A 57,671-nucleotide genomic window follows, 5' to 3' on the forward strand; every position below is an offset into this window, starting at 1 on the left:
TAACCTTCGATTTCGTGCCTTTCGGGCTGGACCTCCGCGATATCGATCCCCGCCAAGGGCAGTGGGTCGGCACGGTCAACATCGCGGGCACTCCGATCATCGCTCCGTACCCGTTGGCGGGAGTCTCGCTGATTCGCCGCTAGCTCACGCCGCTCGCACCAAGGTGTCGAATCGGGTGCGGAAGTGTTCGGCGTCGTCGCCGCGAGTGCGTGCGGCGGCGACGCGGACCGGGCGCAGTTCGGCCAGCAGACGTGGGGAGTTGACCGGGCCTTCCAGGATGGAGAGGGCGGCATGGGCTTCGGTGACTGCGGAGGTGATGTCGCCGAGCCCCGCCAGTGACGCGGCGAGGTACGCGCGATACGAGGCGACGTCACGCGGGAGGCTGCTGTCGTAGGCGACACTCTCGCGATACAACTCGACCGCTTTGCCGTGTTGCCCCAGCATTCGGTGGCCTCGCGCCTCATGGGCGTGCAGCTCGGCTTCGGTAACGTGATGCAACCACGCTGGATCGTCAGAGCTGTCGAGACCGCGATCTGCCTCACGCCAAACCCGTGCCATCGCGTGGTTGAATTCCCGTGATTCGCCGACGGCGGCGTATGCCGTTGCCTCTTCGGCCGCTTTCAGTGCGTTCAATCGAGCCGAGGGGATGCCACGAACGAGTTCGGTCGAACGCCGGGCAAGCCGCACCGGTTCGGCGGACGAAGAGGGTAACGACGCGGCGATGTTCGCGAGGTCGCCTAAAGCAGCGGCCAAAAGTGCGGTGTCATCACACTGCTCGGCGAGTAGGACCGACTCGGTCAGAGTCCGCCTGGCGATGTCCGGTCGACCGCTGTCGCGGGCCAACCACGCGACTGTGTTCGACAACCACCCAGTTGCGCTCACCAGTTCGGCGCCGACACGCGAGTCATACCGGCCGGAATCGAGAAGCCGACGTGCAAGGCCATATTGGCGCAACGCGTAGTCGGCAATACCGCCGCCGCCATAGTGGTTGTCGTGTTCCCACAGCTGTTGCGTGAGGGTGCGAATGTAGCTGACATGACCGCTGCCGACCCGGATAGGGTTCGCGGCGGTCTGCGGTGGTGACATACCCACTGCCGCCACCATCGTCGCTGCCAGGCCGAATTGTCTGCGATCCACGTCGTCGACTCCTTCGCCGCACCCATACCCGATGGTCCCCGGATCGGGTGTCGCGAGCAAGAGGGGCAGCAGCGCCGAGCGAGGGATGCTCAGTGCGTCAGCGGCGCGGATCAGTTCGCGAATGTCGAAGATGGTCCCTACTTCGCCGCGTTCGACGCGGCCTGCGTGGGTGCGATCCCAGTGCAGCAGCGCGCCGAAGTCGGCTTGTGATAGGCCCATTTCTCGTCGGACGAGGGCGAGGGCTTGACCGGGCTGCCCGTAGGCGAGCAGCTTCCGGAATCGCGGGGACTTCCACGCCGCGTCGATCTGGTTGTCGGCCATCTGCGTCCCTCTGACCCCGAATCTGCTGTTGTGAAGGGAATTTAGGTGCTAGGTAAAGAGTTGCTGGTGTGAACGGCAGATATCGCGCACGCACTGTCGTGCGCTTGACAGATCGCGGCCAAAGCTAGGCGCATGGAGCCGTCACCGGCTCCAGTGGCGGTTCGCTATCCATGGCCGACAATCTGCCGAGAGGGTCGCCGACGATCTGCCGAAGGGGCGGCCGACGATCTGCCGCGCCCTCCTGACGGCTTTTGACCAGGTCGTACGTGGTTTCGACCGGACCGTAGGCAGTGTTCCGGCGCCGATCTCGCGCACAGTCGGGCACCTGAACGCGGACGACTCTGGCCGTCCTGAATGAGCCTGGCCTGACAGTCAGGCCGCGCGTGCCAAGGTATCGAATCGGGTGCGGAAGTGTTCGGCGGCGTCGCCGCGAGTGCGTGCGGCGGCGACGCGAACGGGGTGCAGTTCAGCGAGCAAGCGTGGGGAGTTGACCGGTCCTTCCAGAAGGGTGAGGGCGGTATGGGCTTCGGTGACGGCTGAGGTGGTGTCTCCCAGGCCCGCGAGGGCGGCGGCGAAGTATGCGCGGTAGGACGCTTCATCGCGGGGCGGTTGGGTGCCGCGGTTACCGATCGTTTCGCGGTAGATGCTGACCGCTCGGTCGTGCTGGCCCAGGTAGACGCGGCCTCTGGCCTCGATCGACTTGATTTCGGTCGGTGTGACGTGGTGCAGCCAGACCGGTTCGTCGACGTCATCGAGTCCTCGATCGACTTCCCGCCAGGCGCGGGTGATCGCTTGCTCGAATTCCTGTCGTTCCCCGATCGCCGCGTGGGCAACGGCTTCGCGGGCGGATCGCACGGCATTCAGACGGGCGGAGGGAATTCGGCGAGCAAGGTGGCTTGCGCGCTGTGCCAACCGGACCGGTTCGCGGCTGGTCGGTCTGTCGGTCGTCAGGAACGTCAGACTGGCAAGCGCATTGGCGAGCAGTTCGTCGCTTCCGGCCTGCTCGGCGAGCAGCACCGCGTCGACGTAGCACCGTCGCGCGACAATCGATCGTCCGTTGTCGAGGCAAAGCCAACCGGCGCAGCGGGCAAGCCGACTCGTTTCCGCCAACAGACGGGCGCCAGTTCGCCCTCCATAGACGCCGTGATCGAGTAAGCGGCGAGCCAATCCATACTGGCGAAGAGCGAACTCGGCGATGTCTCCGCCGCCGAAGTGATTGTCGTGACTCCACATGCGCTGCGTCAGCGTCTGGAAGTAACCGATATGGCCGGAGCCGACCTGTGTCGGCATCGAAGGTGCCGCTACACCTGCGGCCATCGTCGCGATCGTTGCTGCCAGGCCGAATTGTCTGCGGTCCATATCGTCGGCTCCTTTACCCCCATCTTCGATGGTCCTCGGATCAGCGGGTCCGAGCAAGATTGGGAGCAATGCCGTGCGGGGGACTCCCAGTGCGTCGGCGGCGCGGATCAGTTCGCGAATGTCGAAGATGGTTCCCACTTCGCCGCGTTCGACTCGTCCTGCGTGGGTGCGGTCCCAGTGCAGGAGCGCGCCGAAGTCGGCTTGGGACAAGCCCATTTCTCTGCGGACGAGGGCGAGGGCTTGACCGGGCTGCCCGTCGGCGAGCAGCTTCCGGAATTGCGGCGACTTCCACGCACCGATCTCTTTCTCGATCACATTCAATTCCCCCTGTTTCGAAAGTCACTCTTGGGCACGGACTTTAGGCGCGTAGGCGCAGGTTGCGGGGCAAACGGCAGATATCGCGCACCCGCTGTCGTGGGCTTGACAGCGCCGCTCCGCGTCGCACCGGCGGTTGGGTGCTCGCGTAGGGAGACGCGGGCGAAGTGAATGGGTATGGCCGGACGATGGTGTGGCGGACTCTGGGTGCGAAGTCGTAGGACGCAAGGGTCAACGGCGGATACCGCACACCTGATTGTGTGCGTTCGACAGCGTCGCAGCGCACCCGTTCGGTGCCAGAAGCTTTCGGTGCGTCCGGCGCCGGGGTGATGCCGTGCACCGCATGGCACTCCGGCTGCGGCGGGGTCGCGAACCGGTGGCGAAAGCCCCCGTCGCCGGGCGCACCCACCGAACGAGAGGTCTCCATGAAGCCCAAAGCGATCGGATATTTGCGCCGCGACATCTCAGGTCGTCGCGTGCGACGTCATGAACTCGAAATCCGTATCCTGGCGCGCACGTTGGGCTATGACCTGGCTCGCACACTGGTCTCCGGCCCGGCTACGGCCGCACCGGCCGAGGTGCTCGCGATGATCGGCCGCCTCGGTGCGCGTGCAGTGATCACCCCAGCGCTCGACCACCTCACCCCATCCGAAAACGCGATCACTACGGTGTGCGCGCTCATCACCCTCGACTCCGACCACCCCCCCTGATCGTCGATCGAGTGGTACATGGCTGAGGCAAAGTGCGAGAACGGCCCTCCATGGTGTGCCACTCGCGGGATACGACCTACGCGTGTCAGCGTCGAGCGGGCAGTGGGCCTATTAGGGTGAGGTGATGGCTTCGCTTTCCGATCCTGAAGTGCGGGAATTCCTCTCTCATGGCACCCGAACGGGCAAGGTGGCGTTCGTGGCGGCCGACGGCAGGCCGATGGTGACGCCGGTCTGGTTCGTTCTCGAGGGGGACGAACTGGTGTTCAATACCGGCAAGTCGAGCGCCAAGGGCAAGGCGTTGGCGCGGGACGGGCGGGTCGCGGTGTGCGTCGATCTGGAGGGGCCGCCGTACGCTTCGGTCCAGGTGCAGGGCATCGTGACGTTGTCGGAGGACCCGGACGATCTGCTGCGTACCGCCACCGCGATCGGTGGACGCTATATGGGTGCGGACCGGGCCGAGGAGTTCGGCATGCGCAACGGCGTACCCGGCGAGCTGGTGGTCCGGGTGCGGCCCACCAAGGTCATCGCACACTTCGACGTGATCGCCTGACCCTCGTCACACCAGGTCGGTGCAGTGGCCACATCGCGACACTATCCCGCCGGGTAGAAGACGAACAGCGTGCAGCCGCCGGCCGGTGCATGCCGGAACGTCCCGGCCGGGTAGCCGCGGGCGCCGCTGCTTCCGCACCCAGGTGGGGACGACTCCGGGCGCCTACCGGCGGGCATTCCGGGCCTTGTGACGCACTGACTCCCCGGTGCGGCCGGTGCGGTGGTAAATACACTCGGCGCATGACCGTGCATTTCATCGGGGCGGGGCCGGGTGCGGCAGATCTGTTGACGGTGCGCGCGGTCGAACTCTTGCGCGCGTCGCCGGTGTGCTTGTACGCGGGTACCTATCTGGATCCACAGGTGCTGGCGTACTGCGCACCGGACGCCGAGTTGATCGACACCCAGTATCTGGATCTCGACCAGATCACCGAGCATCTGATGCGGGCCGACCGCGCGGGTAAGGACGTGGCTCGGCTGTGTTCGGGGGACCCGTCGCTGTATTCCGCGCTCACCGAGCAGACCCGCAGGCTGGACGCGCACGGTGTGCCGTGGGATGTCACGCCGGGCGTGCCCGCCTACGCCGCGGCCGCCGCGTTGCTCGGCGCCGAGCTGACGGTGCCGGAGCTGGTGCAGTCGGTCGTGCTGACCCGCACCCACGCCCGCTCGACCGCTATGCCCGAGCCGGAAGCGCTGGCGAACTTCGCGGCCACCGGCGCCACGCTCGTGCTGCACTTGGCCATCACCCGCGTCCGCACGCTGGCCGCCGAACTGGCCGCCGACTACGGCCCGGGCTGCCCGGTCGCCGTGGTCTACCGCGCCAGTCAACCCGAGCAGATCGTCCTGCGCGGGACCCTGACCGACATCGCCGACCAGGTCGAGGCCGCTGGGCTACGACAGGCCGCGGTGATCTTGGTAGGCCGAGCGCTCACGCCCTCGGTCTCCTGCGCGGAATCGCACCTCTACGACCCGGCGCGAGTGCGCGGGTCTGCCGGTCCAGGCTTCCGATAACTTCGACGGGAGCTGCCGCGGGTTTGGGAGCGGCGACGACTCGTCACGCGATGAACCCGCACGGTATCGCTGCCCCCGACTCAGCTGGGCTCCGGCGGCGCGCGCGGCGCTAGGAGTGCGGTGCGCCGGACCAGGGCCGCTGGGATTCGCGGCCAGCTCGCGCGGAATGCTGTTTCCTGCGGCCCGACGTGCGTGTGCATGCGGCGGGGCGGCTCTTCGGGTTCGGAGCGCGGGCCGGTCGTTCCGTCCCTCGTAGTGATCTTGGTCGCGTGGCACGAGTATGCCGGTGCGGCGCATCCAGGCCCGGTGTGAGAACGGCAACAGCCCCCTTACGAACCCTTCACAATAGCGCTGCCTGTGGTGATGTTGTTCGGCTATGGAGGTTGGTTGGTCGGGTGCCGGGGGCGACGGTAGATTGATCCGGTGATTCGCAACGGCAGTCCCGGCGGAGCCGGTCGGTGGGCTTTGGGCACGGTCGCGCCCATGTAACAACGCCGGCCTGTTGGACAGATAGTTCAAATGAACATTTTTGCCTGATTGATATGAGAACTGAACCGGAGACTCGGGCGCCACGCTGGGACAGGTGAGCGCCTACTCCGGGTGTGGTCGGGGAGCGCTTGCGTGGTGTTCCGGAAGCGAGGTTACGGTTGGACCGGCTGGATTTCGGCGGAAACGGCGAAACTGGTGGCGAACGGGCACACGCGGGCTCTGGGGTAGCACCCGGGGAGTCCGGTGCCTTTCCGTTGTCGCCGGCCCAGCTGGGCATCTGGTACGCGCAGCATGTCGATCCGCAAGTGCCGATCACCATCGCGCAGTACGTCGACCTGCACGGTGAGCTGGATGTCGATGTGCTCGAGCAGGCCAGCATCGACGCCTCGCACGAGCTGGGTTCCGGCTTCCTCCGGATCATCGAGCGCGACGGCCAGCCGCTGCAGTTCGTCGACCACTCGATCGCCGACTACGACAAGGTCGTCTACGTCGACCTGCGTGGCGAGGCCGATCCGGCCGCCGCCGCCATGGCGTGGATGCGTGCCGAGTACAGCCGCCCGCTCGCTCTGACCTCCGACCGGCTGATCCTCATCGCGGCACTACAGCTGGCCGACGATCACTGGTACTGGTACTCGCGGTCGCACCACATCGCGCTCGACGGCTTCGGCGCCATGACCAACGTCAACCGGATCGCCGAGCTGTACACGGCGTACGTCAACGGCACCGAGCCGGCGGCGTCCAAGGCCACCGATCTGCGCACGCTCTACGAGCAGGAGATCGCCTACCGCGACAGCACCCGCTTCGCCTCCGACAAGGAGTACTGGGCCGAGCGGGTGGCTGGGCTGGAGGACGGCACCAGCCTGACCGGCCGTTCCGCGCCGCCCGCCGCGATCAACGGCATCGTGAGCGCCGCGCTGTCCGACGAGCAGAACGCCCTGCTGGACACGGCCGTCGCGCGGCACGATTCGTCGCCCGCCGGACTGCTGCTCGCGGGCTTCGCGGCGTATCTGGCGCAGTGGAACGGCGTCGAGGACGTGATCCTCAGCCTGCCGGTGACCGCGCGCACCACCGCCGCGATGCGCCGCTCGGGTGGCGCGTCGTCGAACATCGTGCCGCTGCGGCTGCACGTGGGTCACGACACCACGGTGTCGGAGCTGCTGAAGCAGGTGCAGGTCGAGGTCTCCGGCGCGTTGCGGCATCAGCGGTACCGGCACGAGGACATCCGCCGCGACGCGGCCGGTGACGGTGTGGTGACCACCGAGTTCTTCGGGCCGTGGGTCAACATCATGTTGTTCCACGACGAGATCACCTTCGGCTCGACCGTTGGTCAGATGCACGTGCTGTCCACCGGCAGCATCGAGGACCTGGGCGTCAACTTCTACCAGTCGGTGGCGGGCACCCGCGCGCACATCGACTTCGAGACCAACCCCAACCTCTACACCGAGGACGAGGCGCGCAGCCACCACGGGCGCTTCCTGGAGTTCTTCGATCGCTTCCTCGCCGCCGGCGTCGACGAGGCGGTGTGGGGCCTGGAGGTCACCACCGCCGACGAGCGCGAGCGGACGCTGCTGGAGTGGAACGACTCCGAGCAGGATGTTCCGGAGACCACGCTCGCGGCGCTGTTGGACGCGCAGATGCCGCTGACCCCGGACAACATCGCGCTCGATTTCGAGGGCGCGACCCTGACCTACGCGGAGTTCGACGCGCGGGTCAACCGCTTGGCCCGCTTCCTGATCGCCGATGGCGTCGGCCCGGAATCGCTTGTCGCACTGGGCATGCGCCGCTCTCTGGAGCTGGTGATCGGCATGCACGCGGTGGTGAAGGCCGGTGGCGCGTACGTGCCGATCGATCCGGATCATCCGGCCGAGCGCACCGCCTACATTCTCGACAGCGCCGCGCCGGTGTGCGTGCTCACGCTGTCGTCCGATGAGCTGGACCTACCCGAGTCGGTGCGCCGGGTGGAGATCGACACCCTCGACGTGTCGGCGTACTCCGCGGACCCGGTCACCGACGCCGACCGGGTGGCGCCGCTGCGCCCGGACAACACCGCCTACGTCATCTACACCTCGGGCTCGACCGGTCGCCCGAAGGGCGTGGCGGTCACCCACCACGCGATCGTCAACCAGCAGCTGTGGATGCTGGACGAGTACCGGCTGACCGCCGAGGACGTGTACCTGCAGAAGACCGCGACCACCTTCGACGTGTCGCTGTGGGGCTACTTCCTTCCGTTGCTGGTGGGCGCGAAGCTGGTCATCGCGTCGCCGGACGGGCATCGTGACCCGCTGTATGTCGCGGAGATGATCGCCCGGCACGGGGTCACCGTGACCGACTTCGTCCCGTCCATGCTGACGGTGTTCGTCGCGCACGCCACCGCGGCTCAATGTGCCTCGCTGCGAGCGGTTTTCGTGATCGGCGAGGCGCTGCCGCCGGAGACCGCCGCGAGCTTCCGCGCGCTCACCGACGCGGGGCTGCACAACCTGTACGGTCCCACCGAGGCCGCGGTCTCGGTGACCTACTGGGAGGCGACGGCCGCCGACACGGTGACCGTGCCGATCGGTATCCCGGAGTGGAACGTCCAGGTGTACGTGCTGGATTCGCGGCTGCGTCCGGCCGCGATCGGCGCACCGGGCGAGTTGTACCTCGGCGGGCGTCAGCTCGCCCGTGGCTACCGCGGCCGTCCGGACCTGACCTCGGACCGTTTCGTCGCCAATCCGTTCTCGGTGGGTGGGTCCGGGGCCGAAGGCGGAGCGCGGATGTACCGCACCGGTGACCTGGTGCGCTGGAACTCCGCGGGCACGCTGGAATACATCGGCCGCACCGACTTCCAGGTGAAGTTCCGCGGCCAGCGCATCGAGCTGGGGGAGATCGAAACCGATCTGCTCGCGCACCCCGCCGTCAGCCAGGCCGTGGTGCTGGTCGTCGACACGGCCACCGGTCAGCAACTCGTCGCCTACGTGGTGGCGGCCCCGGGGCAGACCGTGGATCCGGCAGCGCTGACCAGGTTCGTCGCGGAGAAGCTGCCGAGCTACATGGTGCCCGCGTCGATCATGGTGCTGGATGCCTTCCCGCTCAACACCAGCGGCAAGCTGGATCGCAAAGCCCTGCCGGAGCCGGTGTTCAGCGCCGACGCGGGCGATTTCCGCGCGCCACGCACCCAGGCCGAGCAGATCGTGGCGGGCATCTTCGCCGACGTGCTCAGCCAGGACCGGATCGGCATCGACGACAACTTCTTCGACCTGGGCGGCAACTCGCTGGTCGCCACGCAGGTGGTGGCGCGTATCGGCGCGGCCTTCGGCACCCAGATCGGGGTGCGCGCGCTGTTCGAGACCCCGACCGTCGCCGGAATCGCGGCCAGGGCCGAGAACGCCGCCCCCGCCGACGCGTCGCGTCCGCCGCTGGTGGCCCAGCAGCTGCCGGAACGGGTGCCGCTGTCTCTTGCGCAGCAGCGCATGTGGTTCATCAACCAGTTCGACCCGACCGTGCCGACCTACAACCTGCCGTTCGTGGTGCGGTTGCGCGGCCAGGTGGATCTGGACGCGTTGCAGTCCGCGCTGCTCGACGTGATCGAGCGCCAGCAGTCGCTGCGCACGATCTTCCCCGAGTCCGGCGATGGTGGCTATCAGCAGGTGGTTCCGGTCGACCAGGTCGATCTGAGCATCGCGGTGCAGCCGATCGACGAGGCCGAATTGCACTCCGCGCTGGCCGAATTCGCCGCGCGCGGCTTCGATGTGACGTTCGAACTGCCGATCCGGGTGCGGGTGTTCGCGGTCACCGGCGGGCGGGGCAACGGCACCGCCGATTACGCCTTGGCGTTCGTCGTGCACCACATCGCGGCCGACGGCTTCTCGTTCGGCCCGCTTGCCCGCGACGTGGCCGCCGCCTACCTGGCCCGCACCGCGGGCGAGGCGCCGAACTGGGCGCCGCTGCCGGTGCAGTACCAGGACTTCAGCGTGTGGCAGCGCGAGCTGCTCGGCGCCGAATCCGACCCCGGCTCGATGGCGGCGCGCGAAATCGCATACTGGCGTAGGGCTCTGGCGGGTCTGCCGGACCAGCTCGACCTGCCCGCGGACCGTCCGCGTCCGCCGGTGCAGAGCTTCCGCGGCAGCCGGGTGAACTTCGAGATCGATGTCGAGTTGCATCAGCGCCTCGTCGCGCTGGCCCGCGCGCAGGGCGTCAGCCTGTTCATGGTCATGCACGCCTCGCTGGCCGTGCTGCTGGCCCGGCTGTCGGGCACCAGCGACATCGCCATCGGCACCCCGGTGGCCGGGCGTGGCGAGCAGGCGCTCGACGACCTGATCGGCATGTTCGTCAACACCCTCGTGCTGCGCTCGGAGGTGGACGGCGACGAGCCGTTCGCCGAATTCCTCGGCCGCACCAGGGAAACCGACCTCGCCGCGTTCGCGTTCGCGGACGTGCCGTTCGAGCGCCTGGTCGAGGTACTCAACCCGACCCGCTCGCAGGCCCGGCACCCGCTGTTCCAGGTGATGCTGTCGTTCCAGGAGATGTCGCACGCGACACTGGAGCTGCCCGGCCTGTCGGTCACCGCCGACGAGCTCGAGGTCGACATCGCGAAGTTCGACCTGCAGTGGACGGTCACCGAGGAGCGGGGCGCGCACGGCGAGCCCGCGGGTATGTCCGCGGTGATCTCCTTCGCCACCGACCTGTTCGACGCCCCGACCGTCGCCGAGTTCGGCCGCCGCTACCTGCGCGTGCTCGAAGCCGCCGTTGCCGCGCCGGAGACCACCGTGCGCGACATCCAGATTCTCGATGACGCCGAGCGCGCCAGGGTGCTCACCGAGTGGAACCACACGCGGCACGATCTGCCCGCGGCCACCGTGCTCGAGCTGTTCGAGGAGCAGGTGCGGGCGCGGCCCGACGACCCCGCCGTGGTGTTCGACGGTGGCGTCCGAGGCGAGGGCGAGTTCGGCCCGCCGGTCGAGCTCACCTACGCCGAGTTCGCCTCACGCGTGAATCGCCTGGCGCGCAAGCTGATCGACGCTGGCGTCGGCCCGGAGTCGCTGGTCGCGGTCGGCATTCGCCGGTCGGTGGACATGCTGGTGGCGATCTACGCCACCATGACCGCGGGCGGCGGCTACGTGCCGATCGACCCGGACCACCCGGCCGAGCGCACCGAATACGTGCTGGACAGCTCGGCACCGGTGTGCGTGCTGACCACCACCGCCGACAACGTCACCGCCGCCGGCATCCCGGTGCTCACGCTGGACACCCTGGATCTGAGCGGGTTCGGCGACGGTCCGATCACCGCCGCCGAGCGCCGCGCACCGCTGCGCGCGACCAACACGGCCTACGTGCTCTACACCTCCGGCTCCACCGGCCGCCCCAAGGGCGTCGCGGTCAGCCACGCCTCGGTGGTCAACCAGATCGCCTGGATCACCGCCGAATACCGGATCGGCCCGGCCGACGTGATCCTGCAGAAGACGCCGGTCACCTTCGACGTGTCGGTGTGGGAGTTGTTCGGCACGCTGGCCGTCGGCGCCCGCATGCTGATCGCCGCGCCCGACGGCCACCGCGATCCGATGTACCTGTCGGAGATCATCGGGCGGCACCGGGTCACCATGACCTCGTTCGTGCCGTCGATGCTCTCGGTGTTCGCCGGCTCCGCATCCACGGCCGAATGTGCTTCGCTGCGTGCGGTTCTCGTCGCCGGTGAGGCACTGCCGCCCGCGACCGTCACCGCGTTCCGGCAGTTCTCCACCGCCGCGGTGCACAACCTGTACGGTCCCACCGAGTTCACCGTGCACGCCACCGCGTGGCAGCTCAACGAGGTCGCGCCCGCGTCGGTGCCGATCGGCCGCCCGGTGTGGAACGCGCAGACCTACGTACTGGACGAGGGCCTCAACCCCGTTCCGGTCGGTGTGCCCGGCGAGCTGTACCTCGGCGGCGTGCAGACCGCCCGCGGCTACCACGGCCGCCCCGACCTGTCCGCCGAGCGCTTCGTCGCCGACCCGTTCGGCGCGCCCGGCTCCCGGCTGTACCGCACCGGCGACCTGGTGCGCTGGGTGCAGCCGCGCGATCCGGAAGTCGGCAGCGCGGGCGTGCTGGAGTACATCGGCCGCACCGACTTCCAGGTGAAGTTCCGCGGCCAGCGCATCGAGCTCGGCGAGATCGAGGCCGCCCTGCTGGAGCATCCGGCGGTCACCCAGGCCGTGGTGCTGGTGCTGGACACGGTCGCGGGCGACCAGCTGGTCTCCTACGTGGTCACCACCAGCGGCCCGGTCGACCTGGACAACATCAAGAACGCGCTGCACCGCACGCTGCCCGCGTACATGGTGCCCTCGGCGATCGTGGTGCTGGAGGCGTTCCCGCTCAACGCCTCCGGCAAGCTGGACCGCAAGGCGCTGCCCGCCCCGGTGTTCGAGGTGCGCGAATTCCGTGCCCCGACAACGCCGATCGAGGAGATCGTCGCGCAGATCTTCGGCGAGGTGCTCGGCATCTCCCGCGTCGGCGTGGACGACGACTTCTTCGAACTGGGCGGCAACTCGCTGATCGCCACCCAGGTGGCCTCCCGCCTCGGCATCGCGCTGGACACCCGGGTGCCGGTGCGCATGCTGTTCGAGGCGTCCACGGTCGCGGCGCTGGCCGCGCGAGTGGAGTCGCACGCCGGTGACGGCGCGCGCAAGGCGCTGGTCGCCAGGCAGCGCCCGGAGCAGGTGCCGCTTTCCCTCGCGCAGCAGCGCATGTGGTTCCTCAACCGGTTCGACACCTCCTCGGCGGTGAACAACATCCCGGTCGCGATCCGGCTGTCCGGTGACCTGGACATCGCCGCGTTGCAGGTCGCGGTCATCGACGTGATCGATCGGCACGAGTCGCTGCGCACGGTCTTCCCGGAGACCAAGAGCGGCCCGGTGCAGGTGGTGCTGGACGCCGCGCAGATCGTGCCGGACCTGACCCCGGTGCCGGTGACCGAGCACAACCTGATCGATCACCTGGTCGAGCTGGCCTCGATGGCGTTCGACGTGACCAGCGAAGTGCCGCTGCACGCACGGCTGTTCGAGATCAGCGAGACCGAGTACGTGCTCGGCATGGTGGTGCACCACATCTCGGCCGACGGCTGGTCGATGGGTCCGCTGGCCCGCGACGTCATGGTGGCCTACGCCGCTCGCACGTCGTGGGAGGCCCCGGCCTGGTCGGCGCTGCCGGTGCAGTACGCCGACTACGCGCTGTGGCAGCGCGAGGTGCTCGGCTCCGAGGACGACCCGAGTTCACTGATCGCCAACCAGATCCGCTACTGGACGCGCGAACTGGCCGATCTGCCGGACGAATTGGTGCTGCCGTCGGATCGGCCGCGCCCCGCCGTCGCCTCCTACCGCGGCGGCACCTACCCATTCGTGATCTCCGGCGAGACCCAGCGCGCCTTGGTCGATCTGGGCCGCAGGCACAACGCCTCGCTGTTCATGGTGCTGCACAGCGCGCTCGCGGTGCTGCTGGCCAGGGCCAGCGGCACCAGCGACATCGCCGTCGGCACGCCGGTCGCGGGTCGCGGTGAGGCCGCGCTGGACGACCTGATCGGCATGTTCGTCAACACTCTGGTGCTGCGAACCGAGGTGGATGGTGCGGCGAGCTTCGCCGACCTGCTCGCCCAGGCGCGGGAGACCGACCTGCACGCGTTCGCGCACGCGGACGTGCCGTTCGAGCGGCTGGTCGAGGTGCTCAACCCGGCCCGCTCGCAGGCGCGGCACCCGCTGTTCCAGGTGATGCTGACCTTCCAGAACACCAAGCAGGCCAGCCTGGAGCTGCCCGGTCTGTCGGTCAACGGCATCGACTACGACGCCCGCCTGGCCAAGTTCGATCTGCAGCTGACCCTCTCGGAGACCCAGGACGAGCTGGGTGACGCGGCGGGCATGTCGGCCGAGTTCTCCTACGCGCTCGATCTTTTCGACGAACCGACCGTCGCGGCGTTCGCCCGCCGCCTCGATCGCATCCTCGCGGCCGTGACCGCCGATCCGAACGTCCCGATCGGTGACATCGACCTGCTCGCGCCCGAGGAACACGCGCGGGTGCTGGTCGATTGGAACGACACCGGGCATCCGGTGGACCAGCTCGCGACGCTGGTCTCGCTGTTCGACGCGCAGGCGGCGGCCACGCCCGATGCGATCGCGCTGGAATTCGACGACGAGCGGCTGACCTATCGCCAGTTCCAGGAGCGTGCCAACCGCATCGCCCGGCAGTTGATCGGCGCGGGCGTCGGCCCGGAATCGCTGGTGGCGCTGGCGCTGCGGCGCTCGACCGAACTCGTCGTCGCGATGTATGCGGTGGTGCAGACCGGCGCGGCCTACGTCCCGCTCGACCCGGACCAGCCCGCCGACCGAGTCAACTACATCATCGAGACCGCGCGGCCGCGGATGATCCTGTACCGCTCCGCGGACGGATTCGACTTCGACCCGCAGCCGCAGGTGACGGTGCTGTCGGTCGAAGGCATCGAAGGGCTGCCCGGCTTCGCGGCCACCAGCGGCGCGCCGATCACCGACGCCGAACGCACGCGGCCGTTGCGGCCGGAGAACACCGCGTACGTGATCTTCACGTCCGGCTCCACCGGACGCCCGAAGGGTGTGGCGGTCAGTCACGCCGCGATCGTCAACCGGCTGCTGTGGATGCAGCACGAGTACCGGATCGGTCCCGACGACGCGGTGTTGCAGAAGACCCCGGCCACGTTCGACGTGTCGGTGTGGGAGTTCTTCTGGCCGTTGCAGACCGGTGCCAGGCTGGTCGTTGCGCGCCCGGACGGGCACCGCGACCCGGTGTACCTGTCCCAGATCATCACCGAAAAGCACATCACCACAGCGCATTTCGTGCCGTCGATGCTTTCGGTCTTCGTCGCGACGCTGGGCAACGAGAACGGCGACGGTGAGCCCGCGCCGCGGCTGCGGCAGGTCTTCGCCTCCGGTGAGGCGCTGCCTGCGCAAACGGCACAGCGTCTGCGTGAGCTGACCGGCGCGCGGTTGCACAACCTGTACGGCCCCACCGAGGCCGCCGTCGACGTGACGTATCACGAAGCGACGGACGCGGATACCGTCTCGGTGCCGATCGGACGCCCGGTGTGGAACACCCGCGTCTTCGTGCTGGACAGCCGTCTGCACCCGGTCGCACCGGGTGTCGCGGGCGAGCTGTATCTCGCGGGCGAGCAGCTGGCGCTGGGTTACCTGCGCCGTCCGGACCTGACCGCGGACCGGTTCGTCGCCAACCCGTATGGCGCGCCGGGTGAGCGGATGTACCGCACCGGTGACCTGGTGGCCTGGACCGAACACGGTGAGCTGGAATACCTGGGCCGCACCGACTTCCAGGTGAAGCTGCGCGGTCTGCGGATCGAGCTGGGCGAGATCGAGGCCGCGCTGCTGGCGCAGCCGGGTATCGCCCAGTCGGTGGTGGTGCTGCGCTCCGACGCCCACGCGGGTGATCAGCTGGTTGGTTACCTGGTCGCGGAAGCCGAGGCGACCGTCGACACCGACGAGGTGAAGGCGGCGCTGGCCACCGCGCTGCCGGGCTACATGATCCCGGCCGCGCTGGTCGTGCTGGACGCGTTCCCGGTCAACGCCTCCGGCAAGCTCGATCGCAAGGCGCTGCCCGCGCCGGTGTTCGAGGCCAAGGTGTTCCGTGCGCCGTCCACCCCGATCGAGGAGATCGTGGCGGAGGTCTTCGCCGATCTGCTCGGCGTGCCGCGCGTGGGCGTGGACGACGACTTCTTCGAGCTGGGCGGCAACTCGCTGGTGGCCACCCAGGTGACCGCCCGGCTGAGCGCGGCGCTGAACACCGAGATCGGCGTGCGTGTGCTGTTCGAGGCGCCGACCGTCGCCGCGCTGGCCGCCCGGGTCGAGTCCCACGCGGGTTCCGGTGCGCGCCAAGCACTCACGGCACAGGTGCGTCCCGAGTACCCGCCGCTGTCGCTGGCGCAGCAGCGGATGTGGTTCCTCAACCGCTTCGACGCCGACTCCGCCGCGAACAACATCCCCGCCGCGGTGCGGCTGGAGGGTGCGCTGGATCTGGACGCGCTGCGCGGCGCGATCGCCGATGTGATCGCGCGGCACGAATCGCTGCGCACGGTCTACCCGTCGCGCGACGGCCTCGCCTATCAGCGGGTACTGCCCGCGACCAGGGCGATTCCGGAGCTGGACGTGGTCGAGGTGGCCGAGGGGCAATTGCTCGGCACCTTGTACGCGTTCGTCGAGCGCGGCTTCGACGTGACCACCGAACCGCCGGTGCGCCTGCGCGCCTACCGGCTCGCGCCGGACGACTACGTGCTGGTCGTGGTGGTGCACCACATCGCCGCCGACGGTTTCTCGATGCGTCCGCTGGTGCGCGACCTGATGACCGCCTACGTGGCGCGTACTTCGGCGGCGCAGCCGGGCTGGCCGCCGCTGGCGGTGCAGTACGTGGACTTCGCGCTGTGGCAGCGCGACACGCTCGGCTCCGAGGACGATCCGACCTCGCTGATCTCCGAGCAGCTCGACTACTGGCGCGGCGCGCTCGCCGGTCTGCCCGACGAGCTGCGCCTGGCCGGTCGGCCGCGGCCCGCCGTCGGGTCGTACCGGGCGGGCACCCATCGCTTCCGCGTGCCGGGTGAGCTGATCGATGAGCTGAACCGGGTCGCGCACGCGCACGGCACCACGTTGTTCATGGTGGTGCACAGCGCATTCGCCGCGTTGCTGGCACGGTTGAGCGGCTCCGACGACATCGCCATCGGCATCCCGGTCGCCGGGCGAGGAGAGCAGGCGCTCGACGATCTGGTCGGCATGTTCGTCAACACCCTGGTGCTGCGCTCGCAGGTGGACACCGGCGAGTCGTTCACCGACCTGCTCGCCCAGGTCCGCGAGCGCGACCTGCAGGCGTTCGCGCACGCGGACGTGCCGTTCGAGCGGCTGGTCGAGGTGCTCAACCCGGCCCGCTCGCAGGCGCGGCACCCGCTGTTCCAGGTGATGCTGTCGTTCCAGAACCTCGGCCGCACCGCGCTGGACCTGCCCGGCCTGACCGTCTCCGAGCTGGGCATCGACCAGCCGACGGCGAAGTTCGACTTGCAGCTCACTCTCAGCGAAGTGCCGGGCGCCGAGACGGCGATGGACGCCGAACTCGTCTACGCCACCGATCTTTTCGACGGCGCGTTCGCGGGCACGTTCGCCGAGCGTTTCGTGCGGGTGCTGCGCGGCGTCGCCGCCGAGCCGTCGGTGCCGGTCGGCGACATCGACCTGCTGGACGACGCCGAACGGTCGCTGGTGATCGAGTGGTGGAACGCCACCGAGTTCCCGGTCGACGCCGCGCTCACCTCGCCGGTGGGCGATGCCGCCGCGACGCTGGTGTCGCTGTTCGAGGCGCAGGTCGCGCGCACGCCGGACACGGCGGCGGTGACGTTCGAGGGGACGAGTCTGTCCTACGCCGAGTTCGCCCGGCGGGTGCACCGCTTGGCGCGCTGGCTCAAGCGCAATGGCGTTGGCCCGGAATCGTATGTGGCCCTCGGTATGCGCCGTTCCATCGACCTGGTGGTCGGCATGTACGCGGTGAACGCCGCGGGCGGCGCGTACGTGCCGCTGGACCCGGACCACCCGGCCGAGCGGATCGATTACATCCTCGAGACCGCGCGCCCGGTGTGTGTGCTGACCTCCGGCTCGGATCTGGAGACCACCGTCTCCCGGCAGGTGCGCATCGATCAGCTGGACCTGTCGGAGTTCTCCGACGAGCCGCTGACCGACGCCGACCGGCACAAGCCGCTGCGTCCGGCCAACACCGCGTACGTGATCTTCACTTCCGGTTCGACCGGCCGCCCGAAGGGTGTGGCGGTTTCGCATGCGGCGATCGTCAACCGCCTGGTGTGGATGCATGCCGAGTACGGCTTGGCGGCCTACGACGTGGTGTTGCAGAAGACTCCGGCGACGTTCGACGTGTCGGTGTGGGAGTTCTTCTGGCCGTTGCAGGTCGGTGCGCGGCTGGTGGTCGCGAAGCCGGACGGTCATCGCGATCCCGCGTACCTGGCGGGGCTGATCGTCGACGAGCAGGTCACCACGGTGCACTTCGTGCCGTCGATGCTGTCGGTGTTCGTCGCGGAGGAGCGCGCGGCCGAGTGCACGAGTCTGCGTAATGTTTTCGCCTCCGGTGAGGCGCTGCCCGCGGTGACTGCGCAGAAGTTGCGTGAGCTGACCGGTGCGCGGTTGCACAACCTGTACGGTCCGACCGAGGCTGCGGTCGACGTCACCTTCCACGAGGTGACCGAGGACGACACCGTGTCCGTTCCGATCGGTGCACCGGTGTTCAACACCCAGGTGTACGTGCTGGATTCGCGGTTGCGGCCGGTTCCGGTCGGGGTGCCCGGCGAGCTGTACCTGGCGGGCGCGCAGCTGGCACACGGCTACGTGGGTCGTCCCGACCTGACCACCGAGCGTTTCGTGGCCAACCCGTTCGGCGACGCCGAGCGCATGTACCGCACCGGTGACCTGGTGGCCTGGACCGAAGACGGTGAGCTGGAATACCTGGGCCGCACCGACTTCCAGGTGAAGCTGCGTGGTCTGCGGATCGAGCTGGGCGAAATCGAGTCGGCGCTCACGGCGCTGGAATCGGTGGCGCAGGCGGTCGTGCTGGTGCGCGCAGATGAACGGACCGGCGACCAGTTGGTGGCCTACCTGGTGGCGGACCCGGACCGGGTGGTGGACGTCGAGTCGGTCAAGATCGCGCTCGGCGCCCGGCTGCCCGGGTACATGGTGCCCGCGGCCTATCTGGTGCTCGACGAGTTCCCGCTGAATGCCTCGGGCAAGCTGGACCGCAAGGCGCTGCCGGAACCGGTCTTCGAGGCCAAGGTGTTCCGTGCGCCGACGACGCCGGTGCAGGAGATCGTGGCCGAAACCTTCGCCGAGGTGCTCGGCGTGCAGCGGGTCGGCCTGGACGACGACTTCTTCGAATTGGGTGGCAACTCGCTGGTCGCCACCCAGGTGGCCGCACGACTGGGCGAGGCGCTGGATACGCAGGTTCCGGTGCGCGCGCTGTTCGAGGCCTCCACTGTCGTGGCGCTGGCCGCCAAGGTGGAAGCGGCTGCCGGACAGGGCGGCCGGGCGCCGCTGGTGGCGCGGGAACGACCCGAGCTGGTGCCGCTGTCGTTGGCCCAGCAGCGGATGTGGTTCCTCAACCGGTTCGACAACGCGACCGCGGTGAACAACATCCCGGTCGCGCTGCGGCTGACCGGTGCGCTCGATGTCGCCGCGCTGGGCGCGGCCATCCGCGACGTGCTCGCGCGGCACGAGGCGCTGCGCACGGTCTATCCCGAGGTGGAAGGCACCGGTTACCAGCGCGTCCTGCCGGTCGGCGAGGTCGCCTTCGACCTGGTCGCCGAACCGGTGGCCGCGGACGAGCTGCCCACGCGGATCGTCGAGCTGGCGAGCGTCGGTTTCGACGTGACCGCCGAGGTCGGGTTCCGGGCGAGCCTGCTGGCGCTGTCGGAAACCGATCACGTCGCGGTGCTGGTCATGCACCACATCAGCGCGGACGGCTTCTCGCTGCGTCCGCTGCTGCGTGACGTGGTGCTCGCCTACACCGAGCGCGCCCGCGGCGAGGTCCCCTCCTGGGCCCCCCTGGAGGTGCAGTACGCCGACTACGCGCTGTGGCAGCGCGAGGTGCTCGGCGCCGAGGACGACGCGGAGTCCGTCGCCGCGCGCCAGATCGCCTACTGGACCGAGCAGCTGCGCGACCTGCCCGATCAGATCGAGCTGCCCGCCGACCGGCCCAGGCCCGAAATTGCCTCCAATGCCGGTGGCACGCATGACTTCTCGGTCGATGCCGAGGTGCACGAGGCGCTGGCCGAGCTGGCGCGCGCCCGCGGCGTGACGCTGTTCATGGTCGTGCACGCCGCGCTCGCCGCATGGGCGGGCAGGCTGTCGAACAGCACCGACATCGCGATCGGTACCCCGATCGCGGGTCGCGGTGAACGCGCGCTCGACGACGTGGTGGGCATGTTCGTCAACACGCTGGTGCTGCGCAGCCAGGTCGATCCCGGTGAACGCTTCGGCGAGCTGCTCGATCAGGTGCGCCGCACCGATCTGGCCGCCTTCGCCAACGCCGACGTGCCGTTCGAGCGGTTGGTGGACGTGATCAGCCCGGTGCGCTCGCAGGCGCACCACCCGCTGTTCCAGGTCGCGCTGACCTTCGAGGCCGCCTCGGCCGCCGACCTGGGCACCGTCGCGTTGCCCGGCCTGGACGTCGCGGTGGTCGACTTCGACCCGGGCACGGCGAAATTCGACGTGCAGCTCACCGTGGGCGAGGCCGCCGACGGCGGGCTGACGCTGTCCTGGAACTACGCCACCGACCTGTTCGATCCGGAGACGGTGGCCGCCTTCGCCGACCGTTTCGTGCGCATCCTGCGCGGTGTCGCCGAGGATCCGGAGATCGCCGTCGGCGATATCGATCTGCTCGGCGAGAGCGAACGTCTCGACGTGTCGCAGCGCTGGGTGTCATCCGCAGCAGACGCCGCTGGTGCGCACCGGTTCGCCGATCCGGACATCACGCTGGTCGGGTTGTTCGACGCTGCCGTCGCCGCGCACCCGGATCGTGTCGCGGCCCGCTTCGGCGTGGAGACGCTGACCTACGCCGAGCTGGACCGGCGCGCGAATGTGCTGGCGCGCAGGCTGATCGCCGACGGCGCCGGCCCGGAGACGCTGGTCGCGGTGATCCTGCCGCGGTCGCTGGATCTGGTGGTGGCGCTGCTGGCCGTGGTGAAGACCGGCGCGGGCTACGTGCCGGTGGACCCGACCTATCCGGCCGACCGCATCGCCTTCGTGCTCGCCGATTCCCGGCCGACCAGCGTGGTACTCGATTCCACGGTGCAGGTGGTGGTTCCGGACGGGCTGCCCGCCGTGGTGCTGGACGGCTTCGCGGTGGAGACCGGCAATGTCGAGGACGCCGACGACGCGCCGATCACCGACGCCGACCGCAACGCCGCGCTCACGCCCGACAATGTCGCGTACGTGATCTACACCTCCGGCTCGACCGGCCGCCCGAAGGGTGTCGCCGTCGCGCATCGCAACGTGGTGCGGTTGTTCGCGAACACCGACCGCGACTTCGGTTTCGGGCCCGAGGACACCTGGACGCTGTTCCACAGCTACGCCTTCGACTTCTCGGTGTGGGAGTTGTGGGGCCCGCTGCTGTTCGGCGGCACCCTCGTGGTGGTCGACTACTACACCTCGCGCTCGCCGGAGCAGTTCCTGGAACTGCTGCGCGCCGAACGTGTCACGGTGCTCAACCAGACCCCGTCCGCGTTCTACCAGCTGGCCGAGGCCGACCGGAACGCCGCGCCCGACGCCGCGCCGCTGGCGCTGCGTTACGTGGTGTTCGGTGGTGAGGCGCTGGAGCTGCGCAGGCTGTCGGATTGGGTGGCACGCCACGGCGATGCGGCACCGCTGCTGGTCAACATGTACGGCATCACCGAGACCACGGTGCACGTGTCCTACCGCGCACTGGACGCCGCGACCATCGCCGCCGCCTCCGGCAGCGTGGTCGGCCGCGCCATCGCCGGTCTGCGGGTGTACGTGCTCGACAACAGGTTGCGTCCGGTGCCGGTCGGCGTCGCGGGTGAGATGTATGTGGCGGGCCCGCAATTGGCTCGCGGCTACCTCGGCCGCCCCGACCTGTCGGCCACGCGCTTCGTCGCCAACCCGATGGGCGACGCGCCGGGCGAGCGGCTGTACCGCTCCGGTGACCTCGCGCGCTGGAACCGGCACGGCGAACTGGAGTACCTGGGCCGCGCCGACGACCAAGTGAAGGTGCGTGGCTTCCGCATCGAGCTCGGCGAGATCGAATCGGCGATCCTGGCCCAGCCCGGCATCGCCCAGGCCGCCGTGATCGTGCGCGAGGACCAGCCCGGCGATCAGCGGATCGTCGCCTACGTGGTCGCCGAACCTGGCGTCGAGCCGGTGCTCGACGTGGTCCGCGACGGCGCCGCCGAGCAGCTGCCGTCCTACATGGTGCCCTCGGCCGTGGTGCGGCTGGAGTGGATTCCGCTGACCGTCAACGGGAAGCTGGACCGCCGTGCGCTGCCCGCTCCGGCGGCGCAGGCGCGTGCCTTTCGCGCGCCGGTCACCCCGGTGCAGGAGACCGTGGCCGCGGTGTTCGCCGACGTGCTCGGCCTGGAGCGGGTCGGCGTGGACGACGACTTCTTCGACCTCGGCGGCAACTCGCTGATCGCGACCAGGGTGGTCGCCCGCATCGGCGCCGCGCTCGGCACCACCGTCGCGGTGCGCACCCTGTTCGAGGCCTCCACCGTGGAAGCCCTTGCCGCACGGGTGGAATCGCACGCCGACGGCGCCGCCCGGGCCCGCTTGGTCGCCCGCGAGCGGGCCGCCGACGAACTGGTGCCGCTGTCGTTCGCGCAGCAGCGCATGTGGTTCCTGAACAAGTACGACACCGCCTCGTCGGCCTACAACCTGCCGATCGCCATCCGGCTTACCGGTCGATTGGACGTGACCGCGCTGCGGCTGGCGGTCGCCGACGTGGTGCGCAGGCACGAGTCGCTGCGCACCCGCTACCCCGAGCACGGCGGCACCCCGGTGCAGGTGATCGTGCCCGCCGAGGACATCGCCCTGGACCTGCATCCGGTCCCGGTGGATCCGGCGGAACTGACCGCGGCGGTGACCGAGTTCGTCACCACCGGATTCGATGTGGCCGAAGAGGTTCCGCTGCGCACCCGGCTGTACGCGGCGGGACCAGACGAGCACGTGCTCGTGGTCGTGGTGCACCACATCGCGGCCGACGGTTTCTCCATGGGGCCGCTGACCCGCGACGTGATGACCGCCTACACCGCGCGCAGCACCGATGCAGCCCCCGGTTGGGCGCCGCTGGCGGTCCAGTACGCCGACTTCGCGGTGTGGCAGCGCGAGATCCTCGGCTCCGAGGAGGACCCCGACTCGCTGCTGGCCGAGCAGGTCGCGCACTGGCGGCGCACGCTCGACGGCATCCCCGACGAGCTGGCGCTGCCCACGGATCGCCCGCGTCCGGCCGTTGCCTCGCACCGCGGCGCGACGCTGCATCGCGAGCTGCCCGGCGAGCTGATCGCCGCACTGGATGAGGTCGCGCGGCAGCGCGGGGCCTCACTGTTCATGGTCATGCACGGCGCGCTGGCTGTCCTGCTGTCGCGCTTGTCGGGTGGGGACGACATCGCGGTCGGCACCCCGATCGCGGGCCGAGGCGAGGCCGCGCTCGATGACGTAATAGGCATGTTCGTCAACACCCTGGTGCTGCGCACTCCGATCGTGCCGGGCGAATCGTTCGCCGACCTGCTCGACCGGGTGCGCCGCACCGACCTGGACGCGTACGGCAACGCCGACGTGCCGTTCGAGCGGCTGGTGGAACTGCTCGCGCCGGAACGCTCGCAGGCGCGCAATCCGCTGTTCCAGGTGATGCTGGCGTTCCAGAACCTGGAGCGCACCACCCTGGAGCTGCCGGGTCTTTCGGTGTCCGCGCTGGACCTCGAAGAGAACGTCGCGCGCTTCGACCTCCAGTTCACTCTCGCCGAGCGCGGCGAATCCGGTTCCAGCGCCATGGCTTTGGCGCTCACCTACGCCACCGAGCTGTTCGACTCCTCGACCGCGGCGGGCATCGCGGACCGCTGGGAACGCGTGCTCGAGGCCATCGCGGCCGATCCGGCGATCACCGTCGGCGCCATCGATGTGCTCGACGCGGCCGAGCGTGCCGATCTCGTCGCCCGCACGGGTGCTGCGGCGACCCCGGCGCGGACACTGCCGGATCTGATCGCCGAGGCCGTGGCCATCGATCCGCAAGCGCCCGCCGTGGTGTTCCAGGGGAGAACTCTGTCTTACGGCGAGCTGGACGCGCGGTCGAACCGCTTGGCCCGCCTGCTGATCCAGCGTGGCATCGGCACCGAGGATCTGGTGGCCGTCGCCGTGCCGCGGTCGGACCTGTCGTACTTCGCCGAATGGGCGGTGACCAAGTCCGGCGGCGCGTTCGTGCCGATCGACCCGACCTACCCGGCCGACCGCATCGCGCACATGGTCACCGACTCCGGCTCGCCGATCGGCCTGACTGTCGCGTCGGTGCGCGCCGACCTGCCCGACTCCGTCGAGTGGCTGGTGCTGGACGAGCTGGAGCTCACCGAGTTCGACGATGCCGCGATCACCGACGCCGATCGGCTGCGTCCGGTGCGGCCGGAGCATCCGGCCTACGTCATCTACACCTCCGGTTCCACCGGTGTGCCCAAGGGCGTCGTGGTCACCCACGCGGGCCTGGCCAACTTCCGGGACGAGCAGAACGCCCGGTACGACGTCGATTCCGATACGCGGGCACTGCATTTCGCCTCGCCGAGCTTCGACGCCTCGATCCTGGAGTTCCTGCTCGCGATCGGCCGCGGCGGTGCCTTGGTGGTCTGCCCGCCCGGCGTGTACGGCGGCGAGGAACTGGCCGAGCTGATCCGCGCCGAGCGGGTCACGCACGCCTTCATCACCCCGTCGGTGCTCGCGTCGCTGGATTCGGCCGCGCTGGCCGGTATGCGGGTGATCGTGGCGGGCGGTGAAGCCGTGCCCGCCGATCTGGTCACCAAGTGGGGAGGCGCGCCGGACGGTTCGGGCCGCCGCTTCCACAACGGTTACGGCCCGACCGAGACCACGATCATGACCAACATCAGCGACGCGCTCGCGCCCGGTGATCTGGTCACCATCGGCGGCCCGGTCCGCGGCATGCAATCGCTGATCCTGGACGCCCAGCTGCGGCCCGTTCCGGTGGGTGTCGCAGGTGAGCTGTATCTGTCGGGCGTCCAGCTGGCGCGTGGCTACCACGCGCGGCCGGGTCTGTCGGCCGAGCGGTTCGTCGCCAACCCGTACGTCCCCGGCGCGCGGATGTACCGCACCGGCGACGTGGTGCGCTGGACGCGCACCGGTGAGGTCGAGTACGTCGGCCGCTCCGACTTCCAGGTGAAGGTGCGCGGTTTCCGTATCGAGCTCGGCGAGATCGACGCCGCGCTCGCCTCGCACGACACCGTCGACTTCGCGGTCACCCTCGGGCACAAGAACGCCGCTGGAGCGGTGTCGCTGGTGTCGTATGTCGTTGCCGCGCAGGGGCATTCGATCGACGTTCCGGCGCTCACCGCGTACGTCGAGGAGCGCCTGCCCGCGTACATGGTGCCCTCGTCGATCATGGTGATCGACCACGTTCCGCTCACCCCGGTGGGCAAGCTGGACCGCAAGGCGCTGCCGGAGCCGGTGTTCGCGACCGAGGTCGTGTTCCGTGCGCCGCGCACCCCGGTCGAGCAGACCATCGCCGAGGTGTTCGCCGAAGTGCTCGGCGTGGAGCGGGTCGGCGTGGACGATTCGTTCTTCGCGCTCGGCGGCGACAGCATCGTCTCCATCCAGCTGGTCTCGCGGGCCAAGGCGCGCGGCGTGGTGTTCACCCCGCGGCACGTCTTCGAGCAGCGCACCGTGGCCGGACTGGCCGCCGTCGCGGAGACCGCCGAGGCGGCCGAGGCGTCGGCCGTGACGCTCGCCGAGCCGCCGGGCGGCGGTATCGGTGCCATGCCGTTGACGCCGGTGGTCCGGTTCATGGCCGAGCGGCGCGGCTCGTTCGGCCGGTTCAACCAGACGCTGGCGCTGGAACTGCCGGTCGGCATCGATCGTGCGGGAATCGCGGCGACGGTAAGCGCCGTCATCGATCGGCACGACATGCTGCGGGCGAGCCTGCGCCGCGACGGCGACGACTGGGTCGTCGAGACCGCCGCACCGGGCACGGTCGAGGTGGACGCGCTGATCGATCGCACCGAGTTCGACGCGGGCGTCAGCGATGCCGAGCTGGTCGAGATCGCCTCGGCCGCGTTGGACGAGTCGCTGGACCGGCTCGATCCGGCCGCCGGCGTGGTCATCCGGTTCGTGTGGCTGGAACCCTCCTCCACCGACCGCGCCGGACGACTGATCGTCGTCGCGCATCACTTGGTGGTGGACGGTGTTTCGTGGCGCATCCTGGTGCCGGACTTCGTCACCGCGTGGGGGCAGCGCACCGCGGGCCAGACGCCCGAGCTGGTCGCGCCCGCGACCTCGATGCGCGCGTGGGCGCACGCCCTGGAGCGCGAGGCCGCCAGCCCGGAGCGGGTGGCCGAACTGGACTACTGGCGTTCGGTGGCCGGCACGCCCGATCCGCTGCTGACCGAGCGTCCGATGGATCCCGAAGTGGACACCTCGGGCGTCATCGAGAAGCTTCCGGTCGAGGTGTCCGCCGAGGTCACCAAGGCCCTGCTCACCACGGTTCCGGCGCTGTTCCACGGCGGCGTGAACGACGGCCTGCTCACCGCGCTGGCGCTGGCCACCGCGAAGTGGCGGGCACGCCGGGTGGCCGCTCGCGGCGAGGACTCGCTGCTGATCCGCTTGGAGGGCCACGGCCGCGAAGAGGACGTGGTGGCGGGTGCGGACCTGTCGCGCACCGTCGGCTGGTTCACCGCGATCTACCCAGTCGCCTTCGACCTGTCCGGCATCGACGTGGACGCGGCGTTCGCGGGCGGGCCCGCGCTGGGGGCGGCGGTCAAGGCGGTCAAAGAGCAGCTGCTCGCCGTGCCGGACAAGGGCATCGGCTACGGCCTGCTGCGCTACCTGAACGCCGAGACCGCGTCCGAGCTGCCGCGCGAACTGCCCGGCCAGGTGAGCTTCAACTACCTGGGCCGCGTCTCCGAAGGTGACGTGCCCGAGTCGCTGCGCGGCTTCGGCTGGATCCCGGCACCGGAACTCGGCACGCTGGGCGGCGCTTACGACGCGGACATGCCCGCGATGGCGCCGCTGGACGTGAACGCGATCGTGGTCGGCGACAAGCTGACCGCCACCATCGGCTATCCGTCCACCCTGCTGAGCGCCGCCGACGTGCGCGAGTTCGGCGAGCTGTGGACCGCGGCGCTGGAAGCTGTTGCCCGCCATGCCAATTCGACCGGCGCCGGTGGACACACCCCGTCCGATTTCGCGCTGGTGCGCAGTACCCAGCGGGATATCGACGGCTGGGAGCAGCGCTTCGGAGCGCTGGCCGACGTCTGGCCGCTCTCGGCGCTGCAAGCCGGTCTGCTGTTCCACGCCCGCCTCGCCGCGAGCTCGGTGGACGTCTACACCGCGCAGGCGGTGCTGACCCTCACCGGACGGGTGGACGCGGCCCGGTTGCGTTCGGCCGCACAGGCTTTGGTGGACCGCTACGAGAACCTGCGCACCGCGTTCGTCACCGACCGCGACGGCAACCCGGTGCAGATCGTGCTGGAGGGCGTCCGGGTGGCGTGGGCCGAGCACGACCGGACCGAATCGGGTTCGGCGGCCGACCTGATCGAGGCCGACCGCATGCGGCGGTTCGACTTGACCGCGCCGCCGCTGATCCGCTTCACGCTGATCCAGGTCGCGCCCGACCGCTGGCAGTTCGTGGTGTCCAACCACCACATCCTGCTCGACGGCTGGTCCATGCCGCTGCTCATGCGCGACCTGCTGGTGCTCTACGCCGCGCACGCGGACAGCTCCGCGCTGCCCGCCGCCCGGTCCTACCGCCACTTCCTGGAATGGACCCGGCAGCAGGACCACGCGGCGTCGCTGGCCGCATGGGCGGACGCGCTGCGCGGCGTGGGCGAGCCGACGCTGCTGGCCCGCCCGGACGCCGGTCGCGAGATCACCTCGCTGTCCGGTGAGTACTTCTTCGACCTGGACGAGGCGGCCACCGCGCGGCTGACCGCGCTGGCCGCATCGCTGGGCGTCACGCCGAACACCGTCCTGCAGACCGCGTGGGGCATCGTGATCGGCCGGATGACCAGCCGCGACGACGTGCTGTTCGGCACCACCGTCTCCGGGCGTCCCGCACAGCTGACCGGCGTGGAATCGATGGTCGGCCTGTTCATCAACACCGTTCCGGTGCGGGTGCGGTTCGATCCGTCGGAATCCGTGCGCGACTTGCTCACCCGGACCCAGGGCGAGCAGGCCGACCTGCTCGACCACCACTACGTCGGGCTGGCCGACATCCAATCCGCCGCGGGCGTCGGCGGACTGTTCGACACGCTCGTGGTGTTCGAGTCCTACCCGGTGGACGCGGCGGGTCTGCAAGCGCAGGCCTCCGACATCGACGGCATGGCGGTGGTCGGCCTCGATGCGGCCGACGCCACGCACTATCCGCTGACCTTGATCGCGCAGCTGGATTCGCGGCTGCGGGTGCGCGCGGGCTACCTGCGTGACCTGTTCGACGAGCAGACGGTGCACCGCATCGCCGACCGACTGCTGCGGGTGCTCACCGCGATCACCATCGAGCCCGACGTCTCCGTCGGCGACATCGAACTGCTCGACAACGCCGAGCGCGAACTCGTGGTGTCCGGTTGGAACGCCACCGAATTCGATGTGGCCGCTGCCTTGTCGGGTCGCTCCGCAGGCTCCGCTCCCATCGCGACGCTGGTCTCGATGTTCTACGACCAGGTGGAAGGCACCCCCGACGCGACCGCGATCACGTTCGAGGGGACAAGTCTGTCCTACGCCGAGTTCTCCTGGCGGGTGAACCAGCTGGCGCGCTGGCTGATCGCCCGCGGAGTCGGCGCGGAATCCTATGTGGCGCTGGGCATGCGGCGTTCGATCGATCTGGTTGTCGGCATGTACGCCGTCGCCGTGGCCGGTGGCGCCTACGTGCCGCTGGACCCGGATCACCCGGCCGAGCGCACGGAATACATCCTCGCCACGGCCGATCCGGTGTGCGTGCTGACCTCCGGCAGCGATCTGGACATCGACACCGCGCAGGTGCGCATCGACCTGCTCGACCTGAAGGGGCTGTCGGAGGCGCCGATCACCGACGCCGACCGCCGTGCGCCGCTGCGTCCGTCGAACACCGCGTACGTGATCTTCACCTCCGGTTCGACCGGCCGCCCGAAGGGTGTGGCGGTCCCGCACGGGGCGATCGTCAACCGGCTGGTCTGGATGCAGACCGCCTACCAGCTGCGTGCGGATGACGTGGTGTTGCAGAAGACGCCCGCGACGTTCGACGTGTCGGTGTGGGAGTTCTTCTGGCCGTTGCAGATCGGCGCTCGCCTGGTGGTCGCGAAGCCGGACGGGCATCGCGATCCGGCCTACCTCGCCGAGGTGATCAGCGCGGAACGGGTGAGCGTCACCCACTTCGTGCCATCCATGCTCGCGGTGTTCGTGGCGGATGCCGCTGCGGCGCGGTGCGCTTCGCTCCGGTTGGTGTTCGCCTCCGGTGAGGCGTTGCCGCCGAAGCCCGCGCACCGGTTGCGTGAACTGACCGGCGCCGCGCTGCACAACCTGTACGGTCCGACCGAGGCCGCGGTCGACGTCACCTTCCACGAGGTCATCGACTCCGACACCGAGACGGTGCCGATCGGCGCTCCGGTGTTCAACACCCAGGTCTACGTGCTGGACGCGCGTCTGCGTCCGGTTCCGGTGGGTGTCGCGGGTGAGCTGTATCTCGCGGGCGCCCAGCTCGCGCGCGGTTACGTTGCGCGTCCGGACCTGACCGGCGACCGGTTCGTCGCCAACCCGTACGGGGAGCCCGGTGCGCGGATGTACCGCACCGGCGACTTGGTGGCCTGGACCGAACAGGGTGAGCTGGAATACCTGGGCCGCACCGACTTCCAGGTGAAGCTGCGCGGTCTGCGCATCGAGCTCGGCGAGATCGAGTCGGCGCTGACCGGGCTGGACGAAGTCGCCCAAGCGGTCGTGGTGGTGCGCTCGGACGCGCACGCCGGCGATCAGCTCGTCGCCTACGTCATCGCGGCGCCGGACGCGCAGCTGGACACGGATCTGGTCCGGGAGGATCTGGCGCGGCAGCTGCCCGCGTACATGGTGCCGTCGCTGGTGATCGTGCTCGACGAGTTCCCGCTCAACGCCTCCGGCAAGCTGGACCGCAAGGCGCTGCCCGCGCCGGTGTTCGAGGCCGCGGTGTTCCGCGCCCCGACCACGCCGGTCGAGGAGATCGTCGCCGCCACCTTCGCCGACGTGCTCGGCTTGGAGCGGGTCGGCCTGGACGACGACTTCTTCGCCCTCGGCGGCAACTCGCTGTCCGCCACCCAGGTCGCCGCGAGGCTGTCCGCCGCGCTGGACACCGACCTCGGCGTCCGCGAACTGTTCGAGGCGTCCACGGTGGTCGCGCTCGCGGCCCGCGCGGAGACCAAGGCGGGCGCGGGTGCCCGCGCGGCGCTGGTGCCGCAGCAGCGGCCCGAGCTGGTCCCGCTGTCGCTGGCGCAGCAGCGCATGTGGTTCCTCAACCGCTTCGACCCCGACTCGGCCGTGGACAACATCCCGGCCGCGGTGCGGCTGTCCGGTCTGCTCGACCGGCAGGCGTTGCAGATCGCGGTCGCCGACGTGCTGGCCCGCCACGAGTCGCTGCGCACGTTCTACCCCGAAGTGGACGGCACCGCGCATCAGCAGACCGTGCCCACCGCCAAGGTCATCCCGGACCTCACCCCGATCGACGTCACCGAAGCACAACTGCCGCAGGCGCTTTCGGAGCTGGTTGGCACCGCGTTCGACGTGACCACCGAGGTGCCGTTCCGTGCCAGGCTGTTCGAGATCAGCCCGACCGAACACGTGCTCGCCCTCGTGGTGCACCACATCTCGGCCGACGGCTTCTCCATGGGGCCGCTCACCCGTGACGTGATGACCGCCTACGGCGCCCGCGTCGACGGCGGCGAACCCGCCTGGCGTCCGCTGGAGGTGCAGTACGCGGACTTCGCGCTGTGGCAGCGTCAGGTGCTCGGCGCCGAGAACGACCCGAACTCGGTGATCGCCGAGCAGATCTCGTTCTGGTCGGACACCCTGCGCGGACTGCCCGAGCAACTGGATCTGCCCGCCGACCGGCCGCGCCCCGCGGTCGCCTCCGGCCGCGGCGCCACGCACACCTTCGAGATCGACGCCGAAACCCACGCCCACCTCACCGAACTCGCCCGCACCAAGGGCGCGACGCTGTTCATGGTCGCGCACACCGCGCTCGCGGTTCTGCTGTCGCGTCTGTCCGGCGAGGACGACATCGCCATCGGCACCCCGGTCGCCGGTCGAGGTGAGCGCGCGCTCGACGACCTGATCGGCATGTTCGTCAACACTCTGGTGCTGCGGACCCCGATCGAGAGCGACGCGACGTTCACCGAACTGCTGCGCTCGGTGCGCGCCACCGACATCGCGGCCTTCGGCCACGCGGACCTGCCGTTCGAACGGTTGGTGGAGATCCTGAACCCGGCGCGGTCGCAGGCGCGGCACCCGCTGTTCCAGGTGATGCTGTCGTTCCAGAACACCGGCCAGACCACCCTGGAGCTGCCCGGTCTGACGGTGAGCGGTGTCGATCTGCCGATCGACGTCGCCAAGTTCGACCTGCAACTGGTGCTCTCCGAGCGCGGCGCCGCGCCCGCGGGGGCGACCAACGGCACGGGTCCTTCCCCCGCCGGTATCACCGCCGAGCTGATCTACGCCACCGACCTGTTCGACCCGGACACCATGGCGGAGCTCGGACGGCGCTTCAACCGGTTGCTGAAGGCCGTCGCCGCTGAACCGGATCTGCCGATCGGCGATATCGCGCTGCTGGACGAGCAGGAGACCCGGCAGGCGCTGCGCGGCTGGAACGACACCGCACGCGACCTCGGCCCGGTGAGCACGCTGGTCGAGGAGTTCGCCGCGCAGGCAGCGGCCACACCGGACGCGATCGCGGTTGTCGACCCGGCCACCGGAACGTCGCTCGCCCACCCGTCGCCCGACCACCACCCCTCATCGAGTCGCTCCGCGACGCTGACGTATGCCGAATTCGCCACCCGCGTGCGGCGGCTGGCGCGTCGTCTCATCGAGGCGGGCGTCGGCCCGGAGACGCTGGTCGCGCTGGGCATGCGCCGGTCGGTGGATCTGGTCGTCGCGGCCTACGCGGTGCACGCCGCCGGTGGCGGCTACGTGCCGCTGGATCTGGACCAGCCCGCCGATCGGGTGCACTACGTGCTGGATTCGGCCGACCCGGTCTGTGTGCTCACCACCGCGCGCGACGCGTTCGACGGTGCGGGCCGCGCCACGCTGCGCGTCGACGAGCTGGACCTGTCCGGATACTCCGACGCGCCGATCACCGACGCCGAGCGCATCGCGCCGCTGCGTCCGCAGCACCCGGCGTACGTGATCTTCACCTCCGGCTCCACCGGCCGTCCGAAGGGCGTCGCGGTGCCGCACGCCGCGGTCGTCAACCAGATCCGCTGGATCACCGGCGAATACGGCATCGGCGCGGACGATGTCGTGCTGTTCAAGACCCCAGCGACCTTCGACGTCTCGGTGTGGGAGCTTTTCGGCCCGCTGAGCACCGGCGGCCGCATCGTTGTGGCGAGCCCGGACGGCCACCGCGACCCGCAGTACCTCGCCGAGGTCATCGCGGCCGAGCGGGTCACCATGACCTCGTTCGTGCCGTCCATGCTGACCGTCTTCGCCGGCGGCATCGACCCGGCCGACGCGGAAGCGCTCGCCTCGCTGCGGACGCTGTTCGTCGCCGGTGAGGCCTTCACCGCCGAGGCAGTGGTGGCGATCCGCCGCGTGAGCGACGCCGCGCTGTACAACCTGTACGGCCCCACCGAGTTCACCGTGCACGCCACGCACGGCCCGGTCGCCGACCAGGTGGACGGTGCTGTGCCGATCGGCCTGCCGGTGTGGAACGCGCAGGCGTACGTGCTGGACGCGCGCCTGCACCCGGTGCCGCCGAACGTCGCGGGCGAGCTGTACCTCGCCGGCGACCAGCTGGCCCGCGGCTACGTCGGCCGCGCCGACCTGACCGCGGATCGCTTCGTGGCCAACCCGTTCGGCGCGCCGGGCGCGCGGATGTACCGCACCGGTGACCTGGTCACCCGGGACGCCACCGGGGCCATCGAGTACCTGGGCCGCACCGACTTCCAGGTGAAGCTGCGCGGTCTGCGCATCGAGCTCGGTGAGATCGAAACCGCGCTCACCGCGCACGAAACGGTCGCGCAGTCGGTCGCGGTGGTGCGATCCGACGCCCGCACCGGCGATCAGCTGGTCGGCTACGTGGTGCCCGCGAACGGCGCGACGGTGGACGTCGAGCAGCTGCGTGCGCACCTGTCCGGGCAGCTGCCGTCCTACATGGTGCCCGCCGCGATCGTCGTGCTCGACGCCATGCCGCTGAACCCCAACGGCAAGCTGGACCGGCGCGCGCTGCCCGAACCGGCCTTCGAGGCACGGGAATTCCGCGCGCCGTCCACCCCGGTCGAGGAGATCGTGGCCGACACCTTCGCCGAGGTGCTCGGCCTGGCCGAGGCCGAACGCGCCGTCGGCTCGGACGACGACTTCTTCGATCTGGGCGGCAACTCGCTGATCGCCACCCAGGTGGTCGCCAGGCTCGGCGCGGCGCTGGACACCAGGATTCCGGTCCGCGTGCTGTTCGAGGCTCCCACCGTGGCCGCGCTGGCCGCGCGGGTGGAGGCGCACCAGGGCAGCGGACGCCGCCGCGAGCTCGTCGCGGGTCCGCGTCCGTCCCGGATTCCGCTGTCGCTGGCGCAGCAGCGGATGTGGTTCCTGAACCGGTTCGACAACCGGACCGCGGTGAACAACATCCCGCTCGCGGTCCGGCTCACCGGAACCCTGGACACCGACGCCCTGCGCCAGGCCGTCGCCGACGTGGTGGACCGGCACGAGGTGCTGCGCACCGTCTACCCGGAGACCGCCGACGGTCAAGGCGTGCAGGTCGTGCTGCCCGCCGGGCAGAGCGCGCTCGATCTCACCCCGATCGAGGTCGCCGAGGACGAGATCCAGGAGCGGATCAGCGAACTGGTGCTGACCGGCTTCGACGTCACCACCGAGGTGCCGGTGCGGGCGCAGCTGTTCCGCATCGCCGGCTCGATGGACGGCTCGCAGCCCGACACGCACGTGCTGGTGTTCGTGGTGCACCACATCTCCGGCGACGGTTGGTCGGTGCGGCCGCTGGCCCGCGACGTGATGGTGGCCTACTCGGCGCGCTCCCGCGGCGAGGCGCCCACCTGGGCTCCGCTGCCGGTGCAGTACGCCGACTACGCGCTGTGGCAGCGCGAAACGCTCGGTTCGGAGAGCGATCCTGGCTCGCTGATCGCCCAGCAGGTCGCGTTCTGGTCGCGGCATCTGGCCGGTCTGCCGGAGCAGCTGGATCTGCCGTCCGACCGCTCGCGTCCGGCTGTGGCGTCCAACCGCGGTGGCGTGTACGAGTTCTCCCTCGACGCGCGGCTGTTGCGCGAGCTGAACGCGCTGGGCCGCGCGAACGGCGCCAGCCTGTTCATGGTGGTGCACGCGACGTTCGCCGCCCTGTTGTCGCGTTTGTCCGGCAGCGACGACATCGCCATCGGCACCGCGGTCGCAGGCCGCGGCGAGGCGGCGCTCGACGACGCCATCGGCATGTTCGTCAACACGCTGGTACTGCGCAGTGCGGTCGATCCGGCGATACCGTTCACCGAACTGCTCGCGCGCACCAAGGACACCGATCTCGCGGCGTTCGCGCACGCGGACCTGCCGTTCGAGCGGTTGGTGGAGATCCTGAACCCGGCGCGGTCGCAGGCGCGGCATCCGCTGTTCCAGGTGATGCTGTCGTTCCAGAACACCGGCGAGGCCGCGTTCGAACTGCCCGGGCTCGACGTGGCCGGTGTGCCGCTGGACGTGGTGACCGCCAAGTTCGATCTGCACCTCAACCTCGCCGACCGGTTCGCCGCCGACGGCGCCGTCGACGGCATGACCGCCGAATTCGCTTACGCGACCGACATGTTCGACGTCGACACGATCGCGGGCATCGCGCAGCGCTTCGTGCGCATGCTGACCGCGATCGCCGCGGATGCGTCCGTGGTCATCGGGGACGTCGAGCTGCTCGACAGCGTCGAGCGCGCCGACGTCGTCGAGCGGTGGAACGCCACCGCGCACGCGGTCGACCCGGCCGCCACGCTGGTTTCGATGTTCACCGAGCAGGTCGAGCGGACCCCGGATGCGCCCGCGGTGACGTTCGAGGGGACAACTCTCTCCTACGCCGAATTTGCGGCCCGGGTGAACCGCTTGGCCCGCCACCTGATCTCGCTGGGCGTCGGGCCGGACGCGATGGTCGCGCTCGGCATGCGCCGCTCGATCGATCTGGTGGTCGGCATGTACGCGGTGAGCGTCGCCGGTGGCGCGTATGTGCCGCTGGATCCGGATCATCCGGCCGACCGCACCCGGTACGTGCTCGACACCGCCCGTCCGGTGTGCGTGCTGACCACCTCGCGCGACGGGTTCGACGCAGGGGCGACGCGGGCGATCGAGATCGACGTGGTGTCGCTGACGGGCTACTCGGACGCGCCGGTCACCGACGCGGACCGTCGTGCGCCACTGTGCCCGGCCAACACCGCGTACGTGATCTTCACTTCCGGTTCGACCGGCCGCCCGAAGGGTGTGGCGGTCTCGCACGCGGCGATCGTCAACCGCCTGGTGTGGATGCAGGACGAGTACGGCCTGGACGGCAGCGATGTGGTGTTGCAGAAGACCCCGGCGACGTTCGACGTGTCGGTGTGGGAGTTCTTCTGGCCCTTGCAGGTAGGTGCGCGACTGGTCGTCGCCAAGCCCGACGGTCATCGCGACCCGGCGTACCTCGTGCAGGTCATCACCGACGAGCAGGTCACCACCGCGCACTTCGTACCGTCGATGCTGTCGGTGTTCGTCGCGGAGGAGCGCGCGGCCGAATGCACCAGCCTGCGCAACGTCTTCGCCTCCGGTGAGGCGTTGCCCGCGGTGACCGCGCAGAAGTTGCGTGAGCTGACCGGTGCGCGGTTGCACAACCTGTACGGTCCGACCGAGGCCGCGGTCGACGTCACCTTCCACGAGGTGACCGAGGACGACGTGGTGTCGGTGCCGATCGGTGCTCCGGTGTTCAACACGCAGGTGTACGTCCTGGATTCGCGCCTGCACCCCGTGCCGGTCGGTGTCGCGGGTGAGCTCTACCTGGCGGGCGCGCAGCTGGCTCGCGGGTATGTGGCGCGTCCGGATCTGACCGCGGATCGTTTCGTGGCCAACCCGTTCGGTGCGCCTGGTGAGCGGATGTACCGCACCGGCGACCTGGTGTCCTGGACGGCCAAGGGTGAGCTGGAGTACCTGGGCCGCACCGACTTCCAGGTGAAGCTGCGTGGTCTGCGGATCGAGCTGGGCGAGATCGAGTCGGCGCTCACGGCGCTGGATTCGATCGCGCAAGCGGTGGTCGTGGTGCGCTCGGACGAGCGGCTCGGCGACCAGCTGGTGGCCTACGTCATCGCGACCGCGGGCCGTTCGGTGGACATCGACGCCGTGCGTGGGGAACTCGGCGGCGAGCTGCCCGCCTACATGGTGCCCTCGGCGTTCGTGGTGCTGGACGCGTTCCCGCTGAACGCTTCCGGCAAGCTGGACCGCAAGGCGCTGCCCGCGCCGGTGTTCGAGGCCAAGGTGTTCCGCGCGCCGGGCACTCCGATCGAGGAGATCGTCGCGGGGACCTTCGGCGACGTGCTCGGTGTCGCCCGGGTGGGCCTGGACGACGACTTCTTCGAGCTCGGCGGCAACTCGCTGCTGGCCACCCAGGTGACCGCGCGGCTGGGCGGCGCCCTGGACACCCGGCTGGCGGTGCGCGACCTGTTCGAGGCGTCCACCGTGGTGGCGCTGGCCGCGCGGGTCGAGCGCAACGCCGGCTCCGGCCGCAATCGGCCGAGCCTGGAGGCGGGGGAGCGCCCGGAGCGTATCCCGCTCTCACCCGCGCAGCAGCGGTACTGGTTCCTCAACCAGTTCGACACGGCCACTTCGGCGGTGGACAACATCCCGCTTGCCGTGCGGCTGTCCGGCACGCTCGACGTGACCGCGCTGGAGCATGCGATCAGCGATGTGTTCGCTCGCCACGAGGTGCTGCGCACCACCTATCCGCGCTCGGCGGACGGGCCGCATCAGGTGATCCGGCCCGCGGCGCAGTCCGCGGTGGCGCTCACCCCGGTCGAGGTTGCCGAGGAGGATCTGCTCGGCACCGTCATCGCCTTCGCGCTGACCACCTTCGACGTCACCGTCGAGGTGCCGTTGGCGGTCGCGCTGTTCCGTATCGCCGAGAACGACCATGTGCTGGCGTTCACGGTGCACCACGTCGCCGCCGACGGTTCGTCGATGGGACCGCTGGCGCGGGACGTGATGGCCGCGTACGTGGCCCGCGTGCAGGGCGAGGCGCCGCAGTGGCAGCCGCTGCCGGTGCAGTACGCCGACTACGCGCTGTGGCAGCGTGCGGTGCTCGGGTCCGAGGACGACCCGGAATCGCTGGCCGCGCAGCAGGTGGCCTACTGGAAGACGGCGCTGGCCGATCTGCCGGATCAGCTGGAGCTGCCCGCCGACCGGCCGCGCCCGCCCGCGCAGTCGTTCCACGGCAAGGCGATTCGCTTCGAGATCGACCCGCAGCGGCACGCTCGCCTGCACGAGCTGGCACGCGCGCACAACGCGTCGCTGTTCATGGTCGTGCACGCGGCATTGGCCGTCCTGTTGTCTCGTTTGTCGGGCACCGACGACATCGCGGTCGGCACCCCGATCGCGGGTCGCGGCGAACGCGAACTCGACGACTTGATCGGCATGTTCGTCAACACCCTGGTGTTCCGAACCGAAGTGAACGCTGGTGACTCATTCGCCGATCTGCTCGGCGACGTCAAGGAACGCGACCTGGAAGCGTTCGCGAACGCCGATGTGCCGTTCGAGCGCCTGGTCGAGGTGCTCAACCCGGTGCGCTCGACCGCGCGCAACCCGCTGTTCCAGGTGGGTCTGTCGTTCCAGAACCTGGCCGAGACCACCTTCGAGCTGCCCGGCCTCACGGTGAGCCCGGTCAACTTCGACTCGCAGCTGGCCAAGACCGACCTGCACGTCACGCTGTACGACCGGTACGCCGAGGACGGCACCCCGGCCGAGATCATCACCGAATTCGGTTACGCCATCGACCTGTTCGACGAGGACACCGTCCAGAGCTTCGCCGACCGGTTCCTGCGGGTACTCGACGCGGTGCTGGCCGACGCCACGGTGCGGGTGGGCGAGATCAACCTGCTCGCGCCACAGGAGAGCGAGCGCATCCTCACCACGTGGAACGAGACGGAATACGACGTCGACGCTCTGCTCGCCGCGCGTTCCGCAGGCTCCACGCGCACCGCGACGCTGGTGTCGTTGCTGGATGCCACGGTGGCCGCGACGCCGGAGGCGGTGGCGCTGGTCGCCGACGAGCCGACCGGTCAGCGGGAGTCGACCTACGCCGAGCTGGACGCACGGGTGAACCGCCTGGCCCGGTACCTGATCGGCCGCGGTGTCGGCCCGGAGGACCGGGTCGCGCTGGCGATCCGCCGCTCCACCGATCTCGTGGTCGCCATGTACGCGGTCGCGAAATCCGGTGCGGCGTATGTGCCGATCGATCCCGATCAGCCCGCCGAGCGGACCGACTACATCCTCGGCACCGCCGCACCGGTGTGCGTGCTGACCACCGGACGCGACGGTTTCCGCACGTCCGCGGCCGACATCGTGCAGATCGACGCCCTCGATCTCGCCGAATACGCCGGCACCCCGGTGACCGCGGCCGAGCGGCGCGGTGCGCTGACCCCGGCGAACACCGCGTACGTGATCTTCACGTCCGGTTCGACCGGTCAGCCGAAGGGCGTCGCGGTTCCGCACGCGGCGATCGTCAACCAGTTGCAATGGAAGACGAGCGTTTTCGGGCTCGGTGCGGACGACGCGGTGCTGTTGAAGACCGCGGCGACGTTCGACCTCTCGGTGTGGGAGTTCTGGTCGGCCGCGGTATCCGGTGGCCGTCTGGTGATCTCGTCCGCCGACGGGCACCGCGATCCGGCGTACCTGAACGAGCTGATGCGCGCCACCGGCGTCACCACCCTGCACGTGGTGCCGTCCATGCTGGACTCGTTGCTCACCGAATCGGGCGGCCGCCTGGCGGCCTCGCTGCGGCGGGTGCTGGCCATCGGTGAGGCGCTGCCCGCCGCGACCGCCCAGCGGTTGCGCCGCGACAACGCCGCGCAGCTGCACAACCTCTACGGTCCGACCGAGGCGGCGGTGTCGATCACCAGCCACCTGGTCACCGACGCCGACCAGACCTCCGTATCGATTGGTTCGCCCGAGTGGAACAGCCGGGTCTACGTGCTCGACTCCCGCCTGCGGCCGGTGCCGGTCGGCGTCTCGGGTGAGCTGTACCTGGCGGGCGCGCAGCTGGCGCGCGGCTACTTCGCTCGTCCCGAGCTGACCGCCGACCGGTTCGTCGCCGATCCGTTCGGCGCGCCCGGCACCCGGATGTACCGCACCGGCGACCTGGTGGCGTGGAACGCCGGCGGCGAGCTGGATTACCGGGGCCGCACCGACTTCCAGGTGAAGATCCGCGGCTTCCGCATCGAGCTCGGCGAGATCGAGGCCGCGCTGCTGCGGCAGGCCACGGTGAGCGCGGCCGCCGTTATCGCGCACCACGATCCGAGCATCGGCGACCGCCTGGTCGCCTACGTGGTGCCCCGGACGGCGGACGCGCTCGACAAGCGCGCACTGCAATCGGCGCTGTCGGCCGAGCTGCCGTCGTACATGGTGCCGTCGGTGCTGATCGAGCTGGACGCGTTGCCGCTGAACGCGAACGGCAAGCTGGACCGCAAGGCGCTGCCGCTGCCCACCTTCGAGAAGGCGGTGTTCCGCGCGCCGGTCACGCCGATCGAGCAGATCGTGGCGAACACCTTCGCCGACGTGCTGCGCATCTCCGATCGCGCGGGTGCTTCCGGCGGGCAGGAGCGCAGCGACCAGGGGAGCGGCACGTCGAAGCGCCTGGGTTTGGACGACGACTTCTTCGCCTGGGGCGGTAACTCGCTGCTGGCCACGCAGGTCGCCGCCCGCCTCGGCGAGGCGCTCGACACCAGGGTGCCGGTGCGCCTGCTGTTCGAGGCATCCACCGTCGCCGCGCTGGCGGTGCGGGTGGAGCAGCACGCCGACCTGGGCGGTCGCCGAGCGCTGACCGCCGGACCGCGGCCGGAGCACATTCCGCTGTCGCTGGCACAGCAGCGCATGTGGTTCCTCAACCGCTTCGACACCCAGTCGGCGGCCTACAACGTGCCGATCGCGGTGCGGTTGTCCGGCGCGCTGGACGTGGCCGCGCTGCGTGCCGCCATCGCCGACCTGGTGAGCAGGCACGAGATCCTGCGCACCGTCTACCCGCAGACCGAGTCGGGTCCGGTGCAGGTCATCCTGCCGCCCGCGCAAGCGGTGCCGCGGCTGGAGGTGCGGGTGGTCGCGCCCGAGGAGATCGAATCCGCCGTGGTGGCGCTGACCTCGACGATCTTCGACGTCACCACCGAGGTGCCGATGCGGGTCGCGCTGTTCCAGATCGCCGACGGCGCGCAGACCGCGGCGGACGGCTCGGTGGACTACGTCCTGGCCATGGTCGTGCACCACATCTCCGGTGACGGCTCGTCGGTCGGCCCGCTGACCAGGGACCTGATGATCGCCTACGCCGCGCGGTCGGCGGGCGAGGCGCCGAACTGGGCGCCGCTCGCGGTGCAGTACGCGGATTACAGCATCTGGCAGCGTGAGTTGCTGGGTAGTGAGGACGATCCGGAGTCGTTGGCTGCCAAGCAGGTCGCGTATTGGCAGCAGGCGTTGGCCGATCTGCCGGATCAGTTGGATTTGCCGTCGGATCGGCCGCGTCCTGCGGTGCAGTCGTTCGCTGGTGGCAAGGTCGAGTTGCGGGTGGATGCCCGGACTCATCAGGCGTTGATCGAGTTGGCGCGTGCTGAGGGTGCGACGCTGTTCATGGTTGTGCACACCGCGTTGGCGGTGCTGTTGTCTCGTTTGTCTGGGACTGATGACATCGCGATCGGTACGCCGATGGCGGGTCGTGGCGAAGCGGTGCTGGATGACTTGATCGGTATGTTCGTCAATACCTTGGTGTTCCGTACCCGGGTGGATTCGGGTGAGGCGTTCACCGATCTGCTTGCCCGTCAGCGTGAGACGGATATTCAGGCGTTTGCCAATGCTGATGTGCCGTTCGAGCGTTTGGTGGAGGTGCTCAACCCGGTCCGTTCGACCGCGCGGCATCCGCTGTTCCAGGTGGGTTTGTCGTTCCAGAATCTGGCGCAGGCTGCGCTGGAGCTGCCCGGTTTGAGTGTGTCGGGGTTGGATATCGATACCGAGCTGTCGCAGTTCGACCTGCACCTGATCGCGACCGACCGCTATGACGACGCGGGCGAGCCGGAGGGCATCACCGGGTTCTTCACCTACGCGACCGATCTGTTCGACCGTGAGACGGTGCAGGGCTTTGTGGATCGGTTCGCGCGTTTGCTCGGTGAGATCATCGCCGCGCCGCGCACGCCGGTGGGTGACCTGGAACTGCTCGACGCCACCGAGCGGACCCAGCTGATCTCCGGACGCAATGCGACCGAGCAGCCGGTGGACACGTCCGCGACGCTGGTGTCGCTGCTGGACGCCACCGTCGCGGCCGGGCCGAAGGAAGTCGCGCTCGTCACCGACGACGGTGAGTCGATCACCTACGGTGTGCTCGACCAGCGTGTGAACCGCCTTGCGCGGCATCTCGTCTCGCTCGGTGTCGGACCGGAGTCGCGGGTCGCGCTCGCCTTCCGCCGTTCGGTCGATCTGATCGTCGCGATGTACGCCGTGGCCAAGTCCGGCGGCGCATACGTGCCGGTGGACCCGGATCAGGCTGCCGAGCGCACGAGCTACATCCTCGAGACCGCGGCACCGGTCTGTGTGCTGTCGAATGCCGACGCGGAGTTCGAGACCGATGTCGCGCCGCTGGTGCGGATCGACGAACTGAATCTCGGTGCGGTGGATAGCACACCGCTGACCGATGCCGACCGGGTCGGGCCGTTGCGTCCGGAGAACACCGCGTACGTGATCTTCACCTCCGGTTCCACCGGTCGCCCGAAGGGTGTCGCGGTGCCGCACGGGGCGATCGCCAACCAGTTGCAGTGGAAAACCACCGAATTCGGTCTCGACGCCGCGGACGCGATCCTGTTGAAGACCGCGGCGACGTTCGACTTGTCGGTGTGGGAGTTCTGGTCCGCGGCGGTCTGCGGTGGCCGCTTGGTCATCGCTTCACCCGATGGTCATCGTGATCCGGCGTATTTGAACGAGCTGATGGCGCGGGAGTGGGTCACCACCCTGCATGTGGTGCCCTCGATGCTCGACGCGCTGCTGACGGCCGGGATGCCGAACTCGTTGTGGCGTGTATTGGCGATCGGTGAAGCCCTGCCGGGTTCGGTCGCGCAAAGGTTCCTGCGCGAACATCCCCGTACCGAGCTGTTCAACCTTTACGGTCCGACTGAGGCGGCGGTGTCGATCACCAGCCACCGGGTCACCCTCGCCGATGAGACATCCGTGTCGATCGGTGTGCCGGAGTGGAACAGCCAGGTCTATGTCCTCGACTCACGGTTGCGGCCGGTTCCGGACGGGGTCTCCGGTGAGTTGTATCTGGCGGGTGCGCAGCTGGCGCGCGGTTACTTCGGTCGCGCGGACCTGACCGCGGATCGGTTTGTCGCTAACCCGTTCCAGCCGGGTGCACGCATGTATCGCACCGGTGACCTGGTCGCCTGGAATGCCAACGGTGAACTCGAGTACCGGGGTCGTACCGACTTCCAGGTGAAGATTCGTGGTTTCCGTATCGAGCTCGGTGAGATCGAAGCCGCCCTGCTGGCGCTGCCGCAGGTCGCGCAGACCGCGGTGATCGCGAAGTCCGACCCCAAGACCGGCGATCGCCTGGTCGCCTACCTGGTCCCGGTCGATCCCGACGCGGGTATCGAAGTGGCGCAGGTGAAGACCGAGCTGACCGCGGGCCTGCCGTCGTACATGGTGCCTTCGGCGTTCGTGGTGCTGGATGCGTTGCCGTTGAATGTCAACGGCAAGCTGGATCGTAAGGCGTTGCCGGAGCCGGAGTTCGAGGTTCAGGCGTTCCGTGCGCCGTCGACTCCGATCGAGGAGATCGTCGCGTCGGTGTTCGCCGAGGTGCTGGGTGTCGAGCGTGTCGGCGCGGATGACGATTTCTTCGCGTTGGGTGGTAACTCGCTGCTGGCGACGCAGGTCGCGGCACGGATCGGCGCGGCACTGGACGCCCGTGTCCCGGTGCGGGTGCTGTTCGAAGCCTCGACGGTGGCCGGTCTGGCCGCGAAGGTTGAGCAGCATGCGGGTGCTGGTGGGCGTCGTGCTCTGGTGGCTGGTCCGCGTCCGGAGCGGATTCCGTTGTCGTTGGCGCAGCAGCGGATGTGGTTCCTCAACCAGTTCGACACCGCCTCCGCGGTCAACAACATCCCGGTGGCTGTGCGGCTGACCGGCGACCTGGACGTCACGGCGCTCCAGCAGGCGGTCGGCGACGTGATCGCCAGGCACGAGACCCTGCGCACCGTCTACCCCGAGCAGGGTGGCGCGGCGCATCAGGTGATCGTGCCCGCCGACCGGGCCGTACCGGATCTGACACCCGAAACCGTCGCACCCGAGGACATCCGCCATCGGATCGTCGAGGTGGTCTCCGCCGGATTCGACGTGACCACCGAGATTCCATTGCGGGCCAAGCTGTTCCGCGTCGCGGCCGAAAGCGGTGGTGCCGACACCACCGATGCGTCGGGTACCGAGTACGTCCTCGTGTTCGTCGCGCACCACATCAGCGCGGACGGCTGGTCGATGGGCCCGCTGACCCGCGACGTGATGCTGGCCTACGCCGCCCGCTCGGCCGGGGTGGAACCGGGCTGGGCGCCGCTGCCGATCCAATACGCCGACTTCAGCCTCTGGCAGCGTGACGTGCTCGGCTCCGAGACCGATCCGGAAAGTTTGATCTCGCAGCAGGCCGAATACTGGCGCGCCGCGCTGGCCGGTCTGCCCGACGAGCTCAACCTGCCCGCCGACCGGCCGCGTCCGACGACGCAGTCGTTCGCCGGTGGGCGCGTGGTGTTCCCGATCGAGGGCGAGCTGCACCGCATGCTCACCGAGATCGCCAGGGAGCAGAACGCGACGCTGTTCATGGTCGTGCACGCCGCGCTCGCGCTGTTCCTCGCGCGCATGTCCGGCACCGACGACATCGCCATCGGCACCCCCATCGCGGGCCGCGGCGAAGCCGAACTCGACGACGTGATCGGCATGTTCGTCAACACCCTGGTGCTGCGCTCGCACGTGGACGGCGACCTGTCCTTCGGCCAGTTCCTGGCCCGGACCAAGGACGCCGACCTGCAGGCGTTCGCGCACGCGGACCTGCCGTTCGAGCGGCTGGTGGAACTGCTGAACCCGGAGCGCTCCACCGCGCGGCATCCGCTGTTCCAGGTGGCGCTGTCGTTCGAGAACCTGCCCGAGAGCAGCTTCGAGCTGCCCGGACTGCACGTCGGCGCGGTGGATTTCGACGTCGACACGGCCAAGTTCGACCTGTCGCTGACCATCCGGGAGGCCGGGGAGAACCCCGACGACGCGGGCATGTACGCGGAATTCTCCTTCGCGCGCGACCTGTTCGACGACGAGACCGTGCGGGTGTTCGCCGAGCGCTTCACCAGGCTGCTCACCGCGATCGCCACCGACCGGGAGACTCCGATCGGCGACCTGCCTCTGCTTGATCCGGCGGAGTACCACTTGCTCACGCACGTGCACGGCGAGGACGTCATGGCCACCGGCCTGCTGCCGGACCTGCTCCAGCGCGGCGCGCGACTGGACCCCGAGCAGATCGCGGTGCGCTACCAGGGCCGCTCGATCACCTACCGCGAACTCGACGAGTACTCCTCGCGCCTGGCGCGGGTGCTCATCGCGCGCGGTGTGGGACCGGAGCGCATCGTGGCGCTGTCGTTCCCGCGTTCCTACGAGATGGTCGCCGCGTTCTGGGCGGTGGCGAAGGCCGGCGGCGCGCATGTGCCGATCGACCCGACCTACCCCGAAGACCGCATGCGGCACATGGTCAACGACTCCGGCGCGGTCATCGGTATCACCGCGAGCGAGTACGTGGATCAGCTGCCGCGCGAGGTCGAGTGGCTGCGGATGGACGATCCGGAGTTCGGTGCGCTCGTCGAGAGCCAGTCCGCCGCGCCGGTCACCGACGCCGACCGGATCTCCTCGCTGGCGATGCGGCACCCGGTGTATGTGATCTACACCTCGGGTTCGACCGGTATGCCCAAGGGCGTCACCGTGACCCACGCGGGCATGGGCGGCCTGGTCGGCGTCGCGACCGATCTGTACCAGCTCGAGTCGCACCACCGGTTCCTGCACATCTGCTCGCCGAGCTTCGACCCGTCGGTGCTGGAATGGCTGTGCGCCGCCTACACCGGCGCCACGCTGGTGGTCGTGCCGTCGACCATCATCGGCGGCCCGGATCTGGCCGAGCTGCTGCGCACCGAGCGGGTGACGCACACGATCATCACCCCGGCGGTGCTGGGCACGGTCGACCCCGAAGGCATGGAGGCGCTCGAGGTGGCCTCCGTCGGCGGTGACGTCACCACGCCGGAACTGCTGGCCAAGTGGTGGCCGGGCCGGAAGTACTTCAACGCCTACGGTCCGACCGAGACGACGATCATCTCGTCGTACGCCGCGCTCACCCCGGGCAGGCACATCACTATCGGCCGCCCGGTGCGGGGTATGTCGGCCCTGGTGCTGGACAACCGCCTCAACCCGGTGCCGCCGGGCGTCGCGGGTGAGCTGTACCTGGCCGGTGGCGCGCTGGCGCGCGGCTACCACAACCGCCCCGACCTCACCGCGGAACGGTTCGTCGCCAACCCGTGGAGCAACGAGGGCGCGCGGATGTACCGCACCGGTGACGTGGTGCGCTGGTACGCCGAACCCGGTGAGCGGGCGGGCAACGCCGCGCTGCCGTCGGTGCGCTGGGAGCTGGACTACGTCGGCCGCTCGGACTTCCAGGTGAAGATCCGCGGCTTCCGCATCGAACTGGGCGAGATCGACACCGTGCTCGGCAGGCACGAAGACGTCGAGTACGCGATCACGCTCGGCCGCCAGACCGCGGCGGGCGCGACGATCCTGGTGTCCTACGTGCTGGCCACGCCGGGCCGCGAGATCGACACCGCAAGGCTGACCGAGTACGCGTCGCGCAGTCTGCCGCCGCACATGGTGCCGACGGCGATCGTGGTGATCGACGAGATCCCGCTGACCCCGGTCGGCAAGCTGGATCGCAAGGCGCTGCCGGAACCGGAGCTGGCCCCGCGCGAGTTCCGCGCACCGGCCAACGAGGTCGAGTCCGTCATCGCCGAGGTATTCGCAGAAGTGCTCGGCGTCGAGCAGATCGGTTTGGACGACTCGTTCTTCGCGCTCGGCGGCGACAGCATCCTGTCCATCCAGCTGGTCTCCCGGGCCAAGGCGCGCGGTGTGCTGTTCACCCCGCGTGACGTGTTCGAGCGGCGCAGCGTGGCCTCGCTGGCGGAGATCGCCACGTTCGGCGCGGGCGCCGAGCAGGCGCGGCTGGAGGAACTGCCCGGCGGCGGTGTCGGCGAGATCCCGCTGACCCCGATCATGCGGCAGATCCTCGCGAGCGGCTCGTCCTACCAGCGGTTCTCGCAGACCATGGCGCTGCGGCTGCCCGACGGCATCGACCGGGAGACCCTGGTCGGCACCATCGCGGCGGTCTTCGACCACCACGACGTGCTCCGGTCGCGGTTGCGCCGCACCGGCGCGGACTGGACGTTCGAGGCGCTGCCGAAGGGTGCGGTCGACGTCGGCGCCTTGGTGCGCCGGGTCGACCTGGCCGCCGACGCCGACGACGCGGAGCTGGCGCGGGTCGCCACCGAGGCGCTGGACACGGCGATGGGCGGGCTCGATCCGGCGAATGCCGCCATGGCGCAGTTCGTGTGGTTCGCCTTCGAGGGTGAGCGGCGCGATGTGCTGCTGATCGTCGCGCACCACTTCGTGGTCGACGGCGTGTCCTGGCGCATCCTGATCCCGGACTTCGCGGTGGCCTGGTCGCAGCTGGTCGCGGGTCAGCCGGTGGCGCTGCCGGCCAATGGCACCTCGATGCGGCGCTGGGCGCACAGCCTGGTCGAGGCGGCGCGCGCGCCGGAGCGGGTCGCGGAACTGCCGTTCTGGCAGGAGGTTTCGGCCACGCCGGACCCGTTGCTCGGCGCCAGGGCGTTCGACCCGGCCGTCGACACGTTCGCCACCGTCGAGCGGGTCGAGGTCACGGTGCCCGCCGAGGTCACCGACGCGGTGCTCACCGCGATCCCCGGCCTCTACCGCGGCGGCGTGAACGACGGCCTGCTGTCGGCGCTGGCCATGGCGGTCGCCCGCTGGCGTGGCGACGGCTCGAATGCGGCGCTGATCAAGCTGGAAGGCCACGGCCGCGAAGAGGACGTGGTGCCCGGTGCGGACCTGTCCCGCACGGTCGGCTGGTTCACCTCCGCCTACCCGGTCCGGCTCGACCTGGCCGGTGCCGACCTCGCCGACGCCTTCGCCGGCGGCGCCGCGCTGGGCGAGGTGGTGAAGTCGATCAAGGAGCAGTTGCTCGCGGTGCCCGACAAGGGCCTCGGCTATGGCCTGCTGCGGCAGCTGAATCCGGAGACCGCGCCGAGCCTCAGCGGTTCCGGTCAGATCAGCTTCAACTACCTGGGCCGGATGTCGGCCGGGGAGATCCCCGAGCAGCTCGCCGAGATCGGCTGGGTTCCGGTGGCCGACCTCGGGCAGCTGGATGTCGACATGGACCTCGACATGCCCGCCAACGCGACGATCGACATCAACGCGATCGTCACCGAGGGAGCCGACGGCCCGCAGCTGGGCGCGTCGTTCGCCTTCCCGACCGGTCTGCTGACCGCCGACCGGGTCCAGGAGTTCGCCGACCTCTGGGTCGAGGCGCTCACCGCGCTGGCCACGCACGCGCGGCGGCCGGACGCGGGCGGCTTCACCCCGTCGGACATGCCGCTGGTGCGGGTGGGGCAGCACGACATCGAGCTGTGGGAAGGGACCTACCCGGCGCTGACCGAGGTGTGGCCGCTCTCGCCGTTGCAGTCGGGTCTGCTGTTCCACGCGCTGATGACCCAGTCCACCGTGGACGTGTACACCATGCAGGCCGTGGTGGACCTGGGCGGCACGCTGGACGTGGCGCGGCTGCGGGCGGCGGCCCAAGGCATCATCGACCGGTACCCGAACCTGCGCACCGCGTTCGTCACCGACTCCGACGGCCAAGCCGTGCAGGTGGTGCTGGATCGGGTCGAAGCGCCGTGGCGCGAGGTGGATCTCACCGAGCTGCCCGCCGAGGCGCGGAACACGGAACTGAAGCGTCAGGTCGCGGTGGAGCGGGCCACGCACTTCGACATGGCCACGCCGCCGCTGATGCGGTTCACGCTGTTCCGCAGCGACGCCGAGCAGTGGCATCTGGCCATCACCACCCACCACATCCTGCTGGACGGCTGGTCCATGCCGCTGCTCATGCGGGACCTGCTGGTGCTGTATGCGGTGCGCGGTGATCAGACCGCGCTGCCGCGGGTGGCCTCCTACCGCAACTTCCTCGGCTGGCTGGCCGGGCGCGACCGGGACGCTTCACTGCGGGCCTGGGCGGCGGCGCTGGACGGCGTCACCGAGCCCACCCAGCTCGCACCGCAGCCCCGGGGCGCGGAGGACTACGAGATCGGCACGCTGACCACCGAGCTCGACGCCGACCGCACCCGCGGGATCACCAAGCACGCCGCCGAACTCGGCGTCACGGTGAACACGCTGGTGCAGGCGGCCTGGGGCATCCTGCTCGGACGTCTCACCGGCCGCGGTGACGTGGTGTTCGGCGCGACGGTGTCCGGCCGTCCCGCCGAGCTGCCCGGCGTCGAGTCGATGGTGGGTCTGTTCATCAACACGCTGCCGGTGCGGCTGCGCATCGATGACCGCCAGACCATCGGCAAGCTGCTGGAACGGCTGCAACACGAACAGGCCGACCTGCTCGAGCACCACTACGTGGGCCTCACCGAGATCCAGCGGGTGGCGGGCACCGGGTCGCTGTTCGACACGCTGATGGTGTTCGAGTCGTATCCGATGGACAAGGAAGCGATTTCGGCCGCCAGCTCGATCGACGGCATGTCGGTGACCGGTGTCGGCGTCAACGACGCCACGCACTACCCGATGACGCTGCTGGTGATGGCGGAGTCCACCATCGAGCTGACCCTGCGGTACCTGGGCAGCCGGTTCACCGCCGACGAGGTCCAGATCCTGGCCCAGCGACTGGTCCGGGTGCTGGATGCGCTGCTCGGCGACCCGGACGCCCTGGTCGGCGACATCGACATCCTGGACGCGGACGAACGGGCGCGGCTGCTGGTCGAATCCGGCGTCGCGGCGACGTCTTCCGCGCCGGAGCCGGTCGGCCGAGTCGGCGCGCACACGGTGGCCAAGGTGCTCGCCGAGGTCGTCGAGGAGGACCCGGAGGCGCCCGCGCTGCTGGCCGGGGACGACGAGGTCGCCTACCACGTGCTGGATCGGCGTTCCTCGCAGCTGGCCAGGTTGCTCATCGATCGCGGTGCCGGACCCGGCGACGTCGTCGCGGTGGCGCTGCCGCGCTCGGTGGACGCGGTGATCGCGGCGTGGGCGGTGCAGAAGGCCGGTGCGGCCTGCCTGTTCGCGGGCGACCTCACGCCGGAGCAGCTCGCCGCCGCGGGCACCGGATTCGGGATCACCCTGCAACCGGTGTCCGACAGCGACATCCGCTGGATAGCACTCGACGACCCACAGGTGCGCCAAGACCTCGCCGCGGCCCCGTCGCACCCGGTGTCCTACGCCGACCGAGTACGCCCGCTCGGCGAAGAACACCCGGCGTTCGTCGTCAGCACGGCAAGCGAGGTCGTCACGCTCTCCCAATCCGAGGCGCTGGCGCGGGCCGAACAGGTGCGCGAGGAGCACGAGCTCACCTACGAGTCGACCACGTACACCACCGCCACCTCCGGCCACCCGGCCGTGCTGGAGTTCCTGGCCTCCGCCACCGCGGGCGCCCTCTCGGTCCTCCCGACCGGCGACCTGGAAGCCGACCTCACCGAAGCCGAGGTCACCCACTGGTTCGTCGCACCGGGCGAGCCGACCGACTCGGCCGGCGACGAGATCACGATCGTCGTCGTGGAGTAGAGACACCGCGAGTTACGCCGACGAAGGGCACAGATTCGTGCCCTTCGTCGGACGGGTTCGTTTCGGTGAGTCAGTTAGACTCGGACAGGATCGGTGGGCAACTGCCCACCACCATCCATCAAGGTTGGAGGAGGCGTCATGGCGATGCCGGTGCCGCACGCCGACAGCTGGACGGCTGCCGACCTTGAACACATGCCCGAAGACGGATTGCGTTACGAGGTGTTGAATGGCCAGCTCATCGTGAATGCCGCGCCGAAGCCTCTGCATCAGTGGCTGATTCAATGCCTGGTGCGCGCACTCGCCGAGGCCGTGCCGTCCGGTGCAATCGTGCTCGAAGGTGTTGGGGTGCTGATCGGCAACGATGAGCCGATCCCCGATCTGATCGTGGCGAATGGCCCCATCGACTGGCATGAGCGAGGGATCCCAGCCGGACAGACCGAGCTCGTAGTCGAAGTGGTGTCCAAATCTACGACGTTGCAAGACCGCATGGTTAAACCTGTGGTCTATGCAGAGGCGGGTATTCCGAACTACTGGCGGTTCGAGCCGAATCCGTTCAAAGGGCAGCTGCCCGGGGAATCTCTCCCTGTTCTGTTCGCACACGAACTCGGGGCCGACCGCACCTACGAGCTGACGCACAGGGTGCCTGCGGGTAATGCGGTCACCCTGCGCAGTCCTTTCGAATTCACGATCGATCCCGGCTCGCTGTTGCCCTGATCGTTGTGGGCAGGTTTCGCTGACACACCTCAGAGCGGGACGGCGTGTTCCTCGGCGAAGACCTTGCGGCAGACCGGGGCGCAGAAGGCGTAGTCGGTGCCGTCGTGGGTGAGGGTGAAGCGGGCGGTGGACAGCTCGACGGTCATGCCGCAGATCGGGTCGATGGCGTAGCCCTCGGGGGCGTCGGACTGGTCGCCGGAGGCGCGGTAGTCCTCGGTCATCAGCTTGGTGATCTCGGTGATGGTGAGTGTCCGGCCGAAGGCGCCGAGGTTGTGTTCGCGCAGGCCGACGATCTGGACTACGCAGTGCGGGTCGCGAGTCAGTCGATGCGGGTCGGTCTCGGACTCGGCGATGGCCTTGGTGATCAAGGGGATCACGTGGCCGCCGAAGTCGCCGTTGTTGGCCCATGCTCCGGGAACGGTTAGTCGCACCAGGTAGCGCGGCGCGGTGACCTGGTCCGGCCCGCCGGTTGCCCACGCGTCGGTGCCGCGCACCAGAACATGGGTCAGCTCACGGGCTTTCGCCAGCACCGATTCCGGTGCGCCGGGTTCGGTGGTCAGGTCGCGCAGGATACGTTCGGCGAGGGCGCGTTTGCGGTCGGTAGTCAGCGTGTCGTCGGAAACGAACAGTTCGACGGTCATCATGGGCGTGCTTCTTTCGCATTGCGCAAGGTGGTCAGCACGACGAGCAGGAAGGCCACCAGGGCACAGGCGGTGCGCGCGACGTGGAATGCCTCCCAGCGGCTGAGGATTTCGGCGTAGTCGGCCGGAGGGCCACTGACGGCCCACACCTTGATGTGCTGGTTGATCGGCACGTTGCCGAGGCGGGTGATCAGAAATGCCGCTACGGCGAGCACGGCCGCGCCGCCCGCGAGCAGGCGTGACCGGCCGGTGGAGCGGACGGCGAGAGCCAGCGTACTGAGGATGGTCAGACCCATCAGCGATTGCATGACCAGGCCGTTCACGCTCATCAGTGCCGTGTGGAAGGTGAAGCGGACCTCCAGCTGCACCCGGCGGAAGGCGTACAGCACGTTGACCGCTCCATACCCGAACGCACCCGAAAGCAGTCCGCTGAAGAGCAACGCGAAAGCCCTGGCCAGTAGCGGCCTTTCGACAATCTTCACGCGCGGCGCTCCAGCGCAGGCGCAAGCGCGAGCAACTCGTCCACCGACCATTGGTCGTAGACGTGCGCGCCGAGCTTCGCGGCGAGGACACGTCCGCCGGGCGCGATCAGGAAGTCAGCGGGCAATCCGAGGCTGCCGCCCTCGGGCTTGGTGGGCGGTGCGGCCTGTTTGCCTCGGAGCGTCGCCCACGCATCGTGGGCAACGCCGCGCAGGATTGCGGGCCACCCGCGCGGGTCGAGCAGGGCACGAGGCGAGGTCTCGACGCCGAACTCGCGGTAGAGCTTTCGGCTCGGATCGGCGATCACGTCCAGCGGCAGTTCCGCGGTGTACTTGCGCAATTCCCCGGCGCTGGAATGGAAGATGACCACTTCGCGGATATTCGCCGCGGCGATCTCCGCTCTGCGCGCGACGATCGAGCGCAGGTGCAAGTTGCACACCGGGCATCCGGCGAATCGGCGGAATTGCAGGTGGACCAGGCAATCCGGGTCCGGCACCTTGACTTGCGCACCGGAGACCGAGACGAGCGTCCGGTCGGGGACGGCGGTCGGTAGCGACATCAGAGTTCCTTTCGTAGGTGTACCTTGTACGCCTACGTCCAGTATGCGCGTAGCTTGTACGCTGTCAACCCGTGCCCCGTCCTCGCTCGCTGACCACCGCCGATCTCGCCTCGGCGGCACTGGCCGTGCTCGACCGCGACGGCTTGCCCGCCCTCACGATGCGCGCGGTGGCCAAGGAGCTCGGCGTGGCCACCATGGCGCTGTACCGCTACGTCCGCGACCGCGACGAGCTCGAGGTGCTGGTGGTGGATCAGGTGTTCGCCTCGATCGACACGACGCTGCCCGCCGGTGCCGACTGGAAGGCGCGGGCAGCGCTGCTGCTCGAACACATCCGAGCCGGATTCGCGGCCCATCCGGCGGCCGTGCCCCTGGTGCTGCGGCATCGGCAGTCCTCGGTCGAATCGCTGCGCGTGATGGAAGCGATGCTCGCCGTACTCACCGAGGGCGGTTTCACCGGACGCGCACGCGTGATCGCCCAGCGCACGCTGGTCGCCTTCCTGATCGGCTACCTACAGAACAAGCACTACGCGCCGCTGCCGGGGCGGGGGACGATCGCGATGGCCCAACTGTCCCCTGCGGACTACCCGCATCTGGCGCAGACCGCGGGGCAGGCCAAGAACATGTCGGCCGATGACGAATTCCGAGGTGGTGTCGAGATCGTGCTGCGTGGTCTGAGACCTTAGCCGGTGCTGCCAACGCCACCGGTTGACGACGAGTTCCGTGTCGCGCCTGGCGTTTCAGCGGCCGAAAAGCGCAGTGACGTCGACGGTTTCGGCCATCGCGCGAGCGCCCGCGTCATTGAGGTGCATGCCGTCGCCGCTGTCGAATTCCGGGCTGATGAAATCGGGCCGTTCCGGGTCCTCGACCGCGCGCGCCACGTCGAAGACCGAATCGAAAACGTCGGCACGGCGGAGCCATTCGTTCACGCGGCGACGGGTCGGCAACGTCTCGACGATGGGCAGTCCCTCGTAAACGCAACCGCCGTACGGTCCGATCGTCGCGGCGTGAATGGTGAGCCCGGCGTCGTGGGCGCGGCGCGCGAGAGCGGTGAAGCCCGCGATCAGTTCGTCGGCGGTCGCGGGCGGCTGGTCCGCCATGCCGCCGAGGATGAGGTCGTTGATGCCGAAGTTCACCAGCACGGTCGTCACGCCGGGAACGGTGAGCGCGTCGCGGTCGAAGCGCTCCAGGCCTGGCTCGCCGATCTCGCGGGTCAACAGCCGATTTCCGGAGATGCCCTGATTGACCACCCACCCGCGCTCCAGTCGTGCGTTGAGAAAATCCACCGAGCGGCGGTTGGCACTGAGCGTGGTGCCGACGCCTTCGAACCAGGAGTCGCCGAAAGCGACCGCCACGGGCGTTCCCGCGGGCGCGAGCACATCGACGCCGACGACATAGAACCGCGCGGGCACCTCCTCGGCGGCGGGAAGTGCGGTCTCCGTAGTGACGTTTCCTGCCGCGACGTAGGCGATTTCGCCGGGTTGGTGGGAAAAGGTCGCGAGTCCGGTCGGGCCGGGCAGGTACAGGCTCAACGCCAGGTCCGCGCCCGCCGAGACCGCGAGCTCGACCGGATCACTGACGATCTCGCCGCCCACCGGGACGACCACCCGCTCGGCGCCGTCGAACCGCAGCGCGGTGTCCGTCTCGGCGACGATCTCGTTGCCGGTCTTGCGTATCGCGACCCGGGCCGCCCCGACGACCAGCGGCGTCTTCCCGTAGCGGTTGGTCAGCCTGACTCGCACCTGCGCGCCGCCGCCGGCCAAATGCAGCACTTGCCGGACGGTCTGGTCGGTGAACGCGCGTGACTCCGCGAGTTTGATCTGCTCGTCCGGGCTGATCACCGCGGAGCGGAACCCGGCGATCCAGGCGTTCGACGACATCGGAACCTCCATTAGTTGACGTGAGGAATATTGCGTAGACATATTTCTACGACGAATTATTCCTCGTGTCAACTATCCGCGTATCAGGCATTCGCGGTAGGTTGTCCGGCATGGACGTGACCGACCTGTTCGACGATCCGCGCCTGACCACCATGGGCCTGCTCTTCGAGGCGCACCATGGTGTGGTGGCCAAGTTGGAGCCGGTGTGGAAGGCGCACGGGTTGTCCGGGTTGGATCTGAACGCGCTGATGCGGTTGAGCCGATCGCCGGGGCGGCGGTTGCGTATGTCCGAACTGGCGGTGCAGACCTCGCTGTCGACCAGCGGCATCACCAGGTTGGTCGATCGGCTGACCCGTGCCGGTCTGGTCGAACGCGAGCCGGATCCAGAGGATCGGCGCAGCGCGTACGCGGTGCTCACCGAGGCGGGTGCGGCACGGCTCGCGCAGGTGCTGCCGGACTATCTCGCCGCCGTCGATCGCTGGTTCGTCGGATTGCTGACGCCCGCGCAGGTCGAGGCGCTGGTCGGGGCACTGCGGATCGTTCGTGACGCGTCCAATCCGGAGGCCACGTTCGGCGTGGGCTGACCGTCAGTCCGCGGCCGCGGTGAGCAACCGTTCCAAGCCGTCGAGGATCAGCTCGAGGCCGAAGGAGAAATCCGCGATCCCCGTGTGCCTCCCGTCGATCACCAGCTGGGCCAGCGCGTTCATGTGGGGATATTGGTCAGCCGGGATGAGCGGCAGGAATTCACTTGCGGCGGAGGCATATTCGGACGGATCGAGTGGGAAGTTCAGCTCCTGCAAGGTGAAGCCGTAGAGGTGGCTGTCCAGGGCGTTCCATGCGCGATCGGCCTGTGGCAGCGAGAAGCCAGCCGCACGCAGGCAACCCACCGTGGCATCGACGTAGCGCAGCATGGCGGGGCCGACGTTGATCCTGGTGCCGATCAGCCCGGTCGCCCACGGATGGCGCAGCAGCACCTGGTGCGCGGAGCTGGATCGGGCGCGCAGGGCGGCCTTCCAGTCGCCGCCGATCTCGGGCGGCGTCATCTCCGCGACCACCAGATCGGCGATGCCGTCGAGCAGGTCGTCCTTGTTCGCGACGTGGTTGTACAGCGACATCGCTTCGACACCGAGCGCCTGCGCCAGCTTCCGCATGGACAGCGCGGCGAGGCCGTGCTCGTCGGCGAGCCGGACCGCGGCCCGCAACACCGCGTCCCTGGTCAGCGGCGGGCGGGCCGCGCCGTTTTCGGGCATCGTTCCCTCTCTTGACGTACTTACGGTGTAAGCGTAGCGTCCTCGCTGTTGTACTTACGCTGTAAGTAACCTGCGAAGACGAGGATCGCCATGTCCGAGGGCCAACCGTCCATCATCGACAACGCCACGATGACCGCGATCGCCGCGCCGCGATACGGCTCCAGCGAGGTCCTCCGGACCGAGGTGGTGCCACGGCCGGTCGCGGGCAACGGCGAGGTGCTGGTCCGCGTGCGCGCGGCGGCGGTGTGCAAAGGCGACGTGCACCTGCTCACCGGCAAGCCCTACGCGATCCGGCTCGGTTTCGGCCTGCGGCGGCCCAAGTACCGGATCATCGGGCATGACCTGGCCGGTGAGGTGGTCGAAATCGGTGCCGGGGTCGCCGGATTCGCGCGTGGGGACGTGGTTTTCGGTGCGGTGGATTCGGGGGCGTTCGCCGAGTACGTCAGTGTGCCCGTCGAACGACTCGCGCATGTTCCCACCGACCTGGCTGTGGAAGAGGTCGCGGCCCTGCCGGATTCCGGGATGACCGCGCTCCAAGGCTTGCGTGACGTCGGCGGATTGCGCGCCGGGCAGACGGTGCTGATCAACGGCGCTTCGGGCGGTGTCGGCACCAGCGCGGTGCAGATCGCCAAGGCACTGGGCGCGGAGGTGACGGCCGTGTGCAGCACACGTCATATCGAGATGCTGCGCTCGCTCGGCGCTGACCGGGTAATCGACTACACCACCACGGATTTCACCCGGGAGGAGCACCGCTATGACGTGCTGCTCGACCTGGTGGGCAACCGATCGCTCACCGCGTGCAGGCGGGTGCTGGCTCCGAAGGGCGTCTTCGTCTCCTCGGCGGGCGCACCCGGCGGGAATTGGCTCGGCCCGGTGCTGTGGGTCGCCACGGTTGTGCTCACCGGACTGGTGGTCAGCCAGACGATGCGCCCCCTGTTGATGCGTCCACGCCGGGCGGAACTGGAATTCCTGGCCGGGCTCGCCGCCGAGGGCAAGCTACGCCCGGTCATCGAGCGCCGCTTCGCGCTCGCCGAGGCGGCCGCGGCCGTGGCCCACGTCGCGGACGGCCACGCCCACGGCAAGACGGTCATCGTCCTCTGAGCTGCCGCGCCGGTGATCCGCCCGAATCGCACCCACGCCCTCTCCGCCGACGTTCGGCTGCGCTCGGTGATCGAGCGGCATTGCCTCCTCGCCGAGGCGGCCGTGCGGATCATTCGGATCGATCCTGGTCCCGGTAGCGGCGGACCTTGCTGAGGTTGCCGCAGCGGTCCATCGAGCACCAGCGGCGACGGCCGGGGCGCGACGCGTCCACGAACAGCAGGCCGCAGTCCTCGGCCGCGCAGACGCGGATACGCGCGGCCAGCGGGCCGGAGAACAGGTCGATGGCGTCGCGGGCGAGCGTGGACAGGGCCGCGGCCGCGGTCGGGTCGGCGTAGCCGCGGGTGCCGTCCACTCGAAGCTCCGGAATCAGCGGAGGCAGTGTGGCGACGGCATTGATCGCCGCGACGTCGTTGGGCGACATCGGTTTTCCAGCGGCTGCGCCGTAGGCCGCATTGGTGATGGCGGTGCGCAGACTCCGCATGGTGGGCAGGTCGGACTCGTCGGCGTGGAGCTCGTTCAGTTCGAGGATCACCGCCAGCCACCGGCCCAGGTCCGCTGCGGTGTGCACAATCTCCCACACCGCGAGCTCGCCGTCGCCTCCGGTGTGCACGAGGTCGAGCGCGGGCCGTCCGGTGCGGAAACGGCGGCGCAGATCGGCGGGAAGACTGGTGCGCGATTGCATGACACCAGTTTAACCAGTTACAGTGCCGTCATGACGATCACGACACACATCAATCCCGAGACGATGCACAGCAACCCGGCCTTCACGCAGGTCGTCCGGGTATCGGCCGCGGCGGACACGATCTACGTGGGCGGCCAGAACGGGGTGGACGCCTCTGGTCGGGTCGTCGGCCCGGATGTCGCCTCGCAGGCGCGCCAAGCCCTGGCCAACTTGCAGACCTGCCTCGCCGCCGCGGGCGCCTCGATCGAACACGTGGTCAAGTGGACGATCCTGATCCGCGAGGGCGAGCCGCTGCAGGACGGATTCGCCGCGTTCGGCGAGGTGTGGGGCCGTCGCCCGAACCCGCCCGCGATCACCGTCGCGCAGGTGGCGGGTTTCGCGGTGCCCGGCGCCGTCTGCGAGATCGAAGCCGTCGCCGCGGTTCCGGCCTGAGTCGGCTCAGTCGACCGCCGCGCCGAGACGCGCGGCGAGGTCGCGAATGTGCGCGACGAGTTCGG

Annotated in this window: 19 protein-coding genes (2 of these 19 running past the window's edge); 10 read left to right on the forward strand and 9 right to left on the reverse strand. The window is 69.4% G+C overall.

What is annotated here, in order from left to right; translation table 11 throughout:
* Positions 1-143, forward strand: partial view of a hypothetical protein gene (locus tag ACWPXK_RS06485; RefSeq protein ID WP_454195060.1) — the 3' end only. 277 nt of this gene lie to the left of the window's left edge; 143 of the gene's 420 nt are visible here — the last part of the coding sequence; its start codon lies off the left edge, out of view; its stop codon occupies positions 141-143.
* A gap of 1 nt (position 144) precedes the next feature.
* Here the strand turns inward: ACWPXK_RS06485 and ACWPXK_RS06490 are convergent, their stop codons facing one another.
* A complete protein-coding gene (locus ACWPXK_RS06490) occupies positions 145-1,458 on the reverse strand; it encodes a helix-turn-helix domain-containing protein (protein WP_454195061.1) in 1,314 nt (437 codons plus the stop codon).
* A 372-nt stretch (positions 1,459-1,830) separates the two neighbouring features.
* Positions 1,831-3,132: a helix-turn-helix domain-containing protein gene (locus ACWPXK_RS06495; RefSeq protein ID WP_454195062.1), complete on the reverse strand. Its 1,302-nt coding sequence runs from the start codon at positions 3,130-3,132 to the stop codon at positions 1,831-1,833.
* Between the two features lie 425 nt (positions 3,133-3,557).
* Here ACWPXK_RS06495 and ACWPXK_RS06500 point away from each other — a divergent pair, with 425 nt between their 5' ends.
* The 5 genes from ACWPXK_RS06500 (at position 3,558) to ACWPXK_RS06520 (ending at position 50,584) form a co-directional block, all read left to right on the forward strand.
* Positions 3,558-3,842 (forward strand): hypothetical protein, encoded by a 285-nt coding sequence (locus tag ACWPXK_RS06500; protein WP_454195063.1) that lies wholly within the window; start codon positions 3,558-3,560, stop codon positions 3,840-3,842.
* 124 nt (positions 3,843-3,966) lie between these two features.
* On the forward strand, positions 3,967-4,392 hold the full coding sequence (locus tag ACWPXK_RS06505; RefSeq protein ID WP_454195064.1) for a PPOX class F420-dependent oxidoreductase: 426 nt from the start codon (positions 3,967-3,969) through the stop codon (positions 4,390-4,392).
* Between the two features lie 239 nt (positions 4,393-4,631).
* On the forward strand, positions 4,632-5,399 hold the full coding sequence (cobM, locus tag ACWPXK_RS06510) for a precorrin-4 C(11)-methyltransferase (RefSeq protein ID WP_454195065.1): 768 nt from the start codon (positions 4,632-4,634) through the stop codon (positions 5,397-5,399).
* Between the two features lie 647 nt (positions 5,400-6,046).
* On the forward strand, positions 6,047-49,870 hold the full coding sequence (locus tag ACWPXK_RS06515) for a non-ribosomal peptide synthase/polyketide synthase (protein ID WP_454195066.1): 43,824 nt from the start codon (positions 6,047-6,049) through the stop codon (positions 49,868-49,870).
* Positions 49,871-50,008: 138 nt separating this feature from the next.
* Complete coding sequence (locus tag ACWPXK_RS06520) at positions 50,009-50,584, forward strand: Uma2 family endonuclease (RefSeq protein ID WP_454195067.1); 576 nt, start codon at positions 50,009-50,011, stop codon at positions 50,582-50,584.
* Positions 50,585-50,613: 29 nt separating this feature from the next.
* Here ACWPXK_RS06520 and ACWPXK_RS06525 read toward each other — a convergent pair whose 3' ends face one another.
* Genes ACWPXK_RS06525 through ACWPXK_RS06535 form a run of 3 tightly spaced genes read right to left on the reverse strand, consistent with a single transcriptional unit; the run spans position 50,614 to position 52,264 of the window.
* On the reverse strand, positions 50,614-51,228 hold the full coding sequence (locus tag ACWPXK_RS06525) for an ATPase (protein WP_454195068.1): 615 nt from the start codon (positions 51,226-51,228) through the stop codon (positions 50,614-50,616).
* Positions 51,225-51,707, reverse strand: a complete 483-nt coding sequence (locus tag ACWPXK_RS06530) for an anthrone oxygenase family protein (protein WP_454195069.1) — start codon at positions 51,705-51,707, stop codon at positions 51,225-51,227. The genes ACWPXK_RS06525 and ACWPXK_RS06530 overlap by 4 nt, the downstream gene beginning before the upstream one ends.
* A complete protein-coding gene (locus tag ACWPXK_RS06535) occupies positions 51,704-52,264 on the reverse strand; it encodes a peroxiredoxin-like family protein (RefSeq protein WP_454195070.1) in 561 nt (186 codons plus the stop codon). Before ACWPXK_RS06535 ends, ACWPXK_RS06530 begins: the two co-directional genes overlap by 4 nt.
* Before the next feature lie 71 nt (positions 52,265-52,335).
* Here ACWPXK_RS06535 and ACWPXK_RS06540 point away from each other — a divergent pair, with 71 nt between their 5' ends.
* A complete protein-coding gene (locus ACWPXK_RS06540; RefSeq protein WP_454195071.1) occupies positions 52,336-52,947 on the forward strand; it encodes a TetR/AcrR family transcriptional regulator in 612 nt (203 codons plus the stop codon).
* A 54-nt stretch (positions 52,948-53,001) separates the two neighbouring features.
* Here ACWPXK_RS06540 and ACWPXK_RS06545 read toward each other — a convergent pair whose 3' ends face one another.
* Positions 53,002-54,141, reverse strand: coding sequence for a GDSL-type esterase/lipase family protein (locus ACWPXK_RS06545; RefSeq protein WP_454195072.1), 1,140 nt, complete (start codon positions 54,139-54,141; stop codon positions 53,002-53,004).
* A 110-nt stretch (positions 54,142-54,251) separates the two neighbouring features.
* Here ACWPXK_RS06545 and ACWPXK_RS06550 point away from each other — a divergent pair, with 110 nt between their 5' ends.
* Positions 54,252-54,725: a MarR family winged helix-turn-helix transcriptional regulator gene (locus tag ACWPXK_RS06550; RefSeq protein ID WP_454195073.1), complete on the forward strand. Its 474-nt coding sequence runs from the start codon at positions 54,252-54,254 to the stop codon at positions 54,723-54,725.
* A gap of 3 nt (positions 54,726-54,728) precedes the next feature.
* Here the strand turns inward: ACWPXK_RS06550 and ACWPXK_RS06555 are convergent, their stop codons facing one another.
* Positions 54,729-55,391, reverse strand: coding sequence for a TetR/AcrR family transcriptional regulator C-terminal domain-containing protein (locus ACWPXK_RS06555; RefSeq protein ID WP_454195074.1), 663 nt, complete (start codon positions 55,389-55,391; stop codon positions 54,729-54,731).
* Between the two features lie 90 nt (positions 55,392-55,481).
* On the opposite strand from ACWPXK_RS06555, the gene ACWPXK_RS06560 reads away from it, so the two are divergent.
* Positions 55,482-56,492 (forward strand): NAD(P)-dependent alcohol dehydrogenase, encoded by a 1,011-nt coding sequence (locus ACWPXK_RS06560; protein WP_454195075.1) that lies wholly within the window; start codon positions 55,482-55,484, stop codon positions 56,490-56,492.
* Between the two features lie 109 nt (positions 56,493-56,601).
* Here the strand turns inward: ACWPXK_RS06560 and ACWPXK_RS06565 are convergent, their stop codons facing one another.
* Positions 56,602-57,174 carry a CGNR zinc finger domain-containing protein gene (locus ACWPXK_RS06565; RefSeq protein WP_454195076.1) on the reverse strand — a complete coding sequence of 191 codons (573 nt, stop codon included), beginning with the start codon at positions 57,172-57,174 and terminating at the stop codon, positions 56,602-56,604.
* 30 nt (positions 57,175-57,204) lie between these two features.
* Between ACWPXK_RS06565 and ACWPXK_RS06570 the strand changes: the two genes are divergently transcribed.
* The gene (locus ACWPXK_RS06570; RefSeq protein WP_454195077.1) at positions 57,205-57,606 is read left to right on the forward strand and encodes a RidA family protein; all 402 of its coding nucleotides are present in this window, start codon (positions 57,205-57,207) and stop codon (positions 57,604-57,606) included.
* 6 nt (positions 57,607-57,612) lie between these two features.
* On the opposite strand, the gene ACWPXK_RS06575 is transcribed toward ACWPXK_RS06570, so the two are convergent.
* Positions 57,613-57,671, reverse strand: partial view of a helix-turn-helix transcriptional regulator gene (locus tag ACWPXK_RS06575; RefSeq protein WP_454195078.1) — the 3' end only. Its footprint extends 892 nt past the window's final position; the window shows 59 of its 951 coding nt (coding positions 893-951); its start codon lies beyond the right edge, outside the window — the gene reads right to left on this strand; its stop codon occupies positions 57,613-57,615.

Source organism: Nocardia sp. Marseille-Q1738 (genome assembly GCF_965283145.1).

Coding starts and splice junctions, on each gene's coding strand:
- ACWPXK_RS06545 (WP_454195072.1), bottom strand. CDS start 54,141: ATGTCGTCGAACGCCTGGATCGCCGGGTTCCGCTCCGCGGTGATCAGC.
- ACWPXK_RS06500 (WP_454195063.1), top strand. CDS start 3,558: ATGAAGCCCAAAGCGATCGGATATTTGCGCCGCGACATCTCAGGTCGT.
- ACWPXK_RS06560 (WP_454195075.1), top strand. CDS start 55,482: ATGTCCGAGGGCCAACCGTCCATCATCGACAACGCCACGATGACCGCG.
- ACWPXK_RS06550 (WP_454195073.1), top strand. CDS start 54,252: ATGGACGTGACCGACCTGTTCGACGATCCGCGCCTGACCACCATGGGC.
- ACWPXK_RS06505 (WP_454195064.1), top strand. CDS start 3,967: ATGGCTTCGCTTTCCGATCCTGAAGTGCGGGAATTCCTCTCTCATGGC.
- ACWPXK_RS06555 (WP_454195074.1), bottom strand. CDS start 55,391: ATGCCCGAAAACGGCGCGGCCCGCCCGCCGCTGACCAGGGACGCGGTG.
- ACWPXK_RS06565 (WP_454195076.1), bottom strand. CDS start 57,174: ATGCAATCGCGCACCAGTCTTCCCGCCGATCTGCGCCGCCGTTTCCGC.
- ACWPXK_RS06525 (WP_454195068.1), bottom strand. CDS start 51,228: ATGATGACCGTCGAACTGTTCGTTTCCGACGACACGCTGACTACCGAC.
- cobM (WP_454195065.1), top strand. CDS start 4,632: ATGACCGTGCATTTCATCGGGGCGGGGCCGGGTGCGGCAGATCTGTTG.
- ACWPXK_RS06490 (WP_454195061.1), bottom strand. CDS start 1,458: ATGGCCGACAACCAGATCGACGCGGCGTGGAAGTCCCCGCGATTCCGG.
- ACWPXK_RS06520 (WP_454195067.1), top strand. CDS start 50,009: ATGGCGATGCCGGTGCCGCACGCCGACAGCTGGACGGCTGCCGACCTT.
- ACWPXK_RS06535 (WP_454195070.1), bottom strand. CDS start 52,264: ATGTCGCTACCGACCGCCGTCCCCGACCGGACGCTCGTCTCGGTCTCC.
- ACWPXK_RS06570 (WP_454195077.1), top strand. CDS start 57,205: ATGACGATCACGACACACATCAATCCCGAGACGATGCACAGCAACCCG.